A 57,138-nucleotide genomic window follows, 5' to 3' on the forward strand; every position below is an offset into this window, starting at 1 on the left:
GGCCTGCGGGCCCGCTTGTCGGCCCTGCGCTGCGCGTTCCGGCACGAGTACGCCCACCGGTAGGCGCCACCACGACCGGCGGGATTGGCCTGCCGGCGTCCCGCCGGGGAACGCGTCCCGGGTGTGTCCAGGTGAGCGCCCCGGTAGGAGTTATTGCGAGTGACCTCGCGCCACACCGTGGTCCGGTGACGACCGATCCGCTCAGCGATCTGCGGGAACGTCAATCGCTGACCGAACAGCGCCTCGATCTTCGCCCGCTCCTCAAGTGTCAATCTCTTCCCAGCCATCCGTACACCCTCCCAAGGCGCACGTTGCAACAACCGATTGAAACCGCCCAATCTCGACGGGCACGAACCGCAATCTCGACGGGCACCAACCGCAGTCTCGACGAAAGAAGCTCAGGCGGCGAGGAGGGCGCGCAGGACGTGCATGACGCCGTCCTCGTCGTTGGACGGGGCGACGAACCGGGCGGCGGAGCGGATCTCGGGCTCGGCGTTGGCCACGGCGAACGGCATCCCGACCGACTGCAGCATCGCGAGGTCGTTGAAGTGGTCGCCGAACGCGGCACTCGCCTCGCGGGGGATCCCGAGCGACTCGCGCAGGCGCGTGAGCGCGGCCCCCTTCGAGGCGCCGGCGCGCATGACGTCGGCCCAGTACTCGTGGGAGCGCACGATCGCGGCGTCGAGCTCGAGCGCCTGAAGCGCCGGGACGACCGCCTCGACGATCGGCTCCGCGTCCCAGGTGGCGAGCTTGACGACGTCCTCGGGAAGGTCGGTGAGGTCGTCGACGACCTCGACGACCGGGTAGAAGTGGCGCACGTGCGCGAGGAACGTCGCGTCGCTGCGCTCGACGTACGCCCGAGACGGCGCGCCGGCCACGAGCCCCGTGTCCCGCCCCTGGGCGGCCAGCGCGCGGACGGCGGTGGCGACGCGCACGGTCGTCTCGCGGTCGACGGTCTCGGCGCGCAGCACCTCCTCGCCCTGCCAGGCGACGGCACCGTTCTCCGAGAGCACGGTGATCCGGTCGCCGACGGGCGCCATGGTCTCCATGATCGCGCCGCGCTGCCGCCCGCTCGCGGCGACGAGCACGATGCCGCGCCCGATCAGCTCCTCGGCGACCGGCCGGAACTCGTCGTTCACCGTCTTGTCGGAGCGGACCAGCGTGCCGTCCATGTCGAGCGCCACGAGGCGCAGGTCCCGCGCCTCCTCGGCGGTCGGGAGGTCGAGGGCCGGGGCGAGGGAGGACTGTTCGAGCACGCCCCCAGTCTCCCAGCCTTTCGGGCCGACGTCGTCCGCCCTCGGACGCCGATCGGGTGGCGTCCGACGCTTCCGGACCTCCGGAAGTGCCGCACGCCACCCGAACGGTTCGATCAGCGGATCGCCCACCTCACAGCGCCCACCTCACAGCGCCCACCTCACAGCGCCCACCTCACAGCGCCCGCGTCACGACGACCGCGTCACAACGACCGCGCGAGGCTCCGGCGCATGGCCCACGAGCCGAGCAGCACGGCGAGGGCCGCCATCCCGGCGAGCACCCCGAGCATCGGCAGGATGTCGACGAGCCCGCCGTCGTGCCGCTGGATCTCGGCGAACGCGTCGTAGGCCCAGGCGTGCGGGGTGACGTGGGCGACCTGCCGCATCGTCTCGGGGAACACCTCGAGCGGGGCCATGCCGCCGCCGATGCCGGCGAGCACGAGGCCGAGCCCCACGCCCACCCCGGACGCGGCGCCCTCGTTGTCGAGCACCGAGCCGAGCAGCATCGCCACGCCCGCGGCCACCGCGGCGAACACGGCGAGCACGAGGGCGGACAGGGCGAGGTTGCCCCAGTCCACGCCGAAGAGGATCGCGGTGGCGGCCATGATGTAGAGGCCTTGGAACATCGCGATCACCCACCGCCCGAGGGTGAGCCCGCCCATCATCTGGCTCGTGCGTACCGGCGCGGCCAGCGACCGCCCGATGACCCCGTTGCGGCGGGCCTGGATGAGCGTCCCGGAGGCGGCGAGCGAGATGAGGAAGACGAACAGGAGCAGCTGGGAGACGCCGCCGAGGTCGAACTGGCCGAGACCCGAGAACTCCTGGGCGATCTCGTTCACGTCGGTGACGACGAGCTCCGGCGCCGCGACCTCCTCGCGGGTCTCGCCGAGCGCCTGCTCGGCGTCGGCCTGCTCGGCGCCGGCCGACACGAGCGCGTCGACCTGCGCGCGCTCGAGGGAGAGGGACTCGACGGCGGTCGACACGCGCTGCTCGATCGCGAACGCGTTCCCGCCCGAGCCGGAGACGACCTCGACGGTCACGGGCTCGCCGTCGGCCCAGGAGGTCTCGGCGCCCTCGGGGACGAACAGCCCCACGTCGGTCCGGCCGCGGGCGACGGCCGTCCGCGTCGCATCGGCGTCGTCGGAGGAGACCGTGAGGTCGTGCTCCTCGAGGGCGGTGACGAGCTCGGTGCGCAGCTCGCCGTCGGGTCCCGCCACGGTGACGCTGCCCTGGGAGCCGGCTGCTCCGAACTGGGAGCCGAGCACGAGGACGAGCAGGAGCGGGAAGAAGAAGACGAAGAAGATGTTGGAGCGGTCCCGCAGGAACCGGCGCAGCTCGGTGCCGGCGACCGTCAGGATGGCTCTCACAGCGACGTCCCCCTGTCCGGGACGAGGCGGGACACCGCGCCCATGACGAGTGTGAATCCGAGCAGGACGGCGACCGGGACGGCGATCTCGCCGAGCCCCCCGCCGCCGGAGGTGATCCCGAGTCCGCGCGTGAAGGCGCCGATCGGGTTGAGGTCGAGGATCTGCCCGAGCAGCCCGGAGGCGCTCATCGGGAAGAACGCGCCGCCCGCCATGCCGAGCACGAGCGCGACGATCGACTGGGCGATGTTCGCCTGCTCGCTCGAGCGCGTGACCCGGGCGATGACGAGCATGACGGCGGTGCCGGCGGCGGTCACGCACAGGACGAGCACGGCGACCGCGAACGGGTTGCCGAAGTCGACCCCGAACATCAGGCTGCCCGCGACCAGGAGCACGGTCGTGGCGACCGCGCCGAGGAGGAAGCTCGTCAGCGCCTTGGCGGCGCCGATGTGCCAGGTCGGCATCGGCATCGACCGGAGCCGGGCGAGCGTGCCCTGCTCCCGCTCGGTGACGAGCGCGAGCACGCCGAACCCGACCGTGAACAGGAGGAACAGCCCGGCCTGGCCCGCGACGAGGGTGGCGGAGGCGTCGAGCTGCTCGTCCGCCGTCGTGCCGGCCGTGAGGGCGAGCGCGGTGTCGCCCGCGCCGACCTGTTCGGCGAGCGCCCCGATCTGCTCGGGCGCCATGCCGAGCGCGGACCCGGCGCCGGCCGCCGTCGAGGCGGCGTGCATCCGGGTGAGCGTGCCCTGGAGGATCGACAGCACGACGTCGCCCTCGATCCCGGCGGCGTCACCCTCGATGACGGAGACGTCGAGCGCCTCACCTCCGCGCAGGCCCTCGCCGAAACCCTCGGGCACGACGACGCCGAGCGCGGCGTCGCCCTCCTCGGTCATCGTGCGTGCGTCCTCGGCGGAGGTCTCCTCGACCGTGACGTCGAAGCCCTCGATGCCGCCGAGGACGTCGATCAGGGTGGCGGCGGAGTCGTCGCCGTCGGGGACCGAGGCGGCCACCGTGACGGGGTCGAGCTCGTCGTCCTGCGCCCCGCCGACCACGAGGTTGAGGACCGTCATCAGGGCGAGCGGCACGACGATCGCGAAGATGATGACCGACTTGTCTCGTATGCGTTGACGCAGGTCCGACTGCGTCATGGTCCAGATGGTCCGCATGTCAGTCCCTCAGCGCCTTCCCGGTCAGGTGGAGGAAGACGGACTCGAGGTCGGGGCGCGAGATCTCGACGTCGGAGAGCGTGAGCCCGGCGCCGGTGGCCCGCGTGACGACGTCCGCGACAACGGCGGGCGCGTCACGGACGGTCAGGCGCAGGGTGCGCCGTTCGACGTCGACCTTCTCGACCGCGGCGAGCTCCCGCAGGGCGGCGGCCGCCGCCTCGGTGTCCCCGGTGCCGGACAGGACGATCTGGTCGACCCCGCCCACGATCCGCGTGAGCTCCTCGCGCGTGCCCTCCGCCTGGATCCGCCCGGCGTCGACGATCGCGATCCGGTCGCAGAGCCGCTCGGCCTCCTCCATGTAGTGGGTCGTGTACAGCACGGCCATGCCCTCGACCGAGAGCTTCTCGACCGACTCGAGGATCGAGTTGCGCGACTGCGGGTCCACGCCGACCGTCGGCTCGTCGAGGATGAGCAGCTCGGGGCGGTGGAGCAGGCCGATGCCGATGTTGAGGCGGCGCTGCATGCCGCCGGAGTAGTTCTTCGTCTGGTCCTTCGCGCGGTCGGTCAGGCCGATGAGCTCGAGCACCTCGTCGACACGGCCCTTGAGCTCGGAGCCGGCGATGCCCTGGAGGCGGCCGAAGTACACGAGGTTCTCGCGCGCTGTGAGCTCGGGGTAGATCGCGAGGTCCTGGGGGACGAGCCCGATGTGACGCTTCGGCTCGACGGCGTGCGGGCCGACCCGTTCGCCGGCGATCGTCACGGTCCCGGAGTCGGCGGGGATGAGCCCGGCGACCATCGAGATCGTCGTCGTCTTCCCGGCGCCGTTCGGCCCGAGGAGACCGAAGGTCTCGCCCTTGTCGATGTGGAAGCTCACGCCGCCGACGGCGGTGAGGTCGCCGAACCTGCGGACGACCTCGTCGACCACGAGGACGGCGCTGTCGGGGACGGGGGTGGGTGGGACGTGCTCGGCCTGCTGCGTCATGGCGCCTCTCCTGGCTGGTGGGACGCTGACGACAGTAGGAGCGCGACGTCCGCCGGTCTCCGACATTTGTCATGCATCGACGGGCCACGTGTCACGAACCGACGGGCCACGTGTCACGAACGTCGCGGCGCGCCGGGCGGTGCGGACATGCACCGACACCGCGCGGGCGGCCACAATGACCCATGTGCCCACCCCCGAGAACCGACGCGCTGCGACGCCCGACGTCGCCCGCCGGTCCGCGCAGGCGGGCGACACCCCCGACCGTCTACCCCGGGTGGCCGTCATCGCCGACACGCTGAGCGACCTGCGCGAGCTGCGGCTCCCGCTCGACATCCCGGGCGCCGAGGAGGCGCGCGGGCGGCGACGACGCGTGCTCACGGAGCTCGAGGTCCGCCTCCTGCCGCGCCTGCGCGAGGACTCGGCGCCGGCGGTGGTCGTGCTGGGCGGCTCCTCGGGGGCCGGCAAGTCGACCCTGCTCAACTCACTCGTGGGCGACGAGATCTCCCTCGCCGGCGTGCTCCGGCCCACCACGCGCACCGCGATCCTCGCGGCGCACCCCGACGACGCCGACGCGCTCGTGGACAACCCGCTTCTCGAGCTGGCCCGCCTCGCGCCGACCGATCAGGTCCCGCGGGGCGTGGCCGTGCTCGACGCCCCGGACCTCGACTCGGTCGAGGCGCGCAACCGGCAGCTGTCCGCGCGGCTCGTCGAGGCCGCCGACCTGTGGGTATTCGTCACCACCCCCGTGCGGTACGGCGACGAGCTGCCGTGGTCGGCGCTCGCCGCCGCGCAGGCGCGCGGGGTGACGGTCGCGGTCGTCCTCAACCGGGCCAACGACCGGGTCCGGCGCGAGGTCGAGCAGGACCTCACCAGGAGGCTCCAGGCCCTCGGCGCCTCGGACGCCCCGATCTTCGTGGTGCCCGACGTCGGACCGAACCACGGTCCGCTCCCGCCCGAGAGGGTCTCCGAGCTGCGGCAGTGGCTCGGCCTCGTCGCGCGCTCCCGGGCGGGGTCGATGCTGCGCCGGCACACGACCCGGACCACGTGGGCGGCCCTTCGCGCCGACCTGCTCGCGATCGCCGACGCCGCCGACGCGCAGGTGCGGCGCGCCGAGGAGCTGACCGGGCTGGTCGACGACGCGATCGCCGGACCGCTGGCGGACGTCCGCGAGGCCGTGACCGACCCGTCGCTCGGGCACGGATCGCCCACCACGCGCTGGCTCGCGCTCGCCTCGACCGGCGGTCCGCTCGCCCGGGTCGCCACCCGGCCCGAGCGGCTGCGCTCCGGTCGCGCGCGGGTCAACGAGGAACGCCGGGCCGCCGCCGTCAGCGTGGGCGCCCAGGTCGACGGCCCCGTCCACGACACGATCCTGCGGCACGTGCGCGCCGCCGACTCGGCGATGACCTCGCGCTGGGAGGCCGGGGGTGCCGCCGAGATCCTCGCCGGCGAGCGGGTCCGCCGCGCGCGCGGCCCCGAGGCGCTCGCCGAGCGCGCTGTCGAGGCGTGGCAGGCCTCGGTCTCAGCGGCCGTCGACCCGGTCGCGTCCGGGACGACGGCGGGCGACGTGCTCGGGGCCGACGGGGTCGCCGGCCTCGTGCGCGCCGCTGCCGTGGGCCTCGCCGGCCCCGCCACCGCGCTGCGGGGGCTGTTCCCGTCCGACGGGGAGCGACTCGTGACCGGCGCCCGCGAGAGCCTGACCGACCTGGCCCAGGGCGCCGTCCGCGACGTCGCCCGCCCCTACGCCGACGTCCTGGCGGACCTCGCCGTCGACCCCGGCACCGCCGTCCGCCTCCGCGCGGGCGAGCTCAAGGAGTTCACGTGACCCAGACCGCACCGATCGCGGCCGCCTCCGACCGTCCCGTCGCCGAGCGGCTGCGTGCCCGCATCGGCGCCCTCACCGAGGCGCTCGACCGTGCCGGCGACCGGGTGGACGCCGAGGCCGCGGCCACCGCGCGCGAGCGGTGCGCGGAGCTGCTCGACCGGCTCGAGCTCGGCGTGGACCACGCGGTCGTCGCGCTCGTCGGCGGGACCGGCTCGGGCAAGTCGTCGATGTTCAACCAGATCGCCACGCTCGAGGTGGCCGAGGTGGGGCCGCTGCGCCCGACCACCGAGGAGCCCACGGCCTGTGTGTGGGGTCCGGACGCGACACGTCTGCTCGACTTCCTCCTCGTCGAGCCCGGTCGCCGGGTGACGCGCGAGTCGCTGCTCGACGCCTCGGACGAGGAGCTCCTGCACGGCCTCGTCCTCCTCGACCTGCCGGACCACGACTCCCGCTCGGAGTCCAACCAGCGGATCGTCGAGCGGATGCTGCCGCTCGTCGACGTCCTCGTCTGGATCGTCGACCCGCAGAAGTACGCCGACCACGTCCTCCACGACAACTACCTCACGCACCTGCGCGGCCGCGAGGAGCACATGCTCGTGGTGGTCAACCAGATCGACAACCTGCGCGAGCAGGACGTCGACGTCGTCGTCGAGGACGTGCGGGAGGTGCTGCGCCGCGACGGCCTCGACGGGGTCGAGATCCTCACCGCCTCCGCGCTGACGGGGGAGGGGGTCGCCGACGTGCGGGAGTTCCTCGCCCGCGCGCTCGTGCGTCCCACGACTTCGTCGGCCACGCTCGACGCCGGGATCGACCGCCTCGCCGAGCGCCTCGCCGACCAGGTCGCCGACCGGCAGATCACCCCGCCCGCCGACGACGCCGTGGGCGCCCACCTCTCCCGCGCCGTCGGGACCGAGGCCGCCGCCGACTCGGTGCGCACCGCCGTCCGTTCGGGCGGCGCGGCCGCGAGGCCCGAGCCGGTCCGACCGCTCGCCGTGGCCGACGTGCGCGGCGACTGGCTCGCCGAGGTCACCGCGGGCGTGCCCGAGCGGTGGTCGAGGTCGCTCGACGACGCCGTCACCGATGCGCCGGACCTGGCCCGCGCGGTGGACGCCGCCGTCGCGGAGGTCCCGCTGCCCGCCACCGACGTGCCCCGCGCCCGCGGGCTGCAGATCGGGGGCGCGGTGGCGCTCGCGCTGGCGGTCGTCGTGGTGGTCGTCGGGCTGATTGCGTCCCTGCCGCTGGTCGCATGGGTGCTCGGGGCCGTGGTGCTCGCCGGCGTCGGGGCGGGTCTGCTCCTCGCGGCGCCGAGGGTGCGGGCCACGGCGGCCGACGAGCGCGCGACCGGCTACTCCCGCGAGCTCGACTCCCGGCTGCGCGACGTGGGGCGCTCCGCCCTGCGCGAGCCCGCCGAGCCGGTCCTCGCCGATCACGAGTCCCTCCGCACGGCCCTCGCCTGACGGTCCCCATCACTCACCTGTCGTCGAGATTGCGGTTCGTCGTCGTCGAGATTGCGGTTGGTGCCCGCCGAGATTGCGGTTGGGAGCCCCGCCTTCTGGTCGAGAGTGCGGGGTAGCGCCTCGACCTTCTGCCGAGAGCGCGGCTCGGGGTCTCGCTCCTCGTCGAGAGCGCGGCTCAGGGCCGTCCCGCCCGCCACGACGTCCCCACAGGTCCGCGGACTGCACCCTCGTCCACAGCCCCCGACGACGGTCCGCACATCGAGTGGGTCCCTCACGCCACGGTGGGCGCGAGTCGGCACGGCGCCGGCAGCGAAGGAGCACGTCATGTCCAACGAGATCCAGGTGACGGTGCGCGGCAACGCCGCCGCCGACGCCATCCTCCGTACCACCGAGTCCGGGACGCCCTGGGTGTCGTTCCGCCTCGGTTCGACCCCGCGCAAGTTCGACACCGTGAGCAACACCTGGGTGGACGGACCCACCCAGTGGTTCAACGTCAAGAACTTCGGCCGGATGGCGCCCCACATCGGGGCGTCAGTCAAGAAGGGGACGCCCGTGCTCGTACGCGGGAACCTCGCCACCGAGACGTGGACCGGCAAGGACGGCGGGGAGCGCACCAACCTCGTCATCAACGGCGAGTCCGTCGCTCTCGAGATGTCCCGCGGGCTGACCACCTACACGAAGGTCGACAACGGAACGGCGGGCCAGGGCGAGCAGCAGGGTCCGGCGTCGTCGGACGGCGATCTCTCCGGTGCGCCGGAGGTCGACGAGGCCGACGGCGTCGAGACCGGTCACGGGATCGAGTCCGAGCCCCTCGAGGTCGACCGCGAGCTCGAGTCGGCCTTCTGACCGCCCGGGGCGTCCGGCCGCGCGGGGAGAGTGGTCGGACGCCCGGGGTGATCGTCGTCGACAGGTCGGCGCCTCCCGGGTCGGATGCGAGGACGGGTTGGGCCCGGTTCCCCCGCCTCGCCTACGCTGGGGGACAGCGCCGCGGCCGCACGGGCCGGGCACACCCCACCACCTGATCGAGAGGGAGCTACGTGGCCGAGTACATCTACTCCATGGTCCGGGCCCGCAAGGCCCACGGGGACAAGGTCATCCTCGACGACGTGACGATGTCGTTCTACCCGGGCGCCAAGATCGGCATGGTCGGTCCGAACGGCGCGGGGAAGTCCACGATCCTCAAGATCATGGCCGGCCTCGACCAGCCGTCGAACGGCGACGCCGTCCTCACCCCCGGTCACACCGTGGGCATCCTCCTGCAGGAGCCGCCGCTCAACGAGGAGAAGACCGTCCTCGGCAACGTCCAGGAGGGTGTGGGCGAGATCCTGGGCAAGGTCGAGCGGTTCAACGAGATCGGCAACGAGATGGCCGAGCCGGACGCCGACTTCGACGCGCTCATGGAGGAGATGGGCAAGCTCCAGACCGAGATCGACGCCGCCAACGCGTGGGACATCGACGCCCAGCTCGCGCAGGCCATGGACGCGCTGCGCTGCCCGCCGCCGGACTCGCCGGTCACCAACCTCTCGGGTGGTGAGCGCCGCCGCGTCGCGCTGTGCAAGCTCCTGCTCGAGCAGCCCGACCTCCTGCTCCTCGACGAGCCCACCAACCACCTCGACGCCGAGTCCGTCCTCTGGCTCGAGCAGCACCTGTCGAAGTACCCCGGCGCCGTCATCGCCGTCACGCACGACCGGTACTTCCTCGACCACGTGGCCGAGTGGATCGCCGAGGTCGACCGCGGCCGCCTCTACCCGTACGAGGGCAACTACTCCACGTACCTGGAGAAGAAGCAGCAGCGCCTCGAGGTCCAGGGCAAGAAGGACGCCAAGATGGCCAAGCGCCTGGCCGACGAGCTCGAGTGGGTGCGCTCCAACGCCAAGGGCCGGCAGGCCAAGTCGAAGGCGCGACTCGCCCGCTACGAGGAGATGGCCGCCGAGGCCGAGCGCACGAGGAAGCTCGACTTCGAGGAGATCCAGATCCCGCCCGGCCCGCGGCTCGGCAGCGTGGTCATCGAGGCGCGCGACCTGCACAAGGGCTTCGACGACCGCGTGCTCATCGACGGACTGTCCTTCAGCCTCCCGCGCAACGGCATCGTCGGCGTCATCGGCCCCAACGGTGTCGGCAAGACGACGCTGTTCAAGACGATCGTCGGCCTGGAGCCGCTGGACTCCGGCGACCTGACGATCGGCGAGACGGTGAAGATCAGCTACGTCGACCAGTCGCGCGGCGGCATCGACCCGGACAAGAGCCTCTGGGAGGTCGTCTCGGACGGGATGGACTACATCCAGGTCGGCAACGTCGAGATGCCCTCGCGCGCGTACGTCTCGGCGTTCGGCTTCAAGGGGCCGGACCAGCAGAAGCGGGCCGGCGTGCTGTCCGGCGGTGAGCGCAACCGCCTCAACCTCGCGCTCACGCTCAAGCAGGGCGGCAACCTCCTGCTCCTCGACGAGCCCACCAACGACCTCGACGTCGAGACCCTCGGCTCCCTGGAGAACGCCCTGCTCGAGTTCCCCGGCTGCGCGGTCGTCGTCACGCACGACCGGTGGTTCCTCGACCGCGTCGCCACGCACATCCTCGCGTGGGAGGGCACCGAGGAGAACCCGGCCAGCTGGTACTGGTTCGAGGGCAACTTCGAGTCCTACGAGGCCAACAAGGTCCAGCGCCTCGGCCCGGAGGCCGCGCGCCCCCACTCCGTCACCTACCGCAAGCTCACGCGCGACTGACCTCGGTCCCACCGACGAACCGGCCGCGCGCGTCAGGCGCGGCCGGTTCGTTTGTGCTGTCGCGCGTCCGATATGGTCCCTCGCGGCCCATCCTCAACGACTCCAGGAGAGACAGTGACTGAGTACAACCCCTCGGCAGCATCGGCGCCCGGCCCCGGCGGGCAGCCCGGCCCCGACCACGGGTACGGACAGCAGCCGCAGGGCTACGGCCAGCCCGCCCCCGGGGCCGGCTACGGCCAGACGGGCGGCTACGCCCAGGGGCAGCCGGGACAGGCCCCCGCCGGCTACGGTGCGCCGGGTCAGCAGTACGCGCCGCAGGCCCAGGGCCAGGGGAACGTCTTCTCCGCCCTCTTCTCCGGCAGCTTCACCGAGTCGGCCGTCGCGCGATTCGCCTCGACGATCTTCTACATCGGCGTGGCGATCCTCGCCGTCGAGTGGATCGGTGAGATCTTCACCCTGACGAGCGCTTACGGCGATGCCCCGGCCGGCCTGTGGGTGCAGTGGGTGCTCAGCCTCGCCGTCGTGCTCCTCAAGGTCGCCGTGCTGCGCGGCTTCATCGAGATCGTCGTGGCGGTCTCGCGTCAGCGCAGGTAGGACGAGCGTGCGGCGCGAGTCGTCCGCCGCATACGCGAGCACCAGCTCCGACGACGAGTGAGCGCCGCCCGGTCACAGACCGGGCGGCGCTCGTTCGTGCTGGACAGTGGTCCGTTCGCTCGCCCGCCCGCCCGGCGAGTGAGGGGAAGTCCTCCCAACGAGTGAGCGCGTCGCCCCGGGGACGACGAAGCGGGCCCCGCTCCCTGATGGGTGCGAGGCCCGCTCACTGGTCGGACCGAAGTCCGCTCCTTCGTCGGTTACGTCAGCGGCGGATGCCGAGGGTGTCCTCGCCGTCGCCGTTCCAGTCACCGACGAAGACCTCGTCGCCCGAGCGGCCGTAACGCACCTCGAGGTCCGCCCAACCACCGGTGAGGGTGTTGGACATCAGGTACAGGTTCCCGCGACGCGAGGCGAACGTGTCGCTCCCGTCCCCGTCCCAGTCACCCACGAGCACCTGGTCGTTGCCGCGCCCGTAGGTGAACTCCGCGTCCGCCCAGCCGGAGCTGAGCGAGTTGGACACGAAGTACCGGGCACCACGACGCACGGCGAACGTGTCGGTGCCGTCGGCGTCGTAGTCACCGACCAGGACCTGGTCGTTCGCACGGCCGTAGTCCAGCTCGGTCTCCGCGTCCCCACCCGCAAGCGAGTTGGTCAGGAAGTACGAGTTACCGCGACGAACGGCGAAGGAGTCCACGCCGTCACCGTCCCAGTCACCCACGAGCACGGTGTCCCCGGAGCGGCCGAAGGTCAGCTCGATGTCCGCGTTGCCCCCGTAGAGGAAGTTGGACAGGAAATAGGCGTTCCCACGGCGCACCGCGAGCGTGTCGCTGCCGTTGCCGTCCCAGTCACCCACGAGCACCTGGTCACCGGGGCGACCGAAGGAGAACTCGTGGTCCGCCCAGATGTCCCAGCCGTCGTTGAGGTAGAACCCACGACCCGGCGACGGCGGGACCGGCTCGGGGTCGGGGTCCGGCGTCGTGCTGTCGTCGAAGGTGTGGCTCCACTCGGTGGTGGCGTCCTCGGCCAGCTCGTACCCCTCGGCCGCGCGCGCCGTGACGGTCACGGTCCCCTCACCGGGGTGCGTGCCCGCCTCGACGACCTCGTCGCCGACCAGGTACTCCACGCCCTCGACCTCGGGAACCGTGAACGTGTCCGCGTCGGTCCCGTCCTCGTCCGTGAACACCACGTCCTCAGGAGTCACCACCACCGGCTCGGGCTCGTCGGTCCCGCACTGCCCGCTGGCCGCGCCCGCGACCGTGAAGGGCACGCCCGAGTCCGTCGGGACGACCGCGTTGCCCGTGCAGGCCAGCGAGCCGTCGACGGTAAGACCGGAGAGGATGGTCGCCATGCGGCCGCTGTTGTCCGCGATCGTCACGTCGTCGGCGACCTCCGAGCGGTCGATGACGACAGGGCCCGCCGTGCCGGTGACGCTGAGCGTGCCCCCGATCGTCGACTGCTCACACCCGGCGGTCGTGTCGCCCACCGAGACCTGGCCGGTCGTACCAGCGATGCTCACCGGTCCGGTGACGCCGGACCCGCAGATCGCGACGACGGAGGCGCCGTTGGTGGTGATCGAACCGGTGACCTCGGAGTCCTGGACGATGAGCCGTCCGCCGTCGGTGACGGTGATGTCGCCCGAGACGTTCGCGTCGTCGAGGCAGAGCCCGCCCGCGCCGGCGGTGACCGATCCGTCGTGGGCGCCGGTGATCGTCTGCTCGCACGGCGGTGCGATCGAGACGTTCCGCGACCACACCTCCCACGGCGCCACACGCCCGCGGTCACCGGCGACGACGACGTTCATCGAGTCGAGCACCGTGAAGGCGCCGTTCTCGGAGTTGTTGTAGTCGACGCCGACCGGGACGCTCCAGTCGTCCCCGCGCCCGCTCTCGGACATCGTGAGCACGAGCCCGGGCCGCCCCACCATGAGGAGCAGCTCGCCCGAGGGGAGCATCTCCATCGTGGGCTGGACGCTCTCCAGGTCCTGCCCGGCCGGGCCGACGTCGATCGGCTCCGGCTCGCTCCAGGTCGCGCCGTCGTCCGTCGAGCGCGAGTGGAGCATCGGCAGGTGCCAGCCGGTGCGCATGACCATGTACAGCGAACCGTCGGCGAGCCGCTCGACCGCGCCCTCGCTCGGTCCGTCGTAGGCGGTGACGTCGGCGAGCTCCGGGTCCTCCACGGCGACCGTGCCGCGGACGTCCCAGTTGATGCCGCCGTCCTCGGAGACGAGCAGGAGCTGGCGGTAGTTCTCGTCACCCTCGTAGTAGCCGTAGGCCGAGATGTACAGCGTGCCGTCGGGGTCCTCGAGCAGGGTGTGGAGCAGCACGAAGCCGCCCAGCGTTGTCCCCGGCCGCGGTGAGGTGGCGCCGATCGGCCGCATCGGCTCGGGCGTGTCGAGCACACCGTCGCGGTGCTCCCAGCTCGTGCCGCCGTCGGAGGAGATCGCGGTCTCCACGGTGGCCTGGCGGTTGTCGCTGCCCTCCACCATGAACGTGTTGAAGTCGACCGCGATGATGTCGCCGTTGCGGAGCCTCGACACGGTGATGCCCGAGGCGTCCGGCATGGGGTTGAGGTCCACGGCGGGGGTCCAGCTCGCGCCGTCGTCGTCCGACATCCCGAAGAGGAAGCCGGAGGCGTCGATGCGGTCCGGGCTGGCCGAGTACGGGAAGATGATGCGACGTCCGCCGTCGTCGGTCGGGACGAGGATCCCGCCGAGGGGGAAGCCGAGATCCTCGCCGTCGTCGTCGATCGTCACGGTGTCGCCGATGGTGAACGGCGCGGTGCCGACCGCCTCGGCCGGGGTCTCCTCGGCCGTGCCGAACGTGACGTCGTCGATGAAGAGATCGTCGACCGCAGCCCCGACGCCGGTCGCACCCGTGGTGAAGGCGAGCCCGGTGATGGCCGTGACCGCGTTGGTCGCACCCGAGTTGTTGCCGATGGTCGACCCCGCGGAGCCGACGTACTCGCCTCCGACGCTCACCCGCGCGGCGGCGTTGTCGCTCGGCACCGCCACCTCGATCTGCGACCACTCGCCGAGCGGGACGCTGCCGGCCGGGGCCAGCTCGCGCCAGGTCCGGGTCCACTGCTCGTACCACTCGATGCTGCCGTCGTCGATCACTCGTAGGCGGAAGAGCGAGTTGGCCGGGTGGCCGGTCGGGAGCAGCGAGTCGCCGACGATGTCGAACGTGAATCCCTCGAGCGCCGTGGGGTTGACGTCGAAGGAGAGGTAGGCGCCCTGTTGGGGGGCGACCGGGCAGGTCACGCCGACGGCCGCGTCGGAGCTCGTGTCCTGGAGCAGCAGAGAGCGCTCGCCCCCGGACGCGGCCGCGTCGCTGACGAGCGCCGGGTCGTACCCGTCGAGCGTCGAGCAGTTGGCCGGTACGGCACCGACGTCGTCGTTCTCGAAGGTCAGCGTGTCGAACTCGCCGGCGACGGTGATCTCCTGGGTGCTGTCGGACTCGTTGCCGAGAGCGTCGGTGATCACGGTGCGGAGCGTGTTGACCCCGGGCCGGGTGAACGTGTGGGAGATCGACACCGTCACCCAACCGTCGTCGTCGGGACCGCTGAGGACCGCCGGGATGGTCTCGCCCTGCCACTCGGCGACCGCGGTGTAGTCCTCGAGCGCCTCGCCCTCGGGCAGCTGGAACCTGGCGATCGGCTCGTCGGTGACCTCCGTGCCGACCGCGAGGCCGGTGTCGTCGAACGTGGGCTCGATGGTGAGACCGGCGAAGGCGTCGTCGGGCAGCTCGCCGGAGACGGCGAGGTCGTCGATGTAGTAGTCGACGCCGACGGCGCCGGCACCGGCCGAGCCGAAGTAGATCTCACCCATCGTGGGTGACTCCGCGTTGCGCCGGTCGGTCTCGAACCGGACGCCGTTGAGGATGAGCTCGGCACGCTCGGTGGTCGCGTTGATGGTGACGTCGACCCACTCGTTGAGCGTCGCACCTCCCGGGATCGTGGCGACGTCGGCGAAGCTCGACCCGTTGTAGGCCGCGACGCGGATGTCGTCCCCGTCGCGGTTGAAGGTGAACCGCCAGACGCCGTTGGCGCTGGTGCCCGGTGCGCCCTGGATGGCCACGTAGGGGCCGGCGTTGATCTGGGCGGGGGAGAACCGGTAGGAGACCGAGCGTTCCTCGGTCTGGGGGTAGTCGCACCAGGCTCGGGTGTAGACGGTGTTGTCCTGGTCGACCACGCGCATGGCGCGGTTGCCCTCGGCCGCCCCGCCGAAGGCGGCCTCGGACACGGTGACGTCACCGATGATGCGGCAGTCCGCGGGTGGCTCGCCGAGCGGCTCGTCGTCGAAGGTACGCACGGCGCCGTCGGCCGGCGCCGCTACGGCCGGTGAGCTCGGTACGACGGCGCCCGACACCAGCGTCAGGGCACAGGCGGCCACGGCGGCCGCGAGCGCGGCGCGTCGTGGACGCGATCTGCGGAGTTTCATCTCTTCCACTTCCTCCTCGGTGGTGCGGCCGGCACGGTGTGGCGGCGCCTGGGGTCATGCGGGGGCCCGCCCGGGGGCGGTGGGGACGTCGGTGATCGGGGGTTTGTCAGCGGCGGATGCCGAGGGTGTCGGTGCCGTCGCGGTTCCAGTCGCCGACGACGACCTCGTCGCCGGTGCGGCCGTAGAACTGCTCGATGTCGGCCCACCCGCCTGTGAGGGTGTTGGACACGAGGTACTGGTTCCCGCGTCGGGAGGCGAAGGTGTCTGCGCCGTCGCCGTCCCAGTCGCCCACGAGGACCTGGTCGTTCGCCCGGCCGTAGTCGAACTGCGCGTCCGCCCAACCTGAGGTCAGCGAGTTGGAGACGTAGTAGGTGGTGCCGCGCCGCACGGCGAACGTGTCCACGGAGTCGGCGTCGTAGTCACCGACGAGGACCTGGTCGGACGCCCGGCCGTAGTCCAGCTCGGTCTCCGCGTTCCCGCCGGTGTGGCGGTTGGTGAGGAAGTAGGAGTTCCCGCGTCGGATGGCGAAGGAGTCGGACCCGTCGCCGTCCCAGTCGCCCACGAGCACGGTGTCGCCGGAGCGGCCGAAGGTCAGCTCCACGTCCGCCGTCCCGCCGTAGAGGGTGTTGGACAGGTAGTACGCGTTCCCACGCCTGACCGCGAGGGTGTCGGAGCCGTTGCCGTCCCAGTCACCGACGAGGACCTCGTCGCCGGGGCGGCCGAAGCTGAACTCGTGGTCGGCCCAGATGTCCCAGTCGTCGTTGAGGTAGAACCCACGACCCGGCGACGGCGGAACGGGCTCAGGGTCCGGCTCCCCGGGCTCGCCCAGCTCCTCGTCGTCGATGAGCGTGACGAGGAACGGGTCGAGCGTGACGTCGGGCGTCTCCTCGGTGATCGCGGCAGTGGCCGTGGTCGCCTCGTGCTCGTAGCCCTCGGGCACGCCGGTCAGCGTGACCTCGTAGTCCCCGGCGCCCTCGACGACCACCGTGATGACGCCGTCGGCCTCGGCCAGGTCGGCCTCTCCGCCGTCGACGACCGTGATCTCCTCACCGTCACCGGGCGCCACGACCGTGATCGCGCCACCGGCAACAGCGGCACCGTCCGCGTCCTCGACGGACGCCGTGACCGAACCCGCCACCGGCTCCGGCTCGTTCGGGTCCGCGGGGTAGTCGCCCAGGGAGCTGAAGGTGCCGACGACGGCGTTGATGTTCGTGTCGTAGCTGACCGTGAGGTACTCGTTCTCGCGGACGAGGGCGGAGCTCGGGTCTCCCTGGTCGACGTTGTTCCGCGACATGTAGAGGAGCACCGGGGTCGTGTCGGTCCAGGCCTGGCCGCGGTGCGCGAGGCGGGCGACGACGGGCTCGCTGGAGCCGTAGTCGTTCCCGCCGTAGGTGAGCAGCATCCGTCCCTCCGGCAGCGTGAGGATGTCGGCCGCCTGCATGCTCCACGGCACCGGGCTCGCGACGGACCACGTGCGGCCGCCGTCGAACGAGTCGCTGACGAGTCCGGGGCGGATGACGGCGGTCAGGTGGTCGTCGTCCAGGACGGCCACCTCGATCTCGGAGAGGCCGACCCCGGGCTCCGACGGGATCATCACCTCGTTCTCCAGCGGCCAGGTCCGCCCGCCGTCCGTGCTGCGTACGACGCTGGCGCGGCCCAGCGCGGCATCGGGGCGCGTCCCGTACAGGGGGACGAGCAGGTCGCCGTTGTCCAGCTCGACGACGTTGCCGGACTCGGCGGCCCAGCCGAGAAGGTAGTGGCCGCTGCGGGGCCCGCAGCCGCAGCTCATCGACGTCTCGACGAGGGCGGGGTCGGACCACGTCGTGCCGCCGTCCTCGGAGCGTGCCACGTAGGTGTCGATCGTGGCGCCCTCGGCGGGATAGTCGGTCCAGTCCGTCTGGAACCAGGTGAGCACGATGGTCCCGTCGCGCAGCTGCGTGATCTGCGGGTCGCGGTCGTCGTCGGGCGTGTCGATGACGACCCGCGGCTCCGACCAGGTCAGCCCGCCGTCGGTGCTCTCGGTCCACCTGATCTCACCGGGATCACCGCCGTCGCCCGGCGAGTGCCCGTTGGACCAGTAGTAGACCGTGGCCAGGCGGCCGTCGTCGAGGCGTGCGACCTCCGGGAAGAAGGGCCGCTCGTCGCCGTCGCCCTCCGCGATGATGACGTCCGGCTGAACCCTGGAGCTCGCGCCGACCGACTGCGCGGCCACCGACTCGGTCCCGTCCGGACCGGTGACGATCGTGCGCAGGATCCCGCGGTCCCCGTCCTCGAAGGTATGCGTCACCGACACGGTCGCCCACCCGTCGGCGTCCGGGTCGCCGAGCTCGGCCGGGACGGTCTGGTCCTGCCACTCGACCGCCGCGGTGTAGTCCGCGACGTCGGCGCCCTCGGGCAGCTGGACGCGCGCGACGGACAGGTCCACGACCTCGCCGGCGTCGATGAAGTCGTCGAGGAGGGGCTCGACGGCGAGGCCGGCGAAGGCATCGTCGGGCAGCTCGCCGGAGACGGCGAGGTCGTCGATGTAGTAGTCGACGCCGACGGCGCTGGCGCCGGCGGACCCGAAGTAGATCTCGCCCAACGTGGGCGAGGGTGCGTTGCGCCTCTCGGTCTGGAACCGGACGCCGTTGACGATGATCTCGGCGCGCTCGGTCGTGGCGTTGATGGTGACGTCCACCCACTCGTTGAGTGCCGCGCCACCCGCGACCCGGGCGACGTCGGCGAAGCTGGACCCGTCGTAGGCCGCGATCCGGATGTCGTCCCCGTCGCGGTTGAAGGTGAACCGCCAGACGCCGTTGGCACTGGTGCCCTCGGCACCTTGGATGGCGACGTAGGGGCCGGCGTTGAACTCGGCGGGAGAGAACCGGTAGGAGACGGACCGCTCCTCGGTCTGGGGATAGGTGCACCAGGCTCGGGTGTAGACCGAGCTGCTCTGGTCGACCACCCGCATCGCCTGGTTCGTCTCGGCCGCGCCGCCGAAGGCGGCCTCGGCGACGGTGACGTCACCGATGATCCGGCAGTCCGCGGGTGGCTCGCCGAGCGGCTCGTCGTCGAACGTGCGCACGGCACCGTCCGCGGGCGCCGCAGCGGCGGGAGACCCGCGTAGCACCGCCACTGGCGCCAGTGCCAGGACGAGCGCGAGGAGCGCAGCGGTGGCGAGACCGAGCCACCGCCGGTGAGTAGAGGGACTGAACCTGACCAAGGGGAGGGCGATCACGAGTGGCTCCTTTGCCGACCGTTGAGACGCAACTATCAGCATGGACCCCCGTTCCATGTCGAGAGTGTCATGTCGCGTGACCGAATCGTGATGTGCCCGAGCATGGAGGTCTCATCGCACTCCGCGTGCCACGTCGCGACACGCATTCGTGACATGGAATGTGTTTCCATGTGGCCGATCCCCTGTTACGGTCCCCGACATGGAACAGCGTGCCAAGTCGTATCACTCGCAAGGGCTCGTCCGAGCCCTGGCGATCTTGCGACTGCTCGGCAAGGCACCCGCCCCCCTCACGCTGGCCTCGATCGCCACGGAGCTCGAGCTGCCGAAGTCGACCGCGGTCCGCCTCCTCCAGGTGATGGAGGAGGAGGGGTTCGTCCGCCGCTCCGGCGAGCACCCGGCGTACTCGATCGGGCATGCCGTCCACGAGATCGCCGAGGGCTACCGGCCGCCGAGCATGTCCGACGTCGCGGCCCCGGTCCTCAGCCGGCTCGCCGACGAGGTGGGCTTCACCGCGAACCTCGGCCTCCTCGAGGGCCCCTCGGTCCTCCACCTCCACGTGGCCGAGCCGCAGCGCGCGCTCCGCTTCGCCACGGGCGGCACCCTCGACCACGCGTACTGCACCGGGCTCGGCAAGCTGCTCATGTCGGTCCTCCCGGAGGACGCCATCGACGCCCACCTCCCGGAGTCCGAGCCCTACTCGAGCTGGACCGCACGCACGATCACCACCCGGGCCGGCATCGTCGACGAGCTCGAGCGGATCCGCCGGGACGGCTACAGCGTCGACGACGAGGAGCGCAACCGCGGCGTCACCTGCATGGCCGTCCTCCTGCCGACCCGAGGCGCCCCCACGCTGGCGATGTCCGTCTCCGCCCCGAGCGCCGAGCTCGAGGAGCCGGCCCGTGCGACGCTCCTTCCCGTCCTCAACGCCGCGGCGGCCGAGCTCGTCGCAGCCCCCGGGTTCGACGCCGCGCTCGAGCCGCTGCGCACCCGGATGGCCACCGCATGATCGTCGACGTCCACAGCCACTGCCACCAGCCGGAGCACTGGGGGAGCGAGCACGAGGACCACTGGCAGGGCGCCTACGGCGGCGAGCCCTACCCGGTGGTCACGCCCGAGTCCTACGACCAGGTCATGCAGGAGGCCGGCGTCGACGTCGCGGTCGTCTTCGGCCTCGCGGCGTCGCAGGCAGGCGTGCGCACGCCGAACCGCTTCGTCGCCGACTTCGTCGCACGGATGCAGACCCCGGCGATCCCGTTCTGCTCGATCGACCCGCTCGACGCCGACTGGCGCGACCAGCTCGACGAGGCCGTCGAGCTCGGGTTCCAGGGGGTCAAGCTCTACCCGGTCCTGTCGCTGTTCGACCCGCTCGCCGACGAGTTCGACGACTTCTACACGACGCTGCGGGCGAACGGCATGGTCGCCCTGTGGCACATGGGCGCCACCCCCAGCCCCGTCGGCCGGCTCGCGGTGAGCCAGCCGATGGTCATCGACGAGGTCGCCCGCCGCCACCCGGACCTCACCCAGGTCATGGCGCACATGGGCCACCCCTGGCAGCGCGACACGAACGTGGTGCTGCGCAAGAACCCGCGCGTCTTCGCCGACGTGTCGGGCGTCCCGTCCCGGCCGATGGACGCGTTCTTCGCGTTCGTCGGCGCCCAGGAGTGGCGCACGGTCGACAAGCTCGTGTTCGGCTCCGACTACCCCCTCTGGACCCCCGCGCAGGCGCTCGCCAACCTGCGCGCGATCGCCCGGTTCCGCGCCGGGAACCTGCCGTTCGTGGCCGACGACACGATCGAGCGGATCATCCACTGCGACGCGCTGACGATGCTCGAGCTCACCGCTCCCACCGGCACGCACTCTTCGACACCTAGGAGCACCTCGTGACATCCGTCTCCCGCAGCCTCGCCGAGGCTGCCGAGCGCATCATCCCGGGCGGGGTAAACTCCGCCACCCGCAGCATCGGCGCACCGTGGGCCTGGCGGTCGGCCAAGGGCGCCACGATGACCGACATGGACGGCGGCGTCTACACCGACTACCACGCCGCGTTCGGGGCGATCCTGCTCGGCCACAGCGACGAGCGGGTCAACGATGCCGTCACCCGCGCGATCGCCGACATCGACCTCGTGGGCGTCGGGACCACGGAGCTCGAGGTCGAGCTCGCCCGGCTCGTGGTCGACGCCATCCCGAGCGCCGAGATGGTCATCTCCACGATGAGCGGGTCGGAGGCCACCTTCCAGGCCGTCCGCCTCGCCCGCGGCGCGACGGGGCGCCCCTTCATCCTCAAGTTCCAGGGCAACTTCCACGGCTCCTACGACGCGCTCGCCCGCAACGTCATCTCGAGCCCCGACCTCGCCTGGGGCCGCGACCCGAACTCCTCGGGGATCCTCGACGACGCCATCGACCACACGCTGATCGCCGAGTTCAACGACCTCGCCTCGGTGCAGGAGCACTTCGACCGACACCCCGAGCAGATCGCCGCCGTCATCCTCGAGCCCGTGCCCCACAACGTCGGCGCGCTCCTGCCCGAGCAGGAGTTCCTCGAGGGCCTGCGCGAGATCACACGGGCGCACGGCAGCCTCCTGATCTTCGACGAGGTGATCTCCGGCTTCCGGCACGCGCTCGGCGGGTACCAGGAGCTGTGCGGCGTCACCCCGGACCTCACGACCTTCGGCAAGGCGATGGGCAACGGGTTCCCGGTCGCGGGCCTCGCCGGCTCCACCGAGGCGATGTCCCACTTCACGCCCGCCGGTGGCACGGTCATGCTCGCCGGCACCTTCAACGGCAACGCCGCGTCGATGGCCGCCGCCATCGCCACGATCGAGGTCCTCAAGGACCCCGAGGTCGACTTCTACGGTCACGTGGGCCGCCTCGGCGACCGGATGCGCGCGGGTCTCCAGCAGATCGCCGACGACGCCGGGATCGCCGCGCACGTCACGGGTCTCGGTTCCGTCTTCATCCCGTACTTCCTCGACGGCGAGGTCCGTGGGTACCGCGACCTGCTGCGCAACGACGACAATGCCTACGCGACCTTCCACCGCCGGATGATCGACAAGGGCTCGTTCATGTACCCGATGGCGCTCAAGCGGAACCACATCTCGCTCGCGCACACCGAGGCCGACGTCGACCGCACGCTCGCCCAGGCCGAGGACGTCCTCGGCGCGATGGCGCGCGAGGGACTCTTCGCGGCGCAGGCGGCGAACGCCTGACATGTCCCCGATCTCCTCGACCGTGCTGACCGGAGGCCTCGTGGCCGACGGGCTCGGCGGCGACCCCTTCCTCGGTGACGTCCTCGTCGCCGACGGGCGGGTCTCCGCCGTCGTCCCGGCGCGCGAGCGGCCCGCCGGCGGCTACGACGCGGAGATCGTCGACTGCACGGACCGGGTCGTCGCCCCCGGCTTTGTCGACCTGCACTGCCACTCCGACCTCAGCCTGCTCGCCTACCCGGGCAACGAGAGCCGGGTCGGCCAGGGCGTGACCACCGAGGTGGTGGGCAACTGCGGCATGAGCCCGGCCCCCGGGAACGCCGACGCCGCCGGCCTCGCGCGGGTCATCAGCACGATCGACGTCACGCCCGACCTCGGGTGGTCCTGGCACGACGTCGCCGGCTGGCTGCAGGCGCTCGACGACTGCGAGACGGCGACCAACGTCGCCGCCCAGCTCGGGCACGGGTCGGCACGGTTCGCGGTGGCCGGCACGAGCACGGACCCGCTCGACGACGACGGGCTCGCCGCCCTCGAGCGGGAGGTCGAGGACGCCTTCGCGGCCGGCGTCGTCGGCGTGAGTCTCGGGCTGATGTACGCGCCCGGCGCCTCGGCCGGTGCGGACGAGCTCGCCGCCGTCGCCCGGATCGTCGCCGCGCACGACGGCCTGCTCTCGGCGCACCTGCGGGACTACCGCGCCGGGTCCCTGCGGCGCTCGATCGACGAGCTGGCCGGCACGTCCGGCGAGGGCGGGCCGAGGCTCCAGGTCTCCCACCTGCGGGGCATCGGCGGCGAGGACGGGTTCCCGGAGGCGCTCGCCCACCTCGAGACGCTGCGGGAGTCCGTCGACATCGACGCCGACGCGTACCCCTACGTCCACGGCCACACCACGCTCATCCAGCTGCTGCCGCCCGAGCTCCGCGACGGCGGGCCGGACGCCGTGGTCGCGGCCTGCCTCACCGACCCGGGCGCGGTCGCGGGGGAGCTCGCCGCCGCCGGGTACGGCCTCGACCAGATCCTCGTGATGAAGGCGACCGAGACGCCCGAGGCCGTCGGATCGGACCTCACGGAGGCGCCCGGGGACCCCTGGCTGTGGCTCGTCGACCTCCTCGTCGCGAACCGGGGCCTGGTCGACGTCGCGGCCGAGAGCGGCCGGTGGAGCGACATCGACCTCATGCTCGCCACCGACTGGGTCTCGATCGCCTCCGACGGCACCGCGCTCGACCGCACCCACCGCGCGTCCGTGGCCCACCCCCGCTCGTGGGGCGCCTTCTCCGCCGGGTACCGCATGCTGCGGCACCGCGGGACCGCGATCGGCGAGACCGTGCGCCGGCTCTCGACCGCGCCCGCCGCGCGCGCCGGCATCACCAGCGGCATCGTGCCCGGGCGCCGGGCCGACCTCGTCGTCCTCGACGACCAGGCCTTCGACTCCGCGGCCACGTTCGGGGACCCGGCCCGGCCGTCCGTCGGGCTCGACCACGTGTACGTGGGCGGCACCGCCGTCGTCGGGTCCGGGCGCCTGACGGGCGCCCGCCCGGGAACGCTCATCAGAGGGAGAGAGCAGTGAACAAGGACCAGACGCCGCTCGGCGTCGGGATCGTGGGGGTCGGCGGCATCGCCCTGTCCCACATGGCCGCGCTGCGCACGATGCCCGGTGCGCGGCTCGTCGCGGTGTGCGACCTGGACGCCGCTCGTGCCGCCGAGGTGGCGCACACCGAGCGCTGCGCCGGCTACGGGTCGGTCGAGGACCTGCTTGCCAACGACGAGGTCGAGGCCGTCATCGTCTGCACCCCGAACATGACGCACGAGAAGCTGGGGCACCAGGTCCTCGAGGCCGGCAGGCACCTGCTGATGGAGAAGCCGCTGGCGCTGACCCCGGAGGGGGCGCGCGGCGTCGCCGCCGAGGCCGAGGCGCGCGGGCTCGCGCTCGCCGTGGGCCACAGCCATCGGTTCTCCGACCAGAGCCTCGCGATCCGCGAGGTCATCGACGCGGGGGAGATCGGCGCGCCCCGGTTCGTCCGGGTCGTCATCAACGGCGGCTGGATCTGGCCCGGCTGGCAGGCCTGGGTGCTCGACCCCGCCCTGTCCGGCGGACACTCCCTGCACAACGGCGTCCACCTCGTCGACCTCGCGAGCTGGTGGATCGGCGAGCCCGCCACGAGCGTCCACTCGGTGGGGCAGCACGCCACGAGCGAGGCGCTCGACATCTACGACTACCTCGTCATGGAGCTCGGCTTCGCGAGCGGCGCCGCGGCCGTCTGCGAGATCAGCCGGGGCGAGCGGCCCCGCAGCGCCTCCTACCTCGAGCTCACCGTGGTGGGCACCGACGGCGTCCTCACGCGCTCGTGGGACGCCGAGGGCGTCCTCGCCTGGACCGACACCGGCCTCACCGCCTGGGGCGTCGACGGGTCCGGCCCCCGCACCTTCGTCCGCGAGCTCGAGGCGTTCGTCGCCGCGGCGCGCAGCGAGTCCGAGGTCGTCCCGCCGGTCTCGGCGGCGATCCACGCCGTCGACATCGCCGCGGCGTCCGAGGAGTCCCTGCGCACGGGCCGCACGATCGAGATCGGAGTCCGGTCATGACCGCACCCCTCGCCACCCGCCCGGGCCTCACGCGCGCGCTCGCCGCGGTCCGCAGCGGCGAGATCGGGCTCCTGCGCGCCGTCGCCCTCGACCTCGTCGCGACGGGCCCGGGCGACGCGCTGCGCGACCTCGGCCCGGACGCGATCGAGGTGCTGCGCGGCGCGACCGGCCCGACCTCGGTCACCCTCCAGGCCCACGCGAGTGCCGACACGGGCGCCACGACGTTCCTCGGTCGCGCCGACCACGGGGTCGCGGTCAGCGCCCACCTCTCCCTGGTCGCGGGGGAGCACCGGGAGTACCTGCGCGCCGCCGTCCGGATCGTCGGCACACACGGGTCGGTGCTCGTCGACCTCCTGAGCCCCGGGCTCGACGTCCGCACCGCGGCCGGCGTGCGCGCGGTGCCCTTCGGCCTGCCCGGCGCGGACGTCGCGCCGGACGAGGCGACCGAGACCCTGTCCGCGATCGCCGGTTCGGCGCGGTCCGGTGCGACGGCAGAGACCAGCTGGTGAGGAAGGAGCGGACATGAAGTGGTTGACGTTCGACGAGGACGGCGCGGTCCGGCACGGGTACGTCGAGGGCGACGAGATCGTCGTCACCGGCGACGGGGACCTGACCGCCGTCGTCCGGGGAGAGGCCGGCACGGCCGAGGCGGGCCGACGCCCGCTCGACGGCGCGCGCATCCTCGCCCCGCTGCTCGCCCCGGGCAAGGTGCTCGCGGTCGCCGCGAACTACCAGGAGCACGTCAAGGAGGCCGGGTTCGAGGCGCGCAAGCAGTCCACCGCGACGCCGCGGCTCTTCCTCAAGCCCGACACCTCGATCACGGGCCCGGGCGCCCCGGTGGCGCTCAACCCGATCACGAGCCAGCTCGACTGGGAGGTCGAGATCGCCGCGGTCATCGGCCGGCGTGCCCAGGGTGTGCCGGTGGACCGGGCGCTGGAGCACGTGTTCGGCTACGCCACGAGCAACGACATCTCGGCGCGCAGCCTCGACCTGGGTGTCGAGCGCGACGGCGAGGCGGCGACCGGGTTCTTCGACTGGCTCGAGGGCAAGTGGCTCGACGGCTCCGCGCCGCTGGGCCCCTACCTCGTCACGAGCGACGAGGTGCCCGACCCACAGAACCTCGGGCTGACGCTCGAGCTCAACGGACAGGTCATGCAGCGGGGGAGCTCGACCGACATGGTCCACACCGTCGCCGAGCTGGTGTCCTTCAGCTCGCGACTCATGACCCTCAACCCCGGTGACGTCATCCTCACCGGCACACCGTCCGGCGTCGGTGCCACCACCGGCGTCTTCCTCCAGCCCGGCGACACCATGGTCGCCGCGGTCGAGGGACTCGGGTCCCTCACCACCCCCATCGTGGCGGCATAGTCGCCGCCCGCACCAGCACCACCCGATCACGAGGAGCAATGATGCGATCACGAATCGCGAAGAGTGTCGTGGCAGTCGGCCTCACGACGGCCCTGCTCGCCGCCTGCGGGGGCGGCGGCGACGACGGTGACGGCGGCGAGTCCGGGTCGGACGGGGGCGAGGCCACGTCGGCGAACCTCTACCTGTACCAGGCGCCCGTCCAGTTCAACCCGCTCGCGCCCGGCCAGGGTGCCGAGCAGCTGACGATGTCGCTCGTCTACGACGGCCTGTTCAACCTGGGCCCGGACTTCGAGCCGGTCCCGCGCATCGCCGAGTCGTGGGACGTCTCGGACGACGCGACCACCTACACGTTCCACCTGCGCGAGGGACTCGAGTGGAGCGACGGTGAGCCGATCACCGCGGACGACGTCGTCTTCACGTACAACCTGTTCGCCAACCCGGACGTCGCCAGCCCCAACGTCGCCCCCTTCGACAACGTCGTCGGGTTCGACGCGGTCCAGGACGGCTCGGCCGAGACGCTCGAGGGCCTCGTGGCGGAGGACGAGCAGACGGTGTCGATCACGCTCACCGACCCGACCCCCGGGTACCTCGCGGAGTTCGGCATCGGCTTCGGGATCCTCCCCGAGCACGTCCTCGGCGAGGTCGCGCCCGGCGAGATCATGGAGCACGAGTTCTGGACGATGCCGACCGTGAGCTCCGGCCCCTACGTCATGCAGGAGTTCAACACCGACCAGAACGTCGTCCTCGAGGCCAACCCCAACTACTGGACCGAGGTCGGCATCGACACCCTCTACCTCCAGATGCTCACGAGCGACGTCGCGACCGCGCAGCTCGCCACCGGCGAGATCGACCTCGTCCAGATCGCGCCGCAGGACCTCGAGACGGTCGAGGGGCTCGACGGCGTCACCGTCGGCTCGGCGCCGTCGCCCGGGTTCCTCCGCCTGCTCGTCAACTTCACCAAGTTCGAGGACGAGCGGATCCGTCAGGCGTTCCTCATGGCCATCGACCGCCAGGGCATCATCGACGGCATCCTCGGCGGCCACGGCGAGACGATCAACAGCACGATCATGACGCCGTGGGCGCTGCCCGACGACCTCGAGACGTACGACTACAACCCGGAGGAGGCGACGGCGCTCCTCGAGGAGGCGGGCTTCGACTTCGACCAGGAGGTCGCGATCAGCTACATCCCCGGGACGGCCGATCGTGACGCCGCCGTCCAGGTCGCCATCGAGAACCTCAACGCGATCGGCGTCAACGCCGTCGCGCAGCAGATCGAGAGCGCGAACCAGCTCTCGATGATCGAGAACGCGGAGTACGACCTCATGGTCTCGGGCGGTGGCTTCTACACCCCCGACCCGACGGTCTCGGCCAACGCGCTGACCTGCGACAACGTCTTCCCCGCCGGAGGCAACACGTCCCTGTTCTGCAACGAGGAGCTCGACGCCCTGCTCGAGGAGGGTGCCGTGACGGCCGACGAGGGCGAGCGCGAGTCGATCTACCAGGACGCCGTCCGCATGGACAACCAGCTGGTGCCCTACCTCTGGCTCTACGTCCCCGACACGCTGTGGGCGTCGAGCGACCGCCTCCAGGGCTTCGAGCCGCACGGCGACTTCGCCAACGGCTTCTGGAACGTCGCCGAGTGGACCGTGACGGAGTAGCTGCATGCTGAGAGCCCTCGTCCCACGTCTCCTCTCGAGCGTGGCTGTCTTCCTGCTCATCGCCATCGGACTGTTCGCGCTGGTCCGGCTCGCACCCGGCGACCCCATCGAGATGATGGTGCCGCCGGAGCTGGCCGGAGCCCAACGCGACGCGTACCTCGCGTCGGTCCGCGAGAGGTTCGGTCTCGACCAGCCGATCGTCGTGCAGTTCTGGCGCTGGCTCGGTGGGCTCCTGACGGGGGATCTCGGCTACTCGTACACCAACGGCCGGCCGGTCGGCGACCTCCTCGCCGACCGGCTGGGCCCCACGGCCCTGCTCATGGGCAGCGCCCTGACCATCGGTCTGATCGTCGCGGTCCCGGCCGGCGTCATCGCCGCCGTGCGCCGCAACACGATCGCCGACTACACGATCAGCTCGGTGAGCGTCATCGCGATCGCCGTCCCGAGCTTCTTCCTCGGCATGCTCGCCATCTACACCTTCGCGGTGCGGATGCAGGTCCTTCCCTCCTCGGGGATGCACTCGCCGGGTCGCGACGACCTCGGCGACCTGCTGCTCCACATGATCATGCCGGTGGGCCTGCTCGCCCTGGCCAACGCGGCCAACTTCATCCGGTACGTGCGCAGCGGCGTGCTCGAGGAGCTGAACAAGGACTACGTCCGCACGATCATCGCGAAGGGCGGCACGCAGGCACGGGCCCTGCGGCACGCCCTGCGCAACAGCCTGATGTCGCTGGTCACGGTGCTCGCGATGACGATCCCGATCGCCCTGTCCGGTGCGGTCGTGCTCGAGCAGATCTTCTCGTGGCCCGGGATGGGGCAGCTGGCGATCGACGCCCTCGGGCAGCGCGACTACCCGGTGCTCATCGGGTTCGGGCTCTACATCGCGGTGCTCGTGCTCATCTGCAACCTCATCGCCGACCTGTCTTACACGATCATCGACCCGAGGGTGAGGACCGCACGATGACGAGCCAGACCCCCGGTCCCGCCTCGAGCGTCGACCTGTCCCCGGGCCAGAGCCCCGGTCCCGTCACGGGGGCCGACCTCGCCGCGACGCAGTCGGAGTCGTCCCCCGACAAGCTCGCGGTGCGCCGGTTCCTCAAGAACCCGATCGCGGTGATCGGCGTCATCGCCCTGGTCATCACGGTGCTCGCGAGCGTGCTCGCCCCGTACATCAGCCCGCACCCGCCGAACGCCATCGACCTGACGAACGTCCGCCAGCCGCCGTCCGGGGAGCACTGGCTCGGCACGGACTCGACCGGGCGCGACGTCTTCAGCCGGCTGCTCGCGGGCGGCCAGATCTCGCTCATGGTGGGCTTCCTCGCCGCGCTCATGGCGGTGGTCATCGGCACGCTGGCCGGCGTCGTCGCCGGATGGTTCGGCGGCATCGTCGACGGGATCATCAGCCGCGTCATCGACATCATGCTCTCGGTGCCGCCGGTGCTCGTCATCATCGTCCTGGCCGGCGTCATCGGACCGAGCGTGCCGATGCTCATCATCGTCATCGCCGGCCTCGCGTGGCCCACGCCTGCGCGCATCGCGAGAGGCGTGGTGCTCAGTCTCCGGGAGGAGGAGTTCGTCCAGGCCGCGCGGGCCCTCGGCTCGCGGACCGGGTTCATCCTCGTGAGGCACCTCGTGCCCGGCGTGCTGCCCCCGATCGTCGTCTCGGCGACCCTGCTCGTGGCGGAGTCCGTGCTCCTCGAGTCCTCGCTGTCGTTCCTCGGCGCCGGCGTCCAGCCCCCGGAGTCCAGCTGGGGCAACATGCTCAACGAGGCCCAGTCCCTCACCGTCCTGTCGTCGATGCCGTGGCTGTGGGTGCCGGCCGGTCTGATGATCGCCGTCACCGTCCTGTCGGCGATGGCGATCGGGGACGGCGTCCGGGACGCCATCGACCCGCGGAAGAACACCTGACATGACAGACGAGAAGACGACGACGACCACGTCGGACGGGCCGATCATGAACGGGTCGACCACGATCAGGTCGACGACGGACAGCACGTCGAGCGGCTCGACCACGAACGGGTCGACGACGACGAACCCCCTGCTGGCGGTCCGCGACCTCACCCTCGACATCCGGACGCCCCAGGGCAAGGCGCGCATCCTCGAGGACGTGTCGCTCGAGGTCCACGAGGGCGAGATCGTCGGCGTCGTGGGTGAGTCCGGCTCTGGCAAGAGCATGACCGCGCTCAGCGTCCTGCGGATCCTGCCCCCGACCGCCTCCATCCTCGGCGGACACATCGAGTTCGAGGGCGTCGACCTCGCCACGCTGAGCCAGGGCGGGATGCGCAAGATCCGGGGGCGGCGCATCGCGATGGTCTTCCAGGACCACATGACGACCCTCGACCCGGTGATCTCCATCGGTGCGCAGATCGAGGAGGCCTACCTCATCCACCACCCGCGGGCCGGCCGGGCGAAGGCCCGCGCCCTGGTGGTCGAGACCCTCGAGCGGGTCGGCGTGCCGGACGCCGCGGAGCGGGCGAAGCAGTACCCGCACCAGTGGTCCGGCGGCATGCGCCAACGCGCGGTCATCGCGATGGCGCTCGTCAACGACCCGGACGTCATCATCGCCGACGAACCCACCACGGCCCTCGACGTGACGATCCAGGCGGAGATCCTCGCCCTCCTGCGCGCGATCCGCGACCGCCGCGGCCTGTCGATCCTGCTCATCACGCACGACATGGGCGTCATCGCCGACATGGCCGACCGCATCGTCGTCATGAAGGAGGGGCGGGTCGTCGAGACGGCGGAGTCGCACGCCCTCTTCGCGTCGCCGCAGCACCCCTACACGCGCAAGCTCCTCGACGCCGTGCCGCAGCCGACCGGCGAGGAACCCGTTCCCGCCGAGCCGGAGACCTCCGACCCGGTCGCGCTCGAGGTCACCGACCTCGTGGTCCAGTACAACCGCTCCTGGCGCCGGCAGGGCTTCCGCGCGGTGGACGGCGTCAGCTTCTCGGTGCCCGAGGGGTCCGTCGTCGGGCTCGTGGGCGAGTCGGGATCGGGCAAGTCGACGATCGGCAAGGCGATCGTCGGGCTCGCCCCGATCACGGCCGGCAGCATCCGGGTCGGCGACGTCGACCTCAAGGACCTGCGGGGAGGGGCCGCGCGCCGGTCGCGCGCGAACTACGGCATGGTCTTCCAGGACCCGGCCTCCTCGCTCAACCCGCGGATGACGATCGGCCAGTGCATCGCCGAGCCGCTCGTCGCGCACCGGCGCGAGATGACGAAGGCCGAGCGCAAGGCCCGCGTCGTCGAGCTCCTCGAGCAGGTCCAGCTGCCCGCCGCGTGGGTCACGCGCTTCCCGCACGAGCTCTCCGGCGGCCAGCGCCAGCGGGTCGGTATCGCCCGGGCGCTGGCGCTCGACCCGGAGCTGCTCATCGCGGACGAGCCGACCTCGGCGCTCGACGTGTCGGTCCAGGCCGCCGTGCTCGACGTGTTCCAGGACCTGCAGCAGCGGCTCGGCTTCTCCTGCCTCTTCATCAGCCACGACCTCGCGGTCGTCGAGCTGCTCTCGGAGAGCGTCGTCGTGCTCCAGGGCGGGCAGATCGTCGAGCGCGGGAACGCGCAGGCGGTCCTCAACGACCCGCAGACCGACTACACCCGTCGGCTCGTCGAGGCCGCGCCGGTCCCGGACCCCGAGCGTCAGCGGGACCGGCAGCTCACGCACGTCACCACCCACTAGATCTGCACGACCAACCCCACAACAGGAGTACACCCATGCGCGTCATGACCGTCTACGCCCATCCCGCCGACACGATCACCAACTGCGGTGGCACGCTGGCGCTCCACGCCGACGCCGGCGACGAGATCGTCGCCGTGATCCTCACGCACGGCGGACGGATCCACCCCAACGTCTACGCCGAGGAGGCGCGCAAGGAGGACGCCGCCGACCTCGCCCTCCTCGAGGCCGACCGCGAGGCGATCATCGAGAACAAGAAGGGCGAGCTGCGGCGCGCCGCCGAGATCGTCGGCATCGGCACGATCGAGTTCCTCGACCACGACGACGCCATCAGCGTGGTGCAGGAGGACATGGTCGACGAGGTCGCCGAGCTCATCGCCAAGCACCGGCCCGACGTCATCATTGCGGACTACCCGCAGAACCCCGCGGTGACGAACTCCGCGCACACGATCGCGACGATGACGCTCATCGCCGCCCTCGACCGTGCCTCCCAGTTCCTCAAGAACATCGACGGCAAGGAGGAGGTCAACGTCAAGCAGGTCTTCCTCGGCGGCCTCCCGGTCATGGCGGGCGACGCCCTGTCCACCTACGGCGTGCGCAACGACCTGTTCATCGACATCACCTCGGTGGTCGGCCGCAAGATCGCCGCGATGGACTGCTTCTCGAGCCAGGGCTACGACGGCCCGTTCGCCCGCAAGCTCATCGAGGCGAGCAACGGCGAGTTCGGCCGCACCGCCGGCGTCGCGCTCGCCGAGCCCTACGTCCGCTTCCGTGGCGAGACCCGGTCGCTGCTCCCGCTGACCGAGTACGCCGAGGCGGCCGACCCGCTCACCCGCCACGTGGCGTACTCGCAGTTCGACGTGCGTCGCGAGTTCCCGCTCGCCTAGTCACCCCGACGACGCCGCCGCCTCCGGCGTCGGTCCCGCCCGCCGGCCTGCCCGACCTGCCGACCTGACCGGCCGACCCCACCGAGACGCCCTGGAGGGCCCCGTGACCGTGACCGACCCCGCCGACGTCGTCGGCCGACCGCTCGAGGAGCTGCCGACCCCGGCGGTCCTCGTCGACCTGCCGACCGTGCGGCGCAACATCGCGCGGATGGCGGGGGTGGCGCGCGGCTTCGGCGTCGCGCTGCGTCCCCACTGGAAGACGAGCAAGTCCGCCGAGGTCGCCCGCATGCAGCTCGAGGCGGGGGCGGTCGGGCTCACGGCGGCGACGGCCGGCGAGGTCGAGGCGCTCGTCGCGGCCGGCGTGCCGGACGTCTTCTGGGCGTACCCGCCCGTCGGTCCGCACCGGGTCGCGACGGCGCTGGGCGCCGCGCGGCGCGCGCGCCTGATCGTCGGGGTCGACTCGCTCGCCTCGGCCCGGCCGCTCGCCGAGGCGGCGGCCGCGCAGGGCGTCGAGGTCGAGGTCCGCCTCGAGGTCGACACCGGCCTCGGGCGCACCGGCGTCGACCCCGAGGAGGCGCCGGCCGTGGCCCGGGACCTCGCGGACCTGCCGGGTCTCGTGCTCGAGGGGATCTTCACGCACGAGGGGCACGTCCAGGCCCTCGGGCCCGACCCGGAGCGGCGCCTCGAGGTCGGCACGGCGGCGGGGCGCCTCCTCGCCGATGTCGCCGACCGGCTGCGTGCGGACGGCCTCGAGGTCGGCAGCGTCTCGGTCGGCTCGACCGCCGGCTCACGGTCGGCCCCGAGCGCCGACGGCGTGACCGAGGCCCGTCCGGGCACCTACGTCTACGGCGACGAGAACCAGGTCGCCATCGGCACGATCGACCCGGCCGACACCGCGACGAGCGTGCTCAGCCGCGTGGTGAGCACGCAGCGGGGCGAGCCCGTCGTCGTCGACGCCGGGATCAAGGCCATGAGCTCCGACCCGAGCATGCACGGCGACGGACGGATCGGCACCGTCGTCACCGACGGCGGGGGAGTCCTCGCCAAGGGGTACGAGGAGCACGGCGTGCTCGGCGGCGCTGCGCCTTTGCAGGTCGGCGACCTCGTCCGGTTCCGCCCCAACCACGCCTGCGGGCTCACCAACATGCACAGCCACGTCCTCGTCGTCGACGGCGGTGTCGTCGTCGACGTCTGGCCCGTCCTGGGCCGTCACTAGAAGGGAACACCCCCATGCAGCAGATCACCTCGCCCGAGGCCCCCGCGCCGGCGGGCCCGTACTCGTCCGGCATCGTCAGCGGGGGGTTCCTCTTCCTCGCGGGGCAGGGGCCGTTCGACGCCGACAGCACCCTCGTCGGCGGCAGCTTCGCGGACCAGGTGCGGCGCACGTTCGCCAACCTCGAGGCCGTCGCCCAGGCGGCGGGGACCTCGATGAGCAATGCCGTGCGCATCGGCGTCTACCTCAACGACATGGCCGACTGGCCCGAGTTCAACGAGGTCTCGAAGGAGTGCCTGAGCGAGCCGTACCCGGCGCGGACCTCGATCCAGGCCGACCTCAGCGGCTTCCTCGTCGAGATCGACGCGGTCGTCGCGCTCGACCCGGAGGCGTGACCGGCATGGAGCTCCTGCGTATCGGTCCGGTCGGCGGCGAGCGACCCGTGGTCCGGCAGGGCGGCACGACGTACGCGCTGGACGGCCTGACCGCCGACATCGACGGCGACTTCCTCGGCGGCGGCGGGATCGACCGCGTCGCCCGCGCGCTCGAGGCGGGCGAGCTGCCCGAGATGAGCATCGACGGCGCCCGCGTCGGCGCGCCGATCGCCCGCCCCACGGCGGTGATCTGCATCGGCCAGAACTACGCGGCCCACGCGGCGGAGTCCGGCGCCGAGCCCCCGAGCGAGCTCATCGTCTTCCTCAAGCACCCCAACACCGTCGTCGGCCCCTACGACGACGTCGTCATCCCCCCGGGCGCCGAGAAGCTCGACTGGGAGGTGGAGCTGGGCATCGTCGTCGGCCGCGCCGCGCACCGGCTCGCCTCCCGCGAGGAGGCGGAGGCCGTGATCGCCGGGTACGTCGTGTGCAACGACGTCTCCGAGCGCGAGCACCAGCTCGTCACCTCGCTCGGGCAGTGGTCGAAGGGTAAGACCGCGCCGACGTTCTGCCCCGTCGGTCCCGCGCTCGTGCCGGCGGGCGAGCTGGACCCGGGGGACCTGCGGATCTGGTCGACCGTCAACGGCGAGCCGCGGCAGGACTCGACGACGGCGGACCTCATCTTCGACGTCCCCACGATCGTCCACGAGCTCTCGCAGTACGTGCGGCTCGAGCCCGGCGACCTCATCAGCACGGGGACGCCGCAGGGCGTCGCCCTGTCGGGTCGCTTCCCCTACCTCACCGGCGGGGATGTCATGGAGATGGGCGTGGACGGCCTGGGCCACCAGCGCTCGCGCCTCGTGCCCGGCGACGGGAGCGCCGCCTAGCCCCGCCCGTCGTCGTCCGGCTCGTCGGTGCCCGTCGGGCGCCGTTCTCGTCGTCGGCCGTCCGGGCCGGTCCCGGTCGTCGGCCGTGCCTCCGCACGGCCGGTCACCATCGGACCCGGACGGTCGGGCGACAATGGCTCCCATGCCTCGCCTGACGATCCCCGTGCGCCTGCGCTGGTCGGACATCGACGCCTACCGGCACGTCAACAACGCGAAGATGCTCGGCATCCTCGAGGAGTGCCGCATCCAGGCGTTCTGGCAGCCGCGCCAGGGGGAGGACTCGCCCGCGATGGGCCCCGGGTCGGGCACGAACACGCTGATCGCCCGACAGGAGATCGAGTACCTCGCGCCCGTCGAGTACTCGCTCGAGCCCCTGCAGGTGGAGCTGTGGATCTCGCACATGGGCGGGGCGTCGATCGACGTCTGCTACGAGATCCCCGGGCCTGACGGGCCGGCCGCGCGGGCGACGACCACGCTCGTCCTCGTCGACGAGGAGACTGGACGTCCGCGCAGGATCACCGCGGCCGAACGTTCAGCGTGGTCCGAACTCACGGATGCTGCGATACGTTTCCGACGCCGGGACCGAGACACGTCCGACGGTGGCTCGGCGACGGTCGAGAACACGGCCTGAACCCCCTCTGGCCAGCTCGATGGAGAGCCCTCGGAGGCACTCATGTCCCACCATCCCCCCGAACCGCTCGGTCACCACCCCGGGCAGCCCGACGACCAGCACCAGGACTCCGGCCTGCACTCCGCGCAGTCGCCCGGGACCGGCCAGTACGCCGTCCATCCGAGCGCACCGTCGCCCGGCGGTCACGGCGGGTACGGGCCGCCCGGGGGCTACGGCGGCCCCGGAGGCCCCGGCCGGGCGGGAGGTCCCCCGGGCGGCGGCGACCCGTACCGCGCCACAGCCCCGGCGGACGCCGCGAAGGGGTTCTTCGCCAAGCTGTTCGACCTGTCCTTCAACGACTTCATCACCCTGACGTTCGCGAAGATCATCTATGTGCTGGTCATCGGGATCGCCGCGATCGGCTGGCTCATGCTCGTGGTCACCGGCTTCGCGACGGGAGAGGCGATGCTCGGCATCCTCGCCCTCCTGCTCGGCTGGGTGCCGGCCCTGCTCTACCTCGTCCTCGTCCGCGTCGGCCTCGAGTCGGCGATCGCGCTCATCCGGACGGCGCAGAACACGACCGACATGGTCCGCCGGGCCTGACGGCAGCCCCGGGGTCCCGGTGCCCCCGCGCCGGGACTCCGCGTGCTCCCCGGTCCTCGCGTGCTCCCGGGGTCTTGCCCGCCCTCGGGAGATCGCATGCCGCGGGGGACGTCTGGGCCGCGGGGACCCGGGTGCGGTGCCGGCGCGCACGAGGCCCGAGCCCGCGCCCGATCGGGCACGTCCTGCCCGGGCGCGCCTCGTCGTCGTGCAGGTGTCTATCGCAGGGACGGCCGGCGCCACTGCTCGCCGGGACCCGACCCCGAGACGTGCGGCTGGGGCTCGGGCACGCGGACCATGCCCTCCTGCCCGATGGTCGACACGAGCGCGCCGGAGCGGTCGTAGACCTCGGCGGTCCCGAGGCCACGGCCGCCCTGCGCGGACGGCGAGCGCTGGACGAACAGCAGCCAGTCGTCGACCCGCAGCTCTCGGTGCCACCACATCGAGTGGTCGAGCGAGGCCATCGAGAGCCCGTCCGTGCGCCACGTCAGTCCCTGTCGACGCAGCACCGGCTCGAGCATCACCTGGTCGCAGGCATAGGCGAGCAGGGCGCGGTGGAGGAGCTGGCTGCTGCCCTCGGGCAACGGGGCACGAGCCCGCATCCAGAGCATCTGCGTGTCGGACCTGTCCGGGTCCGGCCCCAGGTAGATGCTCGGCCCCACGTGCCGGATGTCGAACGCCGCGGTCGAGGACATGAACCGCGCGACGGGGTGGTCGACGGACTCGAACAGGTCGATCGCGCTCGGCAGCGTCTCCGGGTCCGGCGCGTCCGGTGCGGGGTCGTGGTGCTCGAGCCCCGGCTGGGTCTCCTGGAACGAGAAGATGATCGACAGGATCGGCTTCCCGCCCTGGAACGCGTGGCTGCGGCGGGTGGAGAACGAGCGGCCGTCGTGCAGGCGCTCGACGGCAAGGGTCACCCCGTGGTCGGCGTTGCCCGGGCGCAGGAAGTAGCCGTGGGCGGAGTGCAGCAGGCGTGGGCCGTCCCCGTCGTCGACGAGCGTGTCGTCGGCCGCGAGGATCGCCTGGGCGAGCACCTGCCCGCCGTAGATCCGCCCCGACAGCTGCGGCAGGGACTCCGCCGCGTACGTGTCGTCGCCGGTGCGCTCGAGGCGCATGGCGTCGAGGATGCGCCGCATCTGCTCCGAGTCGCTGCTCGGGACGTCGAGCACGCCCGACCGGTCGCCCGGCGGGGGAGGCACCGAGGGCACGCCGACGTGCGTCGTCTGCTCATCGCTCACGGCCGCGGCTCCAGCGTGTTGATCATCGCGTCGGCGGCGCGGACGAAGTAGTCCCACATGGCCTGCTCGGACTCGGGGTCGAGCCCGGCGTCGTCGAGGGCGGCGCGCATGTGCGTGAGCCACCGGTCCCGAGCGTCCGGGGTCACGCGGAACGGCGCGTGACGCATCCGCAGACGCGGGTGGCCGCGCTCCTCGGAGTACGTGGTGGGCCCGCCCCAGTACTGCTCGAGGAACATCCGCAGGCGCCGCTCGCCGCCCTCGAGGTCGCCCTCGTACATCGGCGCGAGCACCTCGTCCGTGGCGACGCCCTCGTAGAAGCGACGGGCGAGCAGCTCGAAGGTCTCGTGGCCGCCGAGGCGGGCGAACAGCGCCGCGCGCTCGGCCAGCTGGGTCGATCGGTCGCTCGTCGTCATCGCCCCATTGTCACCCGTGGAACCCTTGCGGCAACACGGCACAACCTCACGGCGTCCGCCGTTCCGCTCTGGCAGGATCATGATGTTCCACCGAACCTCGACGGCCGGCCAGCGCGGGCCTCACGTAAGGAGCTCTATGACGGACGCCGACGACGCCGTGGCACCCTCGCAGGCCCTCGCGCGTCTGGCAGACCTCAAGGGGGTCGCCACCGAGTTCTGGGACTTCCACGGGAAGCACCGGACGATCAGCGCGGCCACGATCCGGTCGGCGCTGCGGGCCCTGGGTGTCCCGGCGGACACCGACGACGAGGTCGCCGAGTCCCTCGAGGAGCACGAGCTGGCGCCCTGGCGCGAGGTCCTGCCCGACTCGGTGGTCGTGCGGCAGGGGCACGAGTCCCGGCTGTCGGTCTACGTCCCGCTGGGCACCGACGTCCACGTCGAGGTGCGCCTCGAGGACGGCGAGCGGTGGGAGCTGAGCCCCGCGGCCGAGCCGCCCGAGATGCGGGAGGTCGACGGCCGCACGCAGTCGAGGGTGGAGTTCGTCGTCCCCGCCGACCTGCCGCTCGGCTGGCACACGGTGGTCGCCAAGCCCGCGGGTGCTCGGCGTCGTCGTGCACCCATGGCCGTGACGCCGGACCGCCTGCAGCTTCCCGAGCTCGAGGGCGGCCGCGGCTGGGGGCTCAGCGCCCAGCTGTACTCCGTGCGGTCGCGCCGCTCCTGGGGGCTGGGGGACGCCGCGGACCTCGCCGAGCTGGCCGCGCTCGCCGGGGGTTCCGGCGCCGACTTCATCCTCATCAACCCGCTGCACGCCGCGCAGCCGGTGCAGGGGATGGAGACGTCCCCCTACCTCCCGGTCACGCGCCGGTTCGTCAACCCGATCTACCTGCGCCCCGAGGAGATCCACGAGGCCACCTACCTCTCCGGCCCCGAGCGCTCGCTCGTGCAGTGGGCGGCGGACGAGGTGCGCCCCCTCAACGAGACGAACGAGCCCCTCGACCGCGACGCCGTGTGGGCGGCCAAGCTCCAGGCGCTCGAGGTGATCTTCGCCGCCGGCCGCAGCGCCGCGCGGCAGCAGGCGTTCGAGCGGTTCCGGGCGGACGAGGGCGAGGGCCTGGAGGACTTCGCCCTGTGGTGCGCGCTGCTCGAGGACCAGGCCGGCGAGCCGTGGCCGGTCGAGCTCACCGACCCCGCAAGCCCGCAGGTGGCGCTCAAGCGCTCCGAGCTCGCGGACCGGGTCGAATTCTTCGCGTGGCTCCAGTGGGTGCTCGACGAGCAGCTCGCGGCGGCGCAGCGCGCGGCAACGGAGTCCGGCATGCGGCTCGGCATCATGCACGACCTCGCCGTCGGGGTGGACTCCCAGGGCGCCGAGCGCTGGTCCGGCCAGGAGGTCTTCGCCGCCGGCATCGAGGTCGGCGCGCCGCCGGACATGTACAACCAGCAGGGCCAGAACTGGTCCCAGCCCCCGTGGCGGCCCGACGCTCTCGCGCGCACCGCCTACGCCCCGCTGCGGCAGATGCTGCGCACAGTGCTGCGCCACGCCGGCGCGATCCGGGTCGACCACGTGGCCGGCTTGTTCCGCCTGTGGTGGATCCCCACCGACGGCGGGGCCGACCAGGGCACCTACGTCAGCTACGACCACGAGGCGATGGTCGGCGTCCTCCTGCTCGAGGCGCACCGCGCGGGCGCGGTGGTCATCGGGGAGGACCTCGGCACGGTCGAGCCCTGGGTGCGCGACTACCTCGAGGAGCGCGGCGTCCTCGGCACGCAGGTGTTCTGGTTCGAGAAGGACGAGGACGGGCGGCCGAAGGAGCCCGCGGACTACCGGCGGCTCGCGCTCGCGACCGTCGACACGCACGACCTGCCGCCCGTCGCGGGGTACCTCGCCGACGAGCACGTCGACCTGCGCGAGCGCCTCGGCCTGCTGGTGGAGCCGGTCGAGCAGGTCCGGGCCGAGTCCGCGCTCGAGCGTCGCCGCACCGTGGAGCGCCTGCGCGAGCACGGGCTGGTCGGCGAGGACCCCTCGGAGCGCGAGATCCTCGAGGCGCTGCACGCCTACGTCGCCGCGACGCCGAGCTACCTCGTGGGCGTCTCGCTCGTCGACGCGGTGGGGGAGCGGCGCGCCCAGAACCAGCCCGGAACGCACACCGAGTACCCGAACTGGAAGGTGCCGCTCGCCGACGGCACCGAGCAGGTGGTCCTCCTCGACGACCTGCACGCCCACCCGCGCGTCCGCTCGCTCGTGGCGACGGTCGAGCGCGCGATGGGCCGCCAGGGTCGCTGACCCGGGCGCGGGTGCCTGCTCCGGCCCTCGACGTAGGGAATCGGGCGATGAGTGCGGGGATCCGGTCCCCGCACTCACCACCCGATCGCCGCATTCGTCGCTGAGGGTGGTCGCCGGGCTGGTGCTTCACCGGCGGCCCCCTACCTCAGCGGCCCGCGTCGACCGCCTGGGCGCGTACCGCGCGCTCCGCCGTGTCGAGCCGCTCGGCGACGAGGCGGCGCAGGGCGGCCGGCGCGTCGGCGTTCGCCTCGAGCCAGGCGCGGGTCTCGGCCACGACGTCGACGCCGGCCTCGTCCGCGCGTCCCGCCAGTGTGGCCGGGAACGCGAGCGTGGCCACGTTCTGCGCCATCTCGTTCGTCTGCTCGGTCCACACCCGCACCAGCGCGTCGAGGTAGCGGCGCACGTACGGGGCGAGGAGCTGCGGGTCACGCACGTCGGCGAACCCGAGGGCGGCGTACCGCTGCTGGGTGTTCGGCAGGTTCGCGGCCTCGACGATGTTCTCCCACACCCACTGCTTGGCCTCCGCGGTGGGGCGGGCGGCCCGGACCCACACGGCGTACTCGCGGCCGGTCGCCGACGGGTCGGCCGCGAGGGCCGCCTCGACGTCGTCGTCCGTGACGGCCCCGGCGAGCGCGAGCCCGCGCAGGACCTCCCACCGCTGCTGGGCGTCGACCTCCTGGCCGGCCAGAGGCGCGGTGCCGTCGACCCAGCCGCGGACGGTCGCCACCTGCTCGTCGGTGACCACGAGCTGGGCGGCCGCCCGCGAGAGCTGGAGCTGGGCGTCGGACCCGGCCTCGGCGCGGCCGGCGAGGACCACGAGGTCGTCCGCGACCGCGGCGCGGACCTGGTCGCGCGTGGTCGGGTCGGAGTATCGCTCGACGGCGGTGCGCACGTTCGCGAGCAGCACCCGCATCGCGGTGGGCTGCTGCTCGGAGGCCAGCGCCCGCAGCGCGAGGTCGAGGTACCGGCTCGCGGCCCACTGACCGTCACGCGTCATGTCCCACGCGGACGCGAGCACGAGGGTGCGCGGCATCGCCTCGGCGAACGCGTCGACGTGCTTGGTGGCCGCGGCGAGCGAGCGGTCGTCGAGCCGGACCTTGGCGTAGGAGAGGTCCTCGTCGTTGACGAGCAGCACCGCGGGCCAGGGCCGGCCCACGATCTCCGGCAGCTCGGTGCGCGCGCCGTCGACGTCGACCTCCTCGGACCAGCTGCGCACGAGCCGTTCGCCGTCGAGCTCGTACCCCGCCACCGCGAGCCGGTGCGGGCGCTGGACCGGGTGCGCGTCCGGCACGGACTGGAGGATCGCGGCGGTGGCGATCCGCTCGACGCCCTCGTCGTCCTTCTCGGTCGTCACCTCCGGCGTGAGCGTCGTGACGCCGGCGGACTCGAGCCACACGGTCGACCACGCCCGCAGGTCGCGCCCGGAGGCGGCCTCGAGCTCGACGAGCAGGTCGGACAGCTCGGTGTTGCCGAAGGCGTGCGCGGCGAAGTAGCGGCGCAGGCCCGTGAGGAAGGCGTCCTTCCCGACGAAGGTGACGAGCTGGGTGAGGACCGAGGAGCCCTTGGCGTAGGTGATCCCGTCGAAGTTGACCTCGACGTCCTCGAGGTCCTCGATCGACGCGACGATCGGGTGGGTCGTCGGCAGCTGGTCCTGGTCGAGCGCCCAGGCCTTCTCCAGCGACGTGAAGGTCACCCACGAGTCGTCGATCCCCAGGCCCTCGGCGGCGGCGAGGTGGGACGCGTACTCGGCGAACGACTCGTTGAGCCACAGGTCGTTCCACCACCGCATGGTCACGAGGTCGCCGAACCACATGTGGGCGAGCTCGTGGAGGATCGTGATGACGCGGCGCTCGCGCACGGCGCCGGACACGGGCCCGCGGAAGACGTAGTTCTCGAGATAGGTGACGAGGCCGACGTTCTCCATCGCGCCCGCGTTGAACTCCGGTACGAACACCTGGTCGTACTTCGTGAACGGATAGGGGCGGTCGAACGCCTCCTCGTAGAAGGCGAAGCCCTGGCGGGTGACGTCCATGATCGTCTCGGAGTCGAGGTGCTCGGCGATCGAGGCGCGCGCGTAGACGCCGAGGGGGATCGTCCGGCCGTCGCTCGAGGTGAGCTCGCCGGTGGTCCCGGCGTACGGGCCGGCGACGATCGCCGTGAGGTAGGTCGAGATGCGGGCGGTGGGGGCGAACGTCCAGGTCCGCGCGTCGGCCTCGGAGTCGCCGTCGGCACCGGGGTCGACCGGGGCGTCGCTCACCTCGGCGGCCGCCTCGTTGGAGAAGACCGTCCAGCTCGCGGGGGCGGTGACGACGAAGCTGAACTCGGCCTTGAGGTCCGGCTGCTCGAAGCACGCGAACACGCGACGCGCGTCGGCCACCTCGAACTGCGAGTAGAGGTAGACGTTCTCGTCGACCGGGTCGACGAACCGGTGCAGGCCCTCGCCGGTGGTCATGTAGGCGCCGTCGGCCTCGACGACGACCTCGTTGGTCTCCGCGAGGCCCGTCAGCTCGATGCGCGAGTCGGCGAACGCGGACGTGTCGACGTCGGACCCGTTGAGCGTGATCCGGTGGACGACCGGCGCGATGAGGTCGAGGAACGTGGACGCGCCGGGGGTGGCCGCGAAGGTGAGCGTCGTCGTCGAACCGAACACCTCGGGTCCACGGGTGAGATCGAGCTCGACCCGGTAGGTCTGCGTGGCCACGACGGAGGCGCGCTCGGCGGCCTCCGCCCGGGTGAGGTTCTCTGCGGGCACGAGGGCTCCTGTGGATCGGGGGCTGACGCACCGGGACCGCCGTGGTCCCGGCCGGGCGCAGGAGCGCCACCTCGAAGCGTAACCGCGTACCGGCGCGGGCCGCCGTCGACACCCTGTGCCGCTCCCGCCGACCGGCCCGACCCCGTGGGACGATGAGGTCATGACGGACTCCGCCTCGTTCCAGCCGCACGACGTCGACCTGTTCTTCGACCCCCACTGCCCCTGGGCGTGGATGACCTCCCGCTGGCTCACCGAGGTCGCCGAGGCCCGCGGGCTCAACCTCCACCTCCACCTCATGCCGCTCGTCATCGTCAACGAGGGCAAGGACGTCCCCGCCGACTACCGCGCGGGCCTCGACCGCCAGTGGGGCGTGGTGCGCGTCTTCCAGGCCGCCAAGGAGCGCCTGACCGCCGAGCAGTTCGCCGCGCTCTACACGGCCGTCGGCACGAAGTTCCACCCGGAGGACCGCAAGAGCGAGGAGCTCGCGGTCGTGACCGAGGCGCTCGCCGAGCTCGACCTGCCGGCAAACCTCGTCGAGGCCGCCGAGGACTCCTCGCTCGACGAGGCCTTCCGGGCCACGACGGCCACCGCTCAGAAGCTGGTCGGCGACGACGTCGGCGTGCCGGTCATCAAGTACGGCGACGGCGCGTTCTTCGGCCCGGTCGTCACCCCCGCCCCCACGGGCGAGGACGCGCTGCGCCTGTGGGACGGCTTCGCGCTCGTCGTCTCCGTGCCCGGGCTCTACGAGCTCAAGCGCACCCGGACCTCGGGTCCGATCCTCGCCTGACCCCCTGATCGACCCGACGCGTGCCGGCGCACCGGCACGGCGGTTCGTCCCCGTCCCCTGAGAAGGAGTCCCATGCGGCACGGTCGCACCCTCGGCGCCGGCGCGGCGCTCGTCCTCGCGGCGGCGCTCGCCGCCTGCTCACCCGTCGAGAGCCTCGACGACGAGGAGACGAGCGAGTCCCAGGAGTCCCCGTCCGGGTCCTCGAGCTCCGAGGGTCCGGCGGAGGAGGAGACCGAGGAGTCGAGCACGGCCGACGACGACGAGGGCGCCGGGTCCGCCGCTGAGCCCAACGGCCCCGCGGAGGACGAGCCCAGGGACTCCCCGAGCGACGGGGCCGGCGAGGAACCGACCTCCGAGGAGGGCGACGACGACGCGGAGGGCGAGGCGCCGGCCGCCGACGGCGAGCGGATCACGATCGAGCACGACGCCGGCACCGTGTCCTACGCGCTGCCCGAGGGCTGGAACGACCTGTCGTTCGCCTACGAGGGCCACCCGACGATCGTCCTCGGCGCCGCCCCCCTGGAGACCGCCGCCAACGGCACGCAGCTCACGCTCACGGCGATCGAGGGCGGAGCCGGCTCGTTCGAGGCCTACCGCGAGGCGCTCGAGGCCCAGCGGCCGCCGGACGCCGAGATGTCGGAGGCCGACGCGATCACCGTCGACGGTTCCTCGGTACCCGGCCTGCGGGTGGAGATGTCGACACCGACGGGCGGGTTCGTCCAGTACACGTACCCGATCTACTCCGACGGCTACCAGTGGGAGCTCCAGTTCGCGATGGACGCGGGGGACGAGGAGGCGGACCTTCCGGGCCTTCGTCAGGTCGCGGAGTCGATCGACATCGAGTAGACCCGCCGGGCCCCGGGTGATTCGGACGGACTCCCGGTGATGCCGGACGGTCGCGGTCCGACGGGTAGTCCGACCTGGTCAGACGTCCCCATGACAGCGGTTCACCGGACCTCGACCGGCGGATCAATCTGACGTCATGACAACGCGAAAGATCTCCCCCCGCCACGCAGCCACCGCCACCCTCGCCCTCGCCGCCACGCTCACGCTCGCGGCGTGCGGTGGTGACGACGAGGTGGCTCACTCGCCCGACGACGACGCCACGACGACCGAGCCCTCGGAGCCGGCCGAGGAGCCGTCGGAGGACGAGGACAGCGACACCGAGGACGACGCGGCCGAGGCGCCCAGCGAGGACGCCCCCGCGGAGGACGAGGACACCGAGGACGACGCGGCCGCCGCCCCGAGCGACGACGCGGCCGAGGCGCCCAGCGACTCCGACGAGCAGGCCCCGGGCGCCGGCGCGACCGGCGAGCTCCCGCAGGTCGAGGTCACCTGGCCCGACGAGTGGGTCGACATGTCCGACCAGGTCCCGGAACAGCCCGGCATGGGCATGCAGATCTACGGCGTGCCGAGCCAGGACGGCTTCTCGATGAACGCCGTCATCACGACCTACCCGGCGGGCACCGCCCCCGAGGGCGCGAGCTACGGCTACCTGCTCGTGGAGCAGCTGGGAGGCGACTCCGGCCAGCTGAACGAGGTCGGCGAGCGCGACATCGACGGCCACACCGCTACCGGCTACCAGCAGGACGCGTCCGAGGCCGGCGAGACCTTCCGCCAGCGCCTGTACGGCGTCGTCCTCGAGGACGGCAGCATCGTCGAGTTCGTGCTCTCGGCGGAGGTCGACCAGATCACCGAGGGCATGGAGCTCTTCGAGACGGTCCTCGACTCGGCCACCATCAACTGACCCGAGACCACCAACGACTGACGTCCGACGTCGCCCGCGGCCCGGGACCCCTGCAGGGGTCCCGGGCCTCGGTGCGTCCGCCGATCTGTGGAACCGTCGAACCGCGGAACCATGGGGAGAACTCGCCGCACGACGCATCTTGTCACCGTGTGCGGGATGAGAGACTTCGGCCATGCAGATCTCGACGTCCCCCCGCCACGCCGCCGCCGCGGCCCTCACCCTCGCGACCGCCTTCACCCTCGCCGCCTGCGGCGGTGACGACGACTCCGCGATCGCGCCCTCGCCCGACGAGAACCCTCCGGCGTCCGAGCCTGCCGAGGAGAGCGAGCCCACCGACGAGGAGACCTCCGAGACGGAGAGCGAGCCGGCGGAGGAGACCGAGCCTGCCGAGGAGACGCAGCCCGCCGACGAGGAGACGAGCGAGGACGGCTCCGACGACGCGACGGAGGCTCCGACCGAGGAGGGCTCCGACGCCGCCGCGGGGTCCGGTGACGTGCCCCAGGTCGAGATGCAGTTCCCCGAGGGCTGGACCGACGTGAGCGAGCAGCTCGCCGCCGGCACGGCACCGCTCGAGGTGCAGGCCTACGCGGTGCCGGACGCGGAGCCCGGGACCTTCACGTCCAACATCGTCGTCGTCGCCTACCCGGCCGGCACCGTCCCGAGCGGCTCGTACCGCGATCTTGCCGAGCCGCAGGTCGCGGACCCCTCCAGCCTGCGCGACCTGCCCGAGCGCGAGATCGGCGGGCACCCGGCCGAGGGGTACTCGACCGACGCGTCGCAGCAGGGCATCACGTACCGCCAGCAGCTCTACGGGGTCGTCCTCGAGGACGGCAGCGCCGTCGAGATCGTGTACTCGGCAGGCATCGACTCCGTCGACGAGCACCAGGAGGCCTTCGAGGCGGCGCTCGACTCGGTCGTCATCAGCTGACCGACGCCTCCGCCTCCAGCTCGTCGTGACGAAGGATCCAGCCGTGAGTGTTCCCGCCGCGCGTCCGACCGGCCCGCAACCGTCCGACTCGTCTCCCACGGCTCCGCACCCGTCCGCCCGACGTCTCGGCGTCGGCGCTCTCGCCCTCTCCCTCACGTTCGTGCTCGCCGCCTGCGGCGGGGACGACGACTCGACGCCCGGCCCCGCTCCCGAGCCGCCGGCCTCGGTCGGCGCGCCCGAGGGCACCGTGGCCCCGAGCGAGGCGGCCCCGAGCGGGGAGACCTCGACCGGGGAGACGCCTTCGGAGGACGAGAGCGCCGAGGAGTCCGGCACGGACGACGCGACCTCCGCACCCGAGGAGTCGAGCTCGGACTCGCGCGTGACCGGGTCGGCCGGTTCCGACGACGACGCCGTCGAGCCGGGTGATCCGGCAGCCGTCGGGGACGGCCGCGTGACGGTCGCACTGCCCGAGGAATGGGAGGCTCAGCCCCAGGAGCCGGGCAGCGGGGGGGCAGGAGGAGACGCTCAGCGCGCTGACCCTCACCGGCCCCGCCAACGTCCGGATCACGCTGTGGGAGCCGGGCTACTGGGGTGACGACTACGCCGAGTCGATGGTGGATCACTGCCGCTCCACGCCGGACGGGCCCGGGCAGGACGCGGCGCTCATCGAGCCGCGGGAGATCCTCGGCACCGAGGCGGACGGGTACGAGGTCACCATCGTCTTCGAGACCGAAGGCGTGGAGGACCAGCTTCTGCACGGCTACGGGCTGATGACGGAGGACGACCAGTTCCTCGAGGTCGTCGTGGGTGCACCCCAGGCCACGTTCGGCGAGTTCGAGCCGGATTTCCAGGCGATCATCGACTCGATCTCGGTCGACTGAGGGGCGTCGACGGGTACCTCCGCGGCGTGTCGCGTGCGGTTCATCTCACGGCGGGCAGGGATGCGAGATCGCGCCGGTGGTGCAAGCGTGGGGGCGATGAGCACCCGACCGACGCACGTCCGCGCCGCCGCAGCACTCGCTGCGACCGCGGGTTGTGCGCTCCTCCTCGCCGCCTGCGGCGGGGGCGAGGACGACTCCGAGAGCACGTCGGGGGAGACCCCCTCGACGGAGAGCTCGGGCGAGTCGTCGTCCGAGTCGTCGCCGGAGTCGTCGTCGGAGAGCCCGACCGCCGAGCCGTTCGACGGCCCGGAGGTCGAGATCACCTGGCCCGAGGGCTGGGAAGACCTGTCGCCGTACATCTCGACCACCCCCGAGGGGGCCGAGGTCCAGGCGTACGGCGACCCGACGAACCAGTTCGCGACCTCCGTCGTCGTCATGTCGTTCGGGGAGTCCACCACCGAGGGTCGGTCGTACGCCGAGATCCTCGAGGAGCAGGGGACCGATCTCGCCGAGCTCCTCGAGCTGCCCGGACGGGAGGTGGACGGAACCCCCGTCACCCCGTACGAGCGCGTCACCGACCCCGGGACCGGCTCGGTCGTCCAGCACCTCTACCCGGTCGAGCTCGACGACGGCGGTCTCGTGGAGATCACCCTGGTCGCCGAGGAGACCGAGTTCGCCGGCCTCATACCGACCTTCGACGAGATCCTCGCATCCGTCGTCATCGACTGAGTGAGGAAGGTCCCACGGGGAGATCTCCCCGTCGATCCTTCCCGTACTCGACAGACCCCTACCGGAAAGTGGTTCACATGAACATCACCCACAAGCCTGTCCGTCGCTCCCTCGTCGCGGCCGCCGCGCTCGGCGCCGGCCTCACGCTCGCCGCCTGCGGCGGGGGCGACGACGAGGAGACGACCACCACCGAGGAGGAGGCTCCGGAGACCGAGGAGGAGCCCGAGGCTCCCTCGGACGGCGGGGAGACCGAGTCCGACGCCGCCGAGACCGGGTCCGAGACCGAGTCCGACGACGCAGCGGGCCTCCCCCCGGAGACCGAGAGCGAGGCCGGTTCGGCCGGCGCGGCGCCCGGCGGCGAGTCCGAGAGCGGCGCCACCGGCGAGGAGCGCATCGAGATCACCTGGCCCGAGGGCTGGGAGGACCTGTCCGCGGCCGCCGGCGAGATGCCGATCCCGGAGGGCGTCGAGGAGATGCACGCCTATGGCACGACCGACTCGGCCAGCTTCGCCACGAACGTCACGGCCATCCGTTACGCGCCCGGCATCATGGGCGACGGCTCCTACATCGAGCTGCTCGAGCAGAGCGGCCAGGACACCTCGGCCTACACCGAGCTCGAGCCGCGCGACATCGACGGGAACGAGGCCGAGGGCCTCGAGTTCGAGCAGGACGCCCAGGGCACCGCCATCGTGCAGCGCGCCTACGGCTTCCAGCTCGAGGACGGCTCGTTCGTCGAGATCGTCCTCTCGTCCTCCGCCGACGAGTTCGAGGCCAACGAGGAGGACTTCAACGCGATCCTCGACTCGATCACGATCAACTGACCCGCTGAGGTGAGGTCCTGAGGGACCGCCCCGCAGGTCGCACGACGGCGTCGCCCACCTCGGGCGGCGCCGTCGTCGTGCGTGATGGGTGTCGGCACGAATGGTGGGGGAGCCCCGTGCGGATCCCGGTCCCACGCCTGTGGCGCCCTGATGCACAGTGGAGGGCATGAGGATCATGCACACGCCTGTCCGTCGATCCCTTGTCGCGGCCGTCGCGCTTGGCGCCGGCCTCACGCTCGCCGCCTGCGGCGGGGGCGACGACGAGGAGACGACCACCACCGAGGACTCCCCGCAGACGTCGGAGGAGCCCGAGGTCACGTCGGGCGGCGCGGGGGACGGCGCGGAGTCCGGGTCCGACGACGGCGCCGAATCGGGCTCCGGGTCCGAGACCGGGTCCGACGACCCCGCGGGCCTGCCGCCCGAGACCGGGAGCGAGTCCGGCTCGGCCGGCCCCGGTGGAGAGTCGGGGAGCGCTGCCGCCGAGGAACGCATCGACATCACCTGGCCCGAGGGTTGGGAGGACCTGGAGACCGACAGCGCCGGCCTGCCCCAGGGGGTGGCCGAGACCCACGCCTACGCGCTCGACCCGGCCGAGCCGTTCCCGACCGGGGCACGCGTCATCCGGTACGCGCCCGGCACGATCGGCGAGGGCACGTTCATGGAGCTGTTCGAGCAGAGCGGCCAGGACACGTCGGAGTTCACCGAGCTCGAGCCGCGCGACATCGGCGGGCACGAGGCGGAGGGCATCGAGACGACGCAGGACCTGGGCGACGGCGAGATGCGCCAGCGCGCCTACGGCTTCCCGCTCGAGGACGGCTCGTACGTCGAGATCTCGGTCCAGTCCCCGGTGGACGACTTCGACAGCCACGAGGAGGACTTCGAGGCGATCCTCGACTCCATCGAGATCAGCTGACCGGCCGAGGGCCGTCCCGAGGGACCGCCTCGCGGGTCGCACGACGGCGTCGCCCATCGCGGGTGGCGCCGTCGTCGTTCGTCGTGGTGCCCCGTCCCGGTGGATGTGGACAGGTGGCGGTTCGGAGCGGACGTGTGGATGACGAGCCGCCCGAGGTGCTGCGCGCGGCCAGCCTGGCCGCATGCGCACACGCACACGCTCCGGGTCCAGCAACGCCGCTCGCGGCACCTCCCTCACGGCGCTCCTGCTCGCCGCCGGCCTCGCCCTCGCCGGCTGCGGCGACGGCGAGCCGACGGGCGCGTCGGACGGGACGGTCGCGCCTGACGGGGCCCGGTCCTCAGAGTCCGGGGCCGGGTCGGACACCCCGCCCGACGACGACGAACGACCGGTGGATCCCGACCCTGGCTCCGACACCTCGCCCTCGTCCGTACCCGCACCCGAGCCCGATCCGGAGACCGAGGAGACAGAGACGAGGACCGGCTCCGCATCGGAGGACGCGGCGCCGTCCGGCGACCGCGCCCCGGCACCGGACGGGGCGCTGGCCCTCTCGGTGACCTACCCGGACGCGTGGGAGGAGCAGTCCGCCGCGGCGGCGAACCTCCCGCCGGGCTCGCTCGCCATGGCCACAGCGACCGCGGACGGCACGATCGCCGGCTCGACGGTCGTGGTGGAACCGGCCGACGGTCCGGTCGCGGACATGCCCGGCCTCCTTGCGGCGCGCGGGAACGACCCGGCGAGCATCGTCGAGGCGGGGACGCGGGACGTGGCCGGCGAGAGCGTGACGCGCTGGGAGGCGCGCAGCACGTCGGGGGAGTGGGACACGATCGCCTATCCGGTGCCAGGACCGGACGGCGTCGTCGTGCTCGTCATGTTCGTCGTCACCGCCGAGAGGACCGACGTCGTCGAGGAGGACGTCGCGACCGTCCTCGACTCCCTGGCGCTCGGGTGACGTCGGAGGTCGGGACGGCGACTGCGGCGCACCGCCGTCGTGGCGGCGATGCGCCGTCCTGCGCGACTGTCGGCCGCGCGCTGCCCGCCCGGCTCACCAGATGGCGACGCGCTCCTCCGGGGCCCGGTAGCCACCGTCGCCCGGCTGGACGTCGAACGCCCGGTGGAAGGCGTCGAGGTTGGAGGCCGTGACGTTCGCGCGGAACTCGTCGGGGGAGTGCGGGTCGGTGGACATCTGCGTGCGCAGCACCTCGTCGCGGTGCTTCGAGCGCCACACGCGCGCCCACCCGGTGAAGAAGCGCTGCAGGCCGGTGCGGCCGTCGACCACCGGAGCGTCGTCGAGGCTGTCGACCCCCTGCGCGCGCAGGGCGATCGCGTAGGCCTTGAGGCCGATGTCGAGCCCGCCGAGGTCGCCGATGTTCTCGCCGACGGTGAGGGCGCCGTTGACCGAGACCTCCGAGCTCTCGCCGAGCTGGGCGGGCACGAGGCCGTCGTACTGGGCGATGAGGGCGTTCGCGCGCTCCATGAACCGCTCGCGGTCCTCGTCGGTCCACCAGTTCTCGAGCTGGCCGTCGGGGCCGAACTTCGAGCCCTGGTCGTCGAACCCGTGCCCGATCTCGTGGCCGATCACCGTGCCGATGCCGCCGTAGTTGAAGGCGTCGTCGGTCTCCGGGTCGAAGAACGGGGGCTGGAGGATCGCGGCCGGGAAGACGATCTCGTTCCACACCGGGTTGTAGTACGCGTTGACGGTCTGCGGCGTCATCAGCCACTCCCGCCGGTCGACCTCGCCGCCGTAGCGCGACATCTCGTCGTCCCACCAGTACGCGCGCCCGGCGCGCACGGTGGCGACGAGGTCGCCCTCGGTCACGGTGAGGCCCGAGGAGTCGCGGACGATCTCCGGGTACCCGATCTTCGGGTTGAACGCGGCGAGCTTCGCCTGGGCCCGCTCCTTGGTCTCGGGGCTCATCCAGTCCAGCCCGTCGATCGAGACGCGGTATGCCTCGACGAGGTTGGTCACGAGCTCGTCCATGCGCGCCTTGTGCGTGGGCGGGAAGTGCCGCGCGACGTACAGCCGGCCGACGTCCTCGCCGAGCAGGCCCTCGACGAGCCCGACGCCCCGGCGCCAGCGCTCGCGATTCTCCTGCGCGCCGGTGAGCGTGCGCCCCGCGAAGTCGAACCGCTCGGCCACGATCTCCTCGGTGAGCAGGGACGCACGGGAGGCCGCCGCGTGGAAGGACAGCCAGACCTTGAGGTCCTCGAGCGGCGTCTCCGCCCAGGTCTGCGCGGCGCCGACGAGCGCGGACGGCGTGGCGACCAGCAGCTTGAGCTCGCCCTCGGGCAGGCGCAGCCCCGCGTGGTAGGCGTCCCAGTCGAGCCCGGGGGCCGAGCCGGCGAGCTCGACGAAGGACATCGGGTTGTCGATCTTGTCCGCCTCGCGGGTGGCGACGACGTCCCAGTGGTGCGCGGCGATACGCGTCTCGAGCGCGAGGATCCGCTCCGCGGCGCCCGCGCCCTCCCCGGCCTCGACGGCACCGACGAGCTCGAGGAGCCGGGCGACGTGCCCCGCGTACGCCTCGCGTACGGCGGCGTGCTCCGCCTCGCGGTAGTAGGCCTCGTCCGGCAGGCCGATGCCGTCCTGCGCGAACCACACGAGGTAGTCCGGGTCGGAGATGCCGGGGGAGACGTCGATGCCGGCGATGCCGGAGACGCCCGTGCGCTGGAGCTCGCCCATGACGCGGGCGAGCGAGGAGTGGTCGTCGGCACCGCGGACGAGTGCGAGGTCCGCCTCCAGCGGGGCGGCGCCGGCGGCCTCGATCGCGGCCTCGTCCATGAACATCGCGTACACCGCGCCGATCTTGGGCGCGGCACCCGCGGGGTCGGGGTTCTCCGCGGCGGCGTCGGCGCCGGCCTCGGCGACCGACCCGGCGTCCTCGCCCGTCGCGGCCGCCTCGCCGAGCTCCTCGATGAGGGCGCGGACCCGCTCCTCGGAGCGGTCGCGCAGGTCGACGAACCCGCCGATGCGCGCGCGGTCGGACGGGATCTCGGTCTCGGCGATCCAGCGTCCGTTGACGTGGCGGAAGAGATCGTCCTGCGGGCGGACGCCGCGGTCCACGTAGCTCTCGAGGTCGACGGGCTGCTCGGTGCTCGGTGAGGTCATGGCATCCAGCGTATGCGTGGCATGCCGCGTGCCACACTGTGCGCCATGCGCGTCCACATCGCCGCCGACCACGCCGGCTTCGAGCTCAAGTCCGCCCTCTCGGCCCACCTCGCGTCCGCCGGTCACGAGGTCGTCGACCACGGCGCCGAGACCTACGACGCCGAGGACGACTACCCCGGCTTCTGCTTCCAGGCCGGGGAGGCGGTTGTCGCTGACCCCGGCTCGCTCGGGGTCGTCATCGGCGGGTCCGGCAACGGCGAGCAGATCGCCGCCAACAAGGTGCGCGGCGTGCGCGCCGGTCTGGCCTGGTCGGTCGAGACCGCTCGCCTGACCCGGGCGCACAACGACGCCAACGTGGTCGGCGTCGGCGCCCGCATGCACACCCAGGAGGAGGCGTTCGAGATCGTCGACGCCTTCCTCGCCGAGCCGTTCTCGGGCGAGGCGCGCCACCAGCGGCGCATCGACCAGGTGGCCGAGCTCGAGTCGTGAACGGATAGAGGGGCAACGGCATGAGGTCCATGAGCACGACGACGAACCGCCCGGCCGCCCCGCGCCGTGCCCCTGCGCTCGCGGGCGCCTCGCTCGCGACCGCACTGGTCCTCGCCGCGTGCGGGGGCGATGACAACGACGACACCACCGACGCCGCCACGACCGAGGCGCCGCCGGCAACGACCGAGCCGGCTGAGTCGGAGAGCTCCGACGGCACCGGCCAGGACGACGGCGGTTCGGAGACCGACTCCGACGCGGCTCCGTCCGACGAGGGCGAGGCCGAGGCTGAGGCCTCCTCCCGGGCGGACGAGGCAGCCTCCGATGCGGACGAGGCGGCCTCCGACGCGGGTGCGACCAGCGGCGAGGGCACGCCCGGCGGCATCGCCCCGGTGTCGCTGGTCTGGCCCGCCGAGTGGATGGACCTCACCGACATGCTTGCGCCGCCGCCGGAGGGCGCCGAGATCGAGATGGTCGGCTCCTCGGGGACGCTGATCTACCCGGCCGGGGTGCTCACCGTCTACACCGCCGAGTTCGTGGACGGTCGCAGCTACCTCGAGCTCGTGGAAGCCGACGGCGCCCCCGCCGACGCGCTCACCGAGATCGAGCCCCGCGAGGTCGCCGGCCAGACCGTGACGCCCTACGAGGTCGACCTCACGCCCTACAGCTTTCCGGCGATCCAGCGGATCTACCCGCTCGAGCTCGCGGACGGTGCGATGGCCGGGCTCACGCTGACGGCACCCATCGAGGAGCTCGAGGCGGCCGAGCCCCTGTTCGAGGCGATCCTCGACTCTGTGACGATCGAGGAGTAGCGCGTGGACGGCCGCCCCGCGCCGCTCGTGCTCCTGGGCGGCAGTGGCCTGGGCGGGTGGATCTGGGAACGCGTGACGCCGCTGCTCGAGGCGGCCGGCCACCGGGTGGTCACCCCGCGCCTGCGCGGCATCGACGGCGACCCGACCCCGGCCGCCGAGGTGACGCTGACCTCCTGGGTCGACGACGTCGTCGCCGCCCTTGAGACGGTCGAAACGGATGACGCCTCAGGTGCCGAGAGTGCGGGTGAGGGCCCGGATCTGGGCTCGCCGGGAGTCGAGAGTGCGGCTCAGGGTCCGCCCGGCCCGGAGGGCGTGACGATCGTGGCCCACTCGTTCGCGGCCTTCATCGTCGCGGGCGTCCTCGCCCGGCAGCGCGCGAGCACGCCTCCACCAGCGACGAGTGAGCGGATCTCGGCCCGGACTCCCGCGACGAGTGAGGGGATTCCTGCCCCGCGCACGACACCGGTCCGCAGCGTCGTCATGATCGACGCCGTCCTGCCGACGCCCGGCCGCTCGTGGTTCGACCAACAGGGACCCGGCGCGTCGGAGGTCATGCCGCTGCTCGCCGTCGACGGCGCGACGCCCTGGTTCACCCGCCAGGAGATCGACGCCCTGTTCCCCGGGCACGGCCTCACCGACGACGACTACGCATGGATGGCGGAGCGGGTGAGCGGCCAGCCGCTGGGCACCTACGCCGAGCCGGCCGCCGACCTCGAGCTGACGGACGCCGGGTTCGACCTCGGCTACGTGCGCTGCCTACGGACGGACCCGCCGACGTCGCACGTCACCGCCGAGAGCCCCGGCTGGCGCTACCGGGAGATCGACGCCGGCCACTGGCCGATGGTCACGGCGCCCGACGAGACCGCGCGCGTCATCCTCGATCTCGTGCAGTCACAAGGTTTGTCCAGGGAATGATCGACATCCGCCCACCTGAGGCAGACGACCGCTCCTGACCGCCTCAGCGGCGACGGGCCGAGCCCCGCACGCTGAGCGCGGCGCAGAGCGCGGCCAGGAGGACCACCGCTGCGGCGAGCGGCCCCGACAAGATCGCCGCCACACCCACCGCCGGACCCTGGACGAGCCAGGCGAGCGGCAGGTCGAGCCCCTCGTCCCGGCCGGCGATCGCCTGGACGCGCGCGGCCTCCGCCGCGTCACCCGGCTCGAACAGCGAGCGGCGCCAGGCCACGGTGGCGAGCGCGTCGGCGATCGCCGACGCCGCCCACCACGCGCCGCCCGCGACCAGCGTGGTCCACACGACCGGCGACACCCCGGTGAGCGCCGCCCCGGCGAGCCCGATGACGGGGCCGAGTGCCGCCGTCGTGGCAGCTCCGGCCGCGAGGCCGAGCCGGGAGGACCGGCGACCGAGGTGCCGGACGAGGAGCACGCCGAGCGCCGACGCGATGAGCCATCCGACGGCGACGACGAGCGCGAGGAGCCCGGCGCGCGCGCCGTCCCCGGTGACGAACGTGCCGACGAGCCCGACGACGAGGGGCACGGCGGCGATCGTGCAGACGAGCGCGGAACGGGTGCGTGAACGGCGGGCGGCGGCGGTGAGCTCGGCGCGGACGTCGATGTGCTCGTGGGGCACGGAGTCGTCGCAGTGTGAGCAACCAGCCCCGTGCGCGTCGGCGGAGGCGGGCGTGGGGAGGGTGGAGGAGGACATGATGCTGAGATCATAAGGAGCATGTCCGCACCGCAGCCCGTGGGGATCGCCACGACCGAGCTCGCCGAGCTCGTGCTGGAGGTCGCCCAGCAGGTCCCCGCCGGTCGCGCGACCACCTACGGCCTCGTGGCCGAGGCCGTCCGCGACGTCACCGGCCGGGGCAGCGCCCGTTATGTCGGCACCGTCCTCTCGCGCCACGGATACCGCGTGCCCTGGTGGCGGGTGGTCCGCGCAGACGGGACGCTCCCACGCCAGCTCCGCGCCGAGGCGAGCGCGCGGTACGAGAACGAGGGCACGCCGCTCGAGCCGCTGGTGCCGACGATGATCGACCTGCGCCGCGCGCTGTGGGACGCCCCGACCGAGTGGAAGGCACCCGACCGGCATGCCTGAGGGTCACTCGATCCGGCGCCTCGCGACCATGCTCGACTCGCTGTTCACCGGCGCGGTGGTGCGCGCGTCCTCCCCGCAGGGGCGGTTCGCCGCCGGCGCCGAGGCGATCGACGGGTGGCGCGTGACAGGCACCGGCGCGCACGGCAAGCACCTGTTCGTCGAGCTCGAGCCGCCCACGGGCGGGGAGCCGCGGTTCGTCCACGTCCACCTCGGCCTCTACGGCGCGTGGTCGTTCGTCACCGCGAACGGGTTCGCCCCGCACGCGATCGGGGCGCCGCGCCGGCCCGCGGAGGGTGGCCCGGCGAGCGACGGGACCGGTGCCGTCTCGCCCGGGGCGGGGCGGGGGACGACGCCGGGTGGCGTCGTCGACACCGGCGGGGACGACAGCCTGGCCGTCGACGTCGTGCCCTCCGATCCCATGGACACCGAGGACCACGGCTATGCCGAGCTCGTGGTGCCCGAGCCGCGCCCGACCGTCCGGCTGCGGCTCCTCACCGACGGGGTGGTCGCGGACCTCACGGGCCCGGCGCGCTGCGACCTCATCGACGAGGGTCAGAAGGACGCGGTGCACGAGCGGCTCGGGCCCGACCCGCTGCGCCCCGACGCCGACCCCGACCGCTTCGTGGCCGCCGTGCGCCGTACCCGCCGCGGCATCGGCGAGCTGCTCATGGACCAGTCGGTCATCGCGGGGGTCGGCAACATCTACCGGGCCGAGGCGCTCTACCGTGCGCGCATCCACCCCCGAACCGAGGGGCGGGCCGTGAGCGTGGCGCGGCTGCGGGCGATGTGGGACGACGTCGCGGGGCTGCTGGCCGACGGGGTCGAGCACGGCGTCATCGTCACGACCCGCCCGGAGGACCGCCGCGCGCCGCGGCCGGACTCGTGGGCGCGGGCCGCCGAGCGCGCCACCGACGAGGAGGCCGACTTCCGCTGGTACGTCTACCGGCGTGCGGGGCGCGCCTGCCACGTGTGCGGGCAGGCCGTATCGATCGACGACATGGCGGGCCGCACCGTGTTCTGGTGCGGGAAGTGTCAGCGTCTGCTGCGCTCGCGCGCGCGGGCGGCGTAGACGGGGAGGCGGCCGCCGGTGGCCACCGCCGACGCGGCGGAGGCTCCTCGGTTCGGGCA

At 72.5% G+C, this 57,138-nt stretch carries 50 protein-coding genes; 38 read left to right on the forward strand and 12 right to left on the reverse strand.

Annotated elements, in window-relative coordinates; genetic code table 11:
- The 5 genes from ACZLMO_RS14595 to ACZLMO_RS14615 form a co-directional block, all read right to left on the reverse strand.
- On the reverse strand, positions 1-287 hold a 287-nt coding region (locus ACZLMO_RS14595; protein ID WP_463653327.1), incomplete at its 3' end, for a helix-turn-helix domain-containing protein.
- A 111-nt stretch (positions 288-398) separates the two neighbouring features.
- Positions 399-1,256, reverse strand: a complete 858-nt coding sequence (locus tag ACZLMO_RS14600; protein WP_463654142.1) for an HAD family hydrolase — start codon at positions 1,254-1,256, stop codon at positions 399-401.
- Between the two features lie 200 nt (positions 1,257-1,456).
- A complete protein-coding gene (locus tag ACZLMO_RS14605; RefSeq protein ID WP_425714965.1) occupies positions 1,457-2,620 on the reverse strand; it encodes an ABC transporter permease in 1,164 nt (387 codons plus the stop codon).
- A complete protein-coding gene (locus ACZLMO_RS14610) occupies positions 2,617-3,765 on the reverse strand; it encodes an ABC transporter permease (protein ID WP_463654143.1) in 1,149 nt (382 codons plus the stop codon). Before ACZLMO_RS14610 ends, ACZLMO_RS14605 begins: the two co-directional genes overlap by 4 nt.
- 19 nt (positions 3,766-3,784) lie before the next feature.
- Positions 3,785-4,765, reverse strand: a complete 981-nt coding sequence (locus ACZLMO_RS14615; protein ID WP_425714963.1) for an ABC transporter ATP-binding protein — start codon at positions 4,763-4,765, stop codon at positions 3,785-3,787.
- 184 nt (positions 4,766-4,949) lie between these two features.
- Here ACZLMO_RS14615 and ACZLMO_RS14620 point away from each other — a divergent pair, with 184 nt between their 5' ends.
- The 5 genes from ACZLMO_RS14620 to ACZLMO_RS14640 all read left to right on the forward strand — a co-directional run bounded on the left by ACZLMO_RS14620 (position 4,950) and on the right by ACZLMO_RS14640 (position 11,358).
- Positions 4,950-6,587, forward strand: coding sequence for a GTPase domain-containing protein (locus tag ACZLMO_RS14620; RefSeq protein ID WP_463654144.1), 1,638 nt, complete (start codon positions 4,950-4,952; stop codon positions 6,585-6,587).
- Positions 6,584-8,044: a GTPase gene (locus tag ACZLMO_RS14625; RefSeq protein WP_425714960.1), complete on the forward strand. Its 1,461-nt coding sequence runs from the start codon at positions 6,584-6,586 to the stop codon at positions 8,042-8,044. Before ACZLMO_RS14620 ends, ACZLMO_RS14625 begins: the two co-directional genes overlap by 4 nt.
- A gap of 324 nt (positions 8,045-8,368) precedes the next feature.
- Positions 8,369-8,890 carry a single-stranded DNA-binding protein gene (locus ACZLMO_RS14630; RefSeq protein ID WP_425714959.1) on the forward strand — a complete coding sequence of 174 codons (522 nt, stop codon included), beginning with the start codon at positions 8,369-8,371 and terminating at the stop codon, positions 8,888-8,890.
- A 191-nt stretch (positions 8,891-9,081) separates the two neighbouring features.
- Positions 9,082-10,764, forward strand: coding sequence for an energy-dependent translational throttle protein EttA (gene ettA / locus ACZLMO_RS14635; protein ID WP_463654145.1), 1,683 nt, complete (start codon positions 9,082-9,084; stop codon positions 10,762-10,764).
- 114 nt (positions 10,765-10,878) lie between these two features.
- Positions 10,879-11,358, forward strand: coding sequence for a DUF4282 domain-containing protein (locus tag ACZLMO_RS14640; RefSeq protein WP_425714957.1), 480 nt, complete (start codon positions 10,879-10,881; stop codon positions 11,356-11,358).
- Positions 11,359-11,620: 262 nt separating this feature from the next.
- Here the strand turns inward: ACZLMO_RS14640 and ACZLMO_RS14645 are convergent, their stop codons facing one another.
- Positions 11,621-15,796 carry an exo-alpha-sialidase gene (locus tag ACZLMO_RS14645; protein ID WP_463654146.1) on the reverse strand — a complete coding sequence of 1,392 codons (4,176 nt, stop codon included), beginning with the start codon at positions 15,794-15,796 and terminating at the stop codon, positions 11,621-11,623.
- A gap of 106 nt (positions 15,797-15,902) precedes the next feature.
- The gene (locus tag ACZLMO_RS14650; RefSeq protein ID WP_463654147.1) at positions 15,903-19,013 is read right to left on the reverse strand and encodes a sialidase family protein; all 3,111 of its coding nucleotides are present in this window, start codon (positions 19,011-19,013) and stop codon (positions 15,903-15,905) included.
- A 199-nt stretch (positions 19,014-19,212) separates the two neighbouring features.
- Between ACZLMO_RS14650 and ACZLMO_RS14655 the strand changes: the two genes are divergently transcribed.
- The 17 genes from ACZLMO_RS14655 (at position 19,213) to ACZLMO_RS14735 (ending at position 36,066) form a co-directional block, all read left to right on the forward strand.
- Positions 19,213-20,019, forward strand: coding sequence for an IclR family transcriptional regulator (locus ACZLMO_RS14655; protein WP_463654148.1), 807 nt, complete (start codon positions 19,213-19,215; stop codon positions 20,017-20,019).
- Entirely contained in the window at positions 20,016-20,897 is an 882-nt protein-coding gene (locus ACZLMO_RS14660) for an amidohydrolase family protein (protein WP_463654149.1), read from the forward strand. Before ACZLMO_RS14655 ends, ACZLMO_RS14660 begins: the two co-directional genes overlap by 4 nt.
- A complete protein-coding gene (locus tag ACZLMO_RS14665) occupies positions 20,894-22,219 on the forward strand; it encodes an aspartate aminotransferase family protein (RefSeq protein WP_463654150.1) in 1,326 nt (441 codons plus the stop codon). Before ACZLMO_RS14660 ends, ACZLMO_RS14665 begins: the two co-directional genes overlap by 4 nt.
- Position 22,220: 1 nt before the next feature.
- The gene (locus ACZLMO_RS14670) at positions 22,221-23,780 is read left to right on the forward strand and encodes an N-acyl-D-amino-acid deacylase family protein (protein WP_463654151.1); all 1,560 of its coding nucleotides are present in this window, start codon (positions 22,221-22,223) and stop codon (positions 23,778-23,780) included.
- Positions 23,777-24,793 carry a Gfo/Idh/MocA family protein gene (locus tag ACZLMO_RS14675; protein ID WP_463654152.1) on the forward strand — a complete coding sequence of 339 codons (1,017 nt, stop codon included), beginning with the start codon at positions 23,777-23,779 and terminating at the stop codon, positions 24,791-24,793. The genes ACZLMO_RS14670 and ACZLMO_RS14675 overlap by 4 nt, the downstream gene beginning before the upstream one ends.
- Positions 24,790-25,302 (forward strand): Gfo/Idh/MocA family oxidoreductase, encoded by a 513-nt coding sequence (locus tag ACZLMO_RS14680; protein WP_463654153.1) that lies wholly within the window; start codon positions 24,790-24,792, stop codon positions 25,300-25,302. The genes ACZLMO_RS14675 and ACZLMO_RS14680 overlap by 4 nt, the downstream gene beginning before the upstream one ends.
- 13 nt (positions 25,303-25,315) lie before the next feature.
- Positions 25,316-26,161, forward strand: coding sequence for a fumarylacetoacetate hydrolase family protein (locus ACZLMO_RS14685; RefSeq protein ID WP_425714948.1), 846 nt, complete (start codon positions 25,316-25,318; stop codon positions 26,159-26,161).
- A 68-nt stretch (positions 26,162-26,229) separates the two neighbouring features.
- Positions 26,230-27,819 (forward strand): ABC transporter substrate-binding protein, encoded by a 1,590-nt coding sequence (locus ACZLMO_RS14690; protein ID WP_463654154.1) that lies wholly within the window; start codon positions 26,230-26,232, stop codon positions 27,817-27,819.
- 4 nt (positions 27,820-27,823) lie between these two features.
- Positions 27,824-28,783, forward strand: a complete 960-nt coding sequence (locus ACZLMO_RS14695) for an ABC transporter permease (protein ID WP_463654155.1) — start codon at positions 27,824-27,826, stop codon at positions 28,781-28,783.
- Positions 28,780-29,727 carry an oligopeptide ABC transporter permease gene (opp4C, locus tag ACZLMO_RS14700; protein WP_463654156.1) on the forward strand — a complete coding sequence of 316 codons (948 nt, stop codon included), beginning with the start codon at positions 28,780-28,782 and terminating at the stop codon, positions 29,725-29,727. The genes ACZLMO_RS14695 and opp4C overlap by 4 nt, the downstream gene beginning before the upstream one ends.
- A gap of 1 nt (position 29,728) precedes the next feature.
- Complete coding sequence (locus ACZLMO_RS14705) at positions 29,729-31,495, forward strand: ABC transporter ATP-binding protein (RefSeq protein WP_463654157.1); 1,767 nt, start codon at positions 29,729-29,731, stop codon at positions 31,493-31,495.
- A gap of 35 nt (positions 31,496-31,530) precedes the next feature.
- Entirely contained in the window at positions 31,531-32,379 is an 849-nt protein-coding gene (locus ACZLMO_RS14710) for a PIG-L deacetylase family protein (protein WP_425714941.1), read from the forward strand.
- 103 nt (positions 32,380-32,482) lie between these two features.
- Complete coding sequence (locus ACZLMO_RS14715) at positions 32,483-33,595, forward strand: alanine racemase (RefSeq protein WP_425714940.1); 1,113 nt, start codon at positions 32,483-32,485, stop codon at positions 33,593-33,595.
- 14 nt (positions 33,596-33,609) lie between these two features.
- A complete protein-coding gene (locus ACZLMO_RS14720) occupies positions 33,610-33,987 on the forward strand; it encodes a RidA family protein (protein WP_463654158.1) in 378 nt (125 codons plus the stop codon).
- 5 nt (positions 33,988-33,992) lie between these two features.
- Positions 33,993-34,853 carry a fumarylacetoacetate hydrolase family protein gene (locus ACZLMO_RS14725; RefSeq protein WP_425714937.1) on the forward strand — a complete coding sequence of 287 codons (861 nt, stop codon included), beginning with the start codon at positions 33,993-33,995 and terminating at the stop codon, positions 34,851-34,853.
- Positions 34,854-34,995: 142 nt separating this feature from the next.
- On the forward strand, positions 34,996-35,484 hold the full coding sequence (locus ACZLMO_RS14730; protein WP_463654159.1) for an acyl-CoA thioesterase: 489 nt from the start codon (positions 34,996-34,998) through the stop codon (positions 35,482-35,484).
- Between the two features lie 42 nt (positions 35,485-35,526).
- A complete protein-coding gene (locus ACZLMO_RS14735; RefSeq protein ID WP_463654160.1) occupies positions 35,527-36,066 on the forward strand; it encodes a DUF4282 domain-containing protein in 540 nt (179 codons plus the stop codon).
- Positions 36,067-36,281: 215 nt separating this feature from the next.
- Here ACZLMO_RS14735 and ACZLMO_RS14740 read toward each other — a convergent pair whose 3' ends face one another.
- Positions 36,282-37,199 carry an acyl-CoA thioesterase gene (locus ACZLMO_RS14740; protein ID WP_463654185.1) on the reverse strand — a complete coding sequence of 306 codons (918 nt, stop codon included), beginning with the start codon at positions 37,197-37,199 and terminating at the stop codon, positions 36,282-36,284.
- A 98-nt stretch (positions 37,200-37,297) separates the two neighbouring features.
- Entirely contained in the window at positions 37,298-37,714 is a 417-nt protein-coding gene (locus ACZLMO_RS14745; protein ID WP_463654161.1) for a globin, read from the reverse strand.
- Between the two features lie 136 nt (positions 37,715-37,850).
- Between ACZLMO_RS14745 and malQ the strand changes: the two genes are divergently transcribed.
- Positions 37,851-39,995, forward strand: coding sequence for a 4-alpha-glucanotransferase (malQ, locus tag ACZLMO_RS14750; RefSeq protein ID WP_463654162.1), 2,145 nt, complete (start codon positions 37,851-37,853; stop codon positions 39,993-39,995).
- Positions 39,996-40,140: 145 nt separating this feature from the next.
- On the opposite strand, the gene pepN is transcribed toward malQ, so the two are convergent.
- Positions 40,141-42,747: an aminopeptidase N gene (pepN, locus tag ACZLMO_RS14755; protein WP_463654163.1), complete on the reverse strand. Its 2,607-nt coding sequence runs from the start codon at positions 42,745-42,747 to the stop codon at positions 40,141-40,143.
- 160 nt (positions 42,748-42,907) lie between these two features.
- On the opposite strand from pepN, the gene ACZLMO_RS14760 reads away from it, so the two are divergent.
- From ACZLMO_RS14760 to ACZLMO_RS14805, 10 genes are all read left to right on the forward strand, one after another.
- A complete protein-coding gene (locus ACZLMO_RS14760; protein ID WP_463654164.1) occupies positions 42,908-43,534 on the forward strand; it encodes a mycothiol-dependent nitroreductase Rv2466c family protein in 627 nt (208 codons plus the stop codon).
- 72 nt (positions 43,535-43,606) lie between these two features.
- On the forward strand, positions 43,607-44,380 hold the full coding sequence (locus ACZLMO_RS14765; protein ID WP_463654165.1) for a hypothetical protein: 774 nt from the start codon (positions 43,607-43,609) through the stop codon (positions 44,378-44,380).
- Positions 44,381-44,516: 136 nt separating this feature from the next.
- Entirely contained in the window at positions 44,517-45,281 is a 765-nt protein-coding gene (locus tag ACZLMO_RS14770) for a hypothetical protein (RefSeq protein ID WP_463654166.1), read from the forward strand.
- 172 nt (positions 45,282-45,453) lie between these two features.
- Positions 45,454-46,209 carry a hypothetical protein gene (locus ACZLMO_RS14775; RefSeq protein WP_463654167.1) on the forward strand — a complete coding sequence of 252 codons (756 nt, stop codon included), beginning with the start codon at positions 45,454-45,456 and terminating at the stop codon, positions 46,207-46,209.
- A gap of 43 nt (positions 46,210-46,252) precedes the next feature.
- Positions 46,253-46,804 carry a hypothetical protein gene (locus ACZLMO_RS14780; protein ID WP_463654168.1) on the forward strand — a complete coding sequence of 184 codons (552 nt, stop codon included), beginning with the start codon at positions 46,253-46,255 and terminating at the stop codon, positions 46,802-46,804.
- Between the two features lie 16 nt (positions 46,805-46,820).
- On the forward strand, positions 46,821-47,090 hold the full coding sequence (locus ACZLMO_RS14785; protein WP_425714926.1) for a hypothetical protein: 270 nt from the start codon (positions 46,821-46,823) through the stop codon (positions 47,088-47,090).
- A gap of 96 nt (positions 47,091-47,186) precedes the next feature.
- Positions 47,187-47,819, forward strand: a complete 633-nt coding sequence (locus tag ACZLMO_RS14790; protein ID WP_463654169.1) for a hypothetical protein — start codon at positions 47,187-47,189, stop codon at positions 47,817-47,819.
- Between the two features lie 77 nt (positions 47,820-47,896).
- The gene (locus tag ACZLMO_RS14795; protein ID WP_425714924.1) at positions 47,897-48,640 is read left to right on the forward strand and encodes a hypothetical protein; all 744 of its coding nucleotides are present in this window, start codon (positions 47,897-47,899) and stop codon (positions 48,638-48,640) included.
- 166 nt (positions 48,641-48,806) lie between these two features.
- Entirely contained in the window at positions 48,807-49,553 is a 747-nt protein-coding gene (locus ACZLMO_RS14800; RefSeq protein WP_463654170.1) for a hypothetical protein, read from the forward strand.
- 181 nt (positions 49,554-49,734) lie between these two features.
- The gene (locus ACZLMO_RS14805; RefSeq protein ID WP_463654171.1) at positions 49,735-50,502 is read left to right on the forward strand and encodes a hypothetical protein; all 768 of its coding nucleotides are present in this window, start codon (positions 49,735-49,737) and stop codon (positions 50,500-50,502) included.
- 93 nt (positions 50,503-50,595) lie between these two features.
- Here ACZLMO_RS14805 and ACZLMO_RS14810 read toward each other — a convergent pair whose 3' ends face one another.
- Complete coding sequence (locus ACZLMO_RS14810; protein ID WP_425714921.1) at positions 50,596-52,659, reverse strand: M13 family metallopeptidase; 2,064 nt, start codon at positions 52,657-52,659, stop codon at positions 50,596-50,598.
- A gap of 45 nt (positions 52,660-52,704) precedes the next feature.
- Between ACZLMO_RS14810 and ACZLMO_RS14815 the strand changes: the two genes are divergently transcribed.
- The 3 genes from ACZLMO_RS14815 to ACZLMO_RS14825 are packed head-to-tail and all read left to right on the forward strand — an operon-like array spanning position 52,705 to position 54,872.
- On the forward strand, positions 52,705-53,148 hold the full coding sequence (locus tag ACZLMO_RS14815; protein ID WP_425714920.1) for a ribose-5-phosphate isomerase: 444 nt from the start codon (positions 52,705-52,707) through the stop codon (positions 53,146-53,148).
- A gap of 29 nt (positions 53,149-53,177) precedes the next feature.
- Positions 53,178-53,957: a hypothetical protein gene (locus ACZLMO_RS14820; RefSeq protein WP_425714919.1), complete on the forward strand. Its 780-nt coding sequence runs from the start codon at positions 53,178-53,180 to the stop codon at positions 53,955-53,957.
- Between the two features lie 3 nt (positions 53,958-53,960).
- Complete coding sequence (locus tag ACZLMO_RS14825) at positions 53,961-54,872, forward strand: alpha/beta fold hydrolase (protein ID WP_425714918.1); 912 nt, start codon at positions 53,961-53,963, stop codon at positions 54,870-54,872.
- 43 nt (positions 54,873-54,915) lie between these two features.
- Here the strand turns inward: ACZLMO_RS14825 and ACZLMO_RS14830 are convergent, their stop codons facing one another.
- Entirely contained in the window at positions 54,916-55,620 is a 705-nt protein-coding gene (locus tag ACZLMO_RS14830; protein WP_425714917.1) for a hypothetical protein, read from the reverse strand.
- Between the two features lie 21 nt (positions 55,621-55,641).
- On the opposite strand from ACZLMO_RS14830, the gene ACZLMO_RS14835 reads away from it, so the two are divergent.
- Together ACZLMO_RS14835 and ACZLMO_RS14840 are read left to right on the forward strand one after the other, a co-directional pair.
- Positions 55,642-56,010 carry an MGMT family protein gene (locus tag ACZLMO_RS14835; RefSeq protein ID WP_425714916.1) on the forward strand — a complete coding sequence of 123 codons (369 nt, stop codon included), beginning with the start codon at positions 55,642-55,644 and terminating at the stop codon, positions 56,008-56,010.
- Positions 56,003-57,079: an Fpg/Nei family DNA glycosylase gene (locus tag ACZLMO_RS14840; RefSeq protein WP_425714915.1), complete on the forward strand. Its 1,077-nt coding sequence runs from the start codon at positions 56,003-56,005 to the stop codon at positions 57,077-57,079. Before ACZLMO_RS14835 ends, ACZLMO_RS14840 begins: the two co-directional genes overlap by 8 nt.
- Positions 57,080-57,138: the final 59 nt, after the last annotated feature.

Source organism: Georgenia sp. G2120 (assembly GCF_055326485.1).

Bases quoted from the DNA above. Each gene is read 5' to 3' on its own strand.
- ACZLMO_RS14785 (WP_425714926.1), top strand. From the start codon at position 46,821: ATGGTGGATCACTGCCGCTCCACGCCGGACGGGCCCGGGCAGGACGCG.
- ACZLMO_RS14765 (WP_463654165.1), top strand. From the start codon at position 43,607: ATGCGGCACGGTCGCACCCTCGGCGCCGGCGCGGCGCTCGTCCTCGCG.
- ACZLMO_RS14740 (WP_463654185.1), bottom strand. From the start codon at position 37,199: ATGCGGCGCATCCTCGACGCCATGCGCCTCGAGCGCACCGGCGACGAC.
- ACZLMO_RS14840 (WP_425714915.1), top strand. From the start codon at position 56,003: ATGCCTGAGGGTCACTCGATCCGGCGCCTCGCGACCATGCTCGACTCG.
- ACZLMO_RS14820 (WP_425714919.1), top strand. From the start codon at position 53,178: ATGAGCACGACGACGAACCGCCCGGCCGCCCCGCGCCGTGCCCCTGCG.
- ACZLMO_RS14800 (WP_463654170.1), top strand. From the start codon at position 48,807: ATGAGGATCATGCACACGCCTGTCCGTCGATCCCTTGTCGCGGCCGTC.
- opp4C (WP_463654156.1), top strand. From the start codon at position 28,780: ATGACGAGCCAGACCCCCGGTCCCGCCTCGAGCGTCGACCTGTCCCCG.
- ACZLMO_RS14630 (WP_425714959.1), top strand. From the start codon at position 8,369: ATGTCCAACGAGATCCAGGTGACGGTGCGCGGCAACGCCGCCGCCGAC.
- ACZLMO_RS14730 (WP_463654159.1), top strand. From the start codon at position 34,996: ATGCCTCGCCTGACGATCCCCGTGCGCCTGCGCTGGTCGGACATCGAC.
- ACZLMO_RS14735 (WP_463654160.1), top strand. From the start codon at position 35,527: ATGTCCCACCATCCCCCCGAACCGCTCGGTCACCACCCCGGGCAGCCC.
- ACZLMO_RS14830 (WP_425714917.1), bottom strand. From the start codon at position 55,620: ATGTCCTCCTCCACCCTCCCCACGCCCGCCTCCGCCGACGCGCACGGG.
- ACZLMO_RS14720 (WP_463654158.1), top strand. From the start codon at position 33,610: ATGCAGCAGATCACCTCGCCCGAGGCCCCCGCGCCGGCGGGCCCGTAC.
- ACZLMO_RS14685 (WP_425714948.1), top strand. From the start codon at position 25,316: ATGAAGTGGTTGACGTTCGACGAGGACGGCGCGGTCCGGCACGGGTAC.
- ACZLMO_RS14725 (WP_425714937.1), top strand. From the start codon at position 33,993: ATGGAGCTCCTGCGTATCGGTCCGGTCGGCGGCGAGCGACCCGTGGTC.
- ACZLMO_RS14835 (WP_425714916.1), top strand. From the start codon at position 55,642: ATGTCCGCACCGCAGCCCGTGGGGATCGCCACGACCGAGCTCGCCGAG.
- ACZLMO_RS14790 (WP_463654169.1), top strand. From the start codon at position 47,187: ATGAGCACCCGACCGACGCACGTCCGCGCCGCCGCAGCACTCGCTGCG.
- ACZLMO_RS14655 (WP_463654148.1), top strand. From the start codon at position 19,213: ATGGAACAGCGTGCCAAGTCGTATCACTCGCAAGGGCTCGTCCGAGCC.
- ACZLMO_RS14610 (WP_463654143.1), bottom strand. From the start codon at position 3,765: ATGACGCAGTCGGACCTGCGTCAACGCATACGAGACAAGTCGGTCATC.
- ACZLMO_RS14670 (WP_463654151.1), top strand. From the start codon at position 22,221: ATGTCCCCGATCTCCTCGACCGTGCTGACCGGAGGCCTCGTGGCCGAC.
- ACZLMO_RS14770 (WP_463654166.1), top strand. From the start codon at position 44,517: ATGACAACGCGAAAGATCTCCCCCCGCCACGCAGCCACCGCCACCCTC.
- ACZLMO_RS14645 (WP_463654146.1), bottom strand. From the start codon at position 15,796: ATGAAACTCCGCAGATCGCGTCCACGACGCGCCGCGCTCGCGGCCGCC.
- ACZLMO_RS14815 (WP_425714920.1), top strand. From the start codon at position 52,705: ATGCGCGTCCACATCGCCGCCGACCACGCCGGCTTCGAGCTCAAGTCC.
- malQ (WP_463654162.1), top strand. From the start codon at position 37,851: ATGACGGACGCCGACGACGCCGTGGCACCCTCGCAGGCCCTCGCGCGT.
- ACZLMO_RS14795 (WP_425714924.1), top strand. From the start codon at position 47,897: ATGAACATCACCCACAAGCCTGTCCGTCGCTCCCTCGTCGCGGCCGCC.
- ACZLMO_RS14810 (WP_425714921.1), bottom strand. From the start codon at position 52,659: ATGACCTCACCGAGCACCGAGCAGCCCGTCGACCTCGAGAGCTACGTG.
- ACZLMO_RS14805 (WP_463654171.1), top strand. From the start codon at position 49,735: ATGCGCACACGCACACGCTCCGGGTCCAGCAACGCCGCTCGCGGCACC.
- ACZLMO_RS14775 (WP_463654167.1), top strand. From the start codon at position 45,454: ATGCAGATCTCGACGTCCCCCCGCCACGCCGCCGCCGCGGCCCTCACC.
- ACZLMO_RS14760 (WP_463654164.1), top strand. From the start codon at position 42,908: ATGACGGACTCCGCCTCGTTCCAGCCGCACGACGTCGACCTGTTCTTC.
- ACZLMO_RS14680 (WP_463654153.1), top strand. From the start codon at position 24,790: ATGACCGCACCCCTCGCCACCCGCCCGGGCCTCACGCGCGCGCTCGCC.
- ACZLMO_RS14705 (WP_463654157.1), top strand. From the start codon at position 29,729: ATGACAGACGAGAAGACGACGACGACCACGTCGGACGGGCCGATCATG.
- ACZLMO_RS14660 (WP_463654149.1), top strand. From the start codon at position 20,016: ATGATCGTCGACGTCCACAGCCACTGCCACCAGCCGGAGCACTGGGGG.
- ACZLMO_RS14745 (WP_463654161.1), bottom strand. From the start codon at position 37,714: ATGACGACGAGCGACCGATCGACCCAGCTGGCCGAGCGCGCGGCGCTG.
- ACZLMO_RS14695 (WP_463654155.1), top strand. From the start codon at position 27,824: ATGCTGAGAGCCCTCGTCCCACGTCTCCTCTCGAGCGTGGCTGTCTTC.
- ACZLMO_RS14615 (WP_425714963.1), bottom strand. From the start codon at position 4,765: ATGACGCAGCAGGCCGAGCACGTCCCACCCACCCCCGTCCCCGACAGC.
- ACZLMO_RS14710 (WP_425714941.1), top strand. From the start codon at position 31,531: ATGCGCGTCATGACCGTCTACGCCCATCCCGCCGACACGATCACCAAC.